At 57.3% G+C, this 57,671-nt stretch carries 53 protein-coding genes and 1 pseudogene (1 of these 54 running past the window's edge); 34 read left to right on the forward strand and 20 right to left on the reverse strand.

Features of this window, described 5'->3' with window-relative positions; genetic code table 11:
- The 3 genes from RT120_RS03965 to fepC form a co-directional block, all read left to right on the forward strand.
- The coding region (locus RT120_RS03965; protein ID WP_312979702.1) for an iron chelate uptake ABC transporter family permease subunit at positions 1-499 on the forward strand (499 nt) is incomplete at its 5' end.
- Entirely contained in the window at positions 496-1,485 is a 990-nt protein-coding gene (gene fepG / locus RT120_RS03970; RefSeq protein ID WP_409515020.1) for an iron-enterobactin ABC transporter permease, read from the forward strand. The genes RT120_RS03965 and fepG, both read left to right, overlap by 4 nt.
- Positions 1,482-2,273 (forward strand): iron-enterobactin ABC transporter ATP-binding protein, encoded by a 792-nt coding sequence (gene fepC, locus RT120_RS03975; RefSeq protein ID WP_312979704.1) that lies wholly within the window; start codon positions 1,482-1,484, stop codon positions 2,271-2,273. The genes fepG and fepC overlap by 4 nt, the downstream gene beginning before the upstream one ends.
- 34 nt (positions 2,274-2,307) lie before the next feature.
- Here fepC and RT120_RS03980 read toward each other — a convergent pair whose 3' ends face one another.
- The gene (locus RT120_RS03980) at positions 2,308-2,640 is read right to left on the reverse strand and encodes a tRNA-binding protein (RefSeq protein WP_312979706.1); all 333 of its coding nucleotides are present in this window, start codon (positions 2,638-2,640) and stop codon (positions 2,308-2,310) included.
- Positions 2,641-2,847: 207 nt separating this feature from the next.
- Between RT120_RS03980 and ebgR the strand changes: the two genes are divergently transcribed.
- The 6 genes from ebgR to ygjK all read left to right on the forward strand — a co-directional run bounded on the left by ebgR (position 2,848) and on the right by ygjK (position 12,548).
- A complete protein-coding gene (gene ebgR / locus RT120_RS03985) occupies positions 2,848-3,831 on the forward strand; it encodes a transcriptional regulator EbgR (RefSeq protein WP_312979708.1) in 984 nt (327 codons plus the stop codon).
- Positions 3,832-3,994: 163 nt separating this feature from the next.
- On the forward strand, positions 3,995-7,087 hold the full coding sequence (ebgA, locus tag RT120_RS03990) for a beta-galactosidase subunit alpha (RefSeq protein WP_312979710.1): 3,093 nt from the start codon (positions 3,995-3,997) through the stop codon (positions 7,085-7,087).
- Entirely contained in the window at positions 7,084-7,533 is a 450-nt protein-coding gene (locus RT120_RS03995) for a beta-galactosidase subunit beta (protein WP_312979714.1), read from the forward strand. The genes ebgA and RT120_RS03995 overlap by 4 nt, the downstream gene beginning before the upstream one ends.
- A gap of 120 nt (positions 7,534-7,653) precedes the next feature.
- Positions 7,654-9,087, forward strand: coding sequence for an amino acid permease (locus RT120_RS04000; RefSeq protein WP_312979717.1), 1,434 nt, complete (start codon positions 7,654-7,656; stop codon positions 9,085-9,087).
- 37 nt (positions 9,088-9,124) lie between these two features.
- Positions 9,125-10,183, forward strand: a complete 1,059-nt coding sequence (gene ygjJ / locus RT120_RS04005; RefSeq protein ID WP_312979720.1) for a protein YgjJ — start codon at positions 9,125-9,127, stop codon at positions 10,181-10,183.
- A 16-nt stretch (positions 10,184-10,199) separates the two neighbouring features.
- Positions 10,200-12,548 (forward strand): alpha-glucosidase, encoded by a 2,349-nt coding sequence (gene ygjK, locus RT120_RS04010; protein WP_312979723.1) that lies wholly within the window; start codon positions 10,200-10,202, stop codon positions 12,546-12,548.
- Positions 12,549-12,590: 42 nt separating this feature from the next.
- On the opposite strand, the gene RT120_RS04015 is transcribed toward ygjK, so the two are convergent.
- Genes RT120_RS04015 through fes form a run of 3 tightly spaced genes read right to left on the reverse strand, consistent with a single transcriptional unit; the run spans position 12,591 to position 17,939 of the window.
- Positions 12,591-16,481 (reverse strand): enterobactin synthase subunit F, encoded by a 3,891-nt coding sequence (locus RT120_RS04015; protein ID WP_312979726.1) that lies wholly within the window; start codon positions 16,479-16,481, stop codon positions 12,591-12,593.
- Positions 16,478-16,693, reverse strand: coding sequence for an MbtH family NRPS accessory protein (locus RT120_RS04020; RefSeq protein WP_312979728.1), 216 nt, complete (start codon positions 16,691-16,693; stop codon positions 16,478-16,480). The genes RT120_RS04015 and RT120_RS04020 overlap by 4 nt, the downstream gene beginning before the upstream one ends.
- 16 nt (positions 16,694-16,709) lie before the next feature.
- Positions 16,710-17,939 carry an enterochelin esterase gene (gene fes, locus RT120_RS04025; RefSeq protein WP_312979730.1) on the reverse strand — a complete coding sequence of 410 codons (1,230 nt, stop codon included), beginning with the start codon at positions 17,937-17,939 and terminating at the stop codon, positions 16,710-16,712.
- Positions 17,940-18,181: 242 nt separating this feature from the next.
- Between fes and RT120_RS04030 the strand changes: the two genes are divergently transcribed.
- The 5 genes from RT120_RS04030 (at position 18,182) to RT120_RS04050 (ending at position 23,711) form a co-directional block, all read left to right on the forward strand.
- Positions 18,182-20,434, forward strand: coding sequence for a TonB-dependent siderophore receptor (locus tag RT120_RS04030; RefSeq protein ID WP_312979733.1), 2,253 nt, complete (start codon positions 18,182-18,184; stop codon positions 20,432-20,434).
- Positions 20,435-20,537: 103 nt separating this feature from the next.
- Entirely contained in the window at positions 20,538-21,221 is a 684-nt protein-coding gene (locus RT120_RS04035; protein ID WP_312979736.1) for a 4'-phosphopantetheinyl transferase superfamily protein, read from the forward strand.
- Positions 21,222-21,401: 180 nt separating this feature from the next.
- Positions 21,402-22,124: a nucleoside recognition domain-containing protein gene (locus RT120_RS04040; RefSeq protein WP_312979739.1), complete on the forward strand. Its 723-nt coding sequence runs from the start codon at positions 21,402-21,404 to the stop codon at positions 22,122-22,124.
- The gene (locus tag RT120_RS04045) at positions 22,121-22,588 is read left to right on the forward strand and encodes a YjiG family protein (protein ID WP_312979740.1); all 468 of its coding nucleotides are present in this window, start codon (positions 22,121-22,123) and stop codon (positions 22,586-22,588) included. Before RT120_RS04040 ends, RT120_RS04045 begins: the two co-directional genes overlap by 4 nt.
- A 10-nt stretch (positions 22,589-22,598) precedes the next feature.
- A complete protein-coding gene (locus RT120_RS04050) occupies positions 22,599-23,711 on the forward strand; it encodes a M20 family metallopeptidase (protein ID WP_312979742.1) in 1,113 nt (370 codons plus the stop codon).
- 74 nt (positions 23,712-23,785) lie between these two features.
- Here the strand turns inward: RT120_RS04050 and RT120_RS04055 are convergent, their stop codons facing one another.
- A complete protein-coding gene (locus tag RT120_RS04055; RefSeq protein WP_312979743.1) occupies positions 23,786-24,493 on the reverse strand; it encodes a GNAT family protein in 708 nt (235 codons plus the stop codon).
- 206 nt (positions 24,494-24,699) lie between these two features.
- On the opposite strand from RT120_RS04055, the gene RT120_RS04060 reads away from it, so the two are divergent.
- Positions 24,700-25,821 (forward strand): YbdK family carboxylate-amine ligase, encoded by a 1,122-nt coding sequence (locus tag RT120_RS04060; RefSeq protein ID WP_312979745.1) that lies wholly within the window; start codon positions 24,700-24,702, stop codon positions 25,819-25,821.
- Between the two features lie 265 nt (positions 25,822-26,086).
- The gene (locus tag RT120_RS04065; protein WP_312979748.1) at positions 26,087-27,991 is read left to right on the forward strand and encodes a nitrate- and nitrite sensing domain-containing protein; all 1,905 of its coding nucleotides are present in this window, start codon (positions 26,087-26,089) and stop codon (positions 27,989-27,991) included.
- 35 nt (positions 27,992-28,026) lie between these two features.
- Here the strand turns inward: RT120_RS04065 and RT120_RS04070 are convergent, their stop codons facing one another.
- Complete coding sequence (locus tag RT120_RS04070; protein ID WP_312979751.1) at positions 28,027-31,116, reverse strand: beta-galactosidase; 3,090 nt, start codon at positions 31,114-31,116, stop codon at positions 28,027-28,029.
- Positions 31,117-31,303: 187 nt separating this feature from the next.
- Here RT120_RS04070 and RT120_RS04075 point away from each other — a divergent pair, with 187 nt between their 5' ends.
- The gene (locus RT120_RS04075) at positions 31,304-32,344 is read left to right on the forward strand and encodes a LacI family DNA-binding transcriptional regulator (RefSeq protein WP_312979754.1); all 1,041 of its coding nucleotides are present in this window, start codon (positions 31,304-31,306) and stop codon (positions 32,342-32,344) included.
- Here the strand turns inward: RT120_RS04075 and RT120_RS04080 are convergent, their stop codons facing one another.
- A complete protein-coding gene (locus RT120_RS04080; protein ID WP_312979756.1) occupies positions 32,345-32,596 on the reverse strand; it encodes a DUF1158 domain-containing protein in 252 nt (83 codons plus the stop codon). It lies immediately after the preceding gene.
- A 66-nt stretch (positions 32,597-32,662) separates the two neighbouring features.
- Positions 32,663-33,007, reverse strand: a complete 345-nt coding sequence (locus RT120_RS04085; RefSeq protein WP_312979759.1) for a RamA family antibiotic efflux transcriptional regulator — start codon at positions 33,005-33,007, stop codon at positions 32,663-32,665.
- A 256-nt stretch (positions 33,008-33,263) separates the two neighbouring features.
- Between RT120_RS04085 and RT120_RS04090 the strand changes: the two genes are divergently transcribed.
- From RT120_RS04090 to RT120_RS04130, 9 genes are all read left to right on the forward strand, one after another.
- On the forward strand, positions 33,264-33,848 hold the full coding sequence (locus tag RT120_RS04090; RefSeq protein ID WP_312979762.1) for a TetR/AcrR family transcriptional regulator: 585 nt from the start codon (positions 33,264-33,266) through the stop codon (positions 33,846-33,848).
- 214 nt (positions 33,849-34,062) lie between these two features.
- Positions 34,063-35,328: a 3-oxo-tetronate kinase gene (gene otnK / locus RT120_RS04095; RefSeq protein WP_312979764.1), complete on the forward strand. Its 1,266-nt coding sequence runs from the start codon at positions 34,063-34,065 to the stop codon at positions 35,326-35,328.
- Positions 35,325-35,990: an aldolase gene (locus RT120_RS04100; protein ID WP_312979766.1), complete on the forward strand. Its 666-nt coding sequence runs from the start codon at positions 35,325-35,327 to the stop codon at positions 35,988-35,990. Before otnK ends, RT120_RS04100 begins: the two co-directional genes overlap by 4 nt.
- A gap of 5 nt (positions 35,991-35,995) precedes the next feature.
- The gene (locus RT120_RS04105) at positions 35,996-36,790 is read left to right on the forward strand and encodes a DeoR/GlpR family DNA-binding transcription regulator (protein WP_312979768.1); all 795 of its coding nucleotides are present in this window, start codon (positions 35,996-35,998) and stop codon (positions 36,788-36,790) included.
- On the forward strand, positions 36,783-37,559 hold the full coding sequence (locus RT120_RS04110) for a hydroxypyruvate isomerase family protein (RefSeq protein ID WP_312979769.1): 777 nt from the start codon (positions 36,783-36,785) through the stop codon (positions 37,557-37,559). The genes RT120_RS04105 and RT120_RS04110 overlap by 8 nt, the downstream gene beginning before the upstream one ends.
- 29 nt (positions 37,560-37,588) lie before the next feature.
- The gene (locus RT120_RS04115) at positions 37,589-38,395 is read left to right on the forward strand and encodes a 3-keto-5-aminohexanoate cleavage protein (protein ID WP_312979772.1); all 807 of its coding nucleotides are present in this window, start codon (positions 37,589-37,591) and stop codon (positions 38,393-38,395) included.
- Positions 38,396-38,437: 42 nt separating this feature from the next.
- Positions 38,438-39,787, forward strand: a complete 1,350-nt coding sequence (locus RT120_RS04120; RefSeq protein WP_312979775.1) for a bile acid:sodium symporter family protein — start codon at positions 38,438-38,440, stop codon at positions 39,785-39,787.
- Between the two features lie 8 nt (positions 39,788-39,795).
- Entirely contained in the window at positions 39,796-40,215 is a 420-nt protein-coding gene (locus tag RT120_RS04125) for a heme-binding protein (RefSeq protein WP_312979778.1), read from the forward strand.
- The gene (locus RT120_RS04130) at positions 40,212-40,862 is read left to right on the forward strand and encodes an aspartate/glutamate racemase family protein (RefSeq protein ID WP_312979780.1); all 651 of its coding nucleotides are present in this window, start codon (positions 40,212-40,214) and stop codon (positions 40,860-40,862) included. Before RT120_RS04125 ends, RT120_RS04130 begins: the two co-directional genes overlap by 4 nt.
- Before the next feature lie 195 nt (positions 40,863-41,057).
- Here RT120_RS04130 and RT120_RS04135 read toward each other — a convergent pair whose 3' ends face one another.
- The 3 genes from RT120_RS04135 to RT120_RS04145 form a co-directional block, all read right to left on the reverse strand.
- Positions 41,058-42,476 carry an MFS transporter gene (locus tag RT120_RS04135; RefSeq protein WP_312979782.1) on the reverse strand — a complete coding sequence of 473 codons (1,419 nt, stop codon included), beginning with the start codon at positions 42,474-42,476 and terminating at the stop codon, positions 41,058-41,060.
- Between the two features lie 67 nt (positions 42,477-42,543).
- Complete coding sequence (locus RT120_RS04140; RefSeq protein WP_312979785.1) at positions 42,544-43,803, reverse strand: amidohydrolase family protein; 1,260 nt, start codon at positions 43,801-43,803, stop codon at positions 42,544-42,546.
- A 161-nt stretch (positions 43,804-43,964) separates the two neighbouring features.
- Entirely contained in the window at positions 43,965-44,876 is a 912-nt protein-coding gene (locus RT120_RS04145) for a LysR substrate-binding domain-containing protein (protein WP_312979788.1), read from the reverse strand.
- A gap of 283 nt (positions 44,877-45,159) precedes the next feature.
- Here RT120_RS04145 and RT120_RS04150 point away from each other — a divergent pair, with 283 nt between their 5' ends.
- From RT120_RS04150 to RT120_RS04160, 3 genes are all read left to right on the forward strand, one after another.
- Positions 45,160-45,399, forward strand: coding sequence for a hypothetical protein (locus RT120_RS04150; protein WP_312979791.1), 240 nt, complete (start codon positions 45,160-45,162; stop codon positions 45,397-45,399).
- Positions 45,400-45,506: 107 nt separating this feature from the next.
- Positions 45,507-45,794 (forward strand): biofilm development regulator YmgB/AriR family protein, encoded by a 288-nt coding sequence (locus RT120_RS04155; protein WP_312979794.1) that lies wholly within the window; start codon positions 45,507-45,509, stop codon positions 45,792-45,794.
- Positions 45,795-45,943: 149 nt separating this feature from the next.
- The gene (locus RT120_RS04160; RefSeq protein ID WP_312979796.1) at positions 45,944-46,153 is read left to right on the forward strand and encodes a hypothetical protein; all 210 of its coding nucleotides are present in this window, start codon (positions 45,944-45,946) and stop codon (positions 46,151-46,153) included.
- 60 nt (positions 46,154-46,213) lie between these two features.
- On the opposite strand, the gene RT120_RS04165 is transcribed toward RT120_RS04160, so the two are convergent.
- The 9 genes and pseudogenes from RT120_RS04165 to RT120_RS04200 form a co-directional block, all read right to left on the reverse strand.
- Positions 46,214-46,462, reverse strand: coding sequence for a biofilm development regulator YmgB/AriR family protein (locus RT120_RS04165; protein ID WP_312979799.1), 249 nt, complete (start codon positions 46,460-46,462; stop codon positions 46,214-46,216).
- A gap of 72 nt (positions 46,463-46,534) precedes the next feature.
- A pseudogene (locus RT120_RS21740) lies at positions 46,535-46,738 on the reverse strand (hypothetical protein); the annotation flags it as partial.
- Between the two features lie 255 nt (positions 46,739-46,993).
- On the reverse strand, positions 46,994-48,004 hold the full coding sequence (gene hypE, locus RT120_RS04170) for a hydrogenase expression/formation protein HypE (protein WP_312979802.1): 1,011 nt from the start codon (positions 48,002-48,004) through the stop codon (positions 46,994-46,996).
- On the reverse strand, positions 48,001-49,122 hold the full coding sequence (gene hypD, locus RT120_RS04175; protein ID WP_312979805.1) for a hydrogenase formation protein HypD: 1,122 nt from the start codon (positions 49,120-49,122) through the stop codon (positions 48,001-48,003). The genes hypE and hypD overlap by 4 nt, the downstream gene beginning before the upstream one ends.
- On the reverse strand, positions 49,122-49,400 hold the full coding sequence (locus tag RT120_RS04180) for a HypC/HybG/HupF family hydrogenase formation chaperone (protein WP_312979808.1): 279 nt from the start codon (positions 49,398-49,400) through the stop codon (positions 49,122-49,124). Before RT120_RS04180 ends, hypD begins: the two co-directional genes overlap by 1 nt.
- Positions 49,391-50,263 (reverse strand): hydrogenase nickel incorporation protein HypB, encoded by an 873-nt coding sequence (gene hypB / locus RT120_RS04185; protein WP_312979811.1) that lies wholly within the window; start codon positions 50,261-50,263, stop codon positions 49,391-49,393. Before hypB ends, RT120_RS04180 begins: the two co-directional genes overlap by 10 nt.
- 3 nt (positions 50,264-50,266) lie before the next feature.
- A complete protein-coding gene (gene hypA, locus RT120_RS04190) occupies positions 50,267-50,617 on the reverse strand; it encodes a hydrogenase maturation nickel metallochaperone HypA (protein WP_312979814.1) in 351 nt (116 codons plus the stop codon).
- Between the two features lie 236 nt (positions 50,618-50,853).
- Positions 50,854-51,459 carry a helix-turn-helix domain-containing protein gene (locus RT120_RS04195; RefSeq protein WP_312979817.1) on the reverse strand — a complete coding sequence of 202 codons (606 nt, stop codon included), beginning with the start codon at positions 51,457-51,459 and terminating at the stop codon, positions 50,854-50,856.
- A 109-nt stretch (positions 51,460-51,568) separates the two neighbouring features.
- Positions 51,569-52,231 (reverse strand): helix-turn-helix domain-containing protein, encoded by a 663-nt coding sequence (locus RT120_RS04200; protein WP_312979819.1) that lies wholly within the window; start codon positions 52,229-52,231, stop codon positions 51,569-51,571.
- A gap of 355 nt (positions 52,232-52,586) precedes the next feature.
- On the opposite strand from RT120_RS04200, the gene RT120_RS04205 reads away from it, so the two are divergent.
- The 5 genes in view from RT120_RS04205 to RT120_RS04225 are tightly spaced (at most 55 nt apart) and all read left to right on the forward strand, a layout consistent with a single transcriptional unit that may run on beyond the window.
- Positions 52,587-53,114, forward strand: coding sequence for a fimbrial protein (locus tag RT120_RS04205; protein ID WP_312979821.1), 528 nt, complete (start codon positions 52,587-52,589; stop codon positions 53,112-53,114).
- Between the two features lie 55 nt (positions 53,115-53,169).
- Positions 53,170-53,847 (forward strand): molecular chaperone, encoded by a 678-nt coding sequence (locus RT120_RS04210; protein WP_312979824.1) that lies wholly within the window; start codon positions 53,170-53,172, stop codon positions 53,845-53,847.
- 29 nt (positions 53,848-53,876) lie between these two features.
- Entirely contained in the window at positions 53,877-56,402 is a 2,526-nt protein-coding gene (locus RT120_RS04215) for a fimbria/pilus outer membrane usher protein (protein WP_312979827.1), read from the forward strand.
- 26 nt (positions 56,403-56,428) lie between these two features.
- A complete protein-coding gene (locus RT120_RS04220; protein ID WP_312979830.1) occupies positions 56,429-57,373 on the forward strand; it encodes a fimbrial protein in 945 nt (314 codons plus the stop codon).
- Positions 57,374-57,384: 11 nt separating this feature from the next.
- Positions 57,385-57,671, forward strand: the 5' portion of a protein-coding gene (locus RT120_RS04225) for a fimbrial protein (RefSeq protein ID WP_312979833.1). Its footprint extends 235 nt past the window's final position; the window shows 287 of its 522 coding nt (coding positions 1-287); the start codon lies at positions 57,385-57,387; its stop codon lies beyond the right edge, outside the window.

Below are 57,671 nucleotides of genomic sequence, written 5' to 3' on the forward strand. Positions count from 1 at the left end.
GCTGTTAAACCCGGTGGTGTATGACCAGCTGCGTTTCTGGCAGTCCGGCTCGCTGGATATCCGCACCCTGATGACCCTGAAAGTGGTACTGGCCCCGGTGCTCATCGGCCTGTTAATCGCGCTGCTGCTGGCCCGGTCGTTAAACAGCCTGAGCATGGGCAGCGACACCGCCACTGCGCTCGGCAGCCGCGTCGCCCGCACCCAGCTGTTCGGCCTGGCGGCAATTACCCTGCTGTGCGGCAGCGCGACGGCGCTGGTCGGCCCCATCGCCTTTATTGGCCTGATGATGCCGCACCTGTCGCGCTGGCTGGTGGGCCAGGATCACCGCTGGTCGCTGCCCGCTACGCTACTGGCGACGCCGCTGTTGCTGCTGCTCGCCGATATTATTGGCCGCCTGATCGTACCGGGCGAAATCCGCGTCTCGGTGGTGAGCGCGTTTATCGGCGCGCCGGTGCTGATTTATCTGGTGCGCCGTCGGCGTAATGGAGTGACGCTATGAGCCTCTCCCCTCGCCTGTTGACCGTGCTGGCGCTGTTTTGCCTGGCGGCGGCGGTAATGTCGGTCTGGAGTTTATCCAGCGGCGCGCTGCCGCTTTCCGCTTCGCAGGTCATTAGCGCGCTGCTGGGCGACGGCCCGCGCCAGATTTCATTAATCGTGGTGGAATGGCGGTTGCCGCGGGTATTAATGGCGCTGGTGATTGGCGCAGCGCTGGGCGTCAGCGGCGCGATCTTCCAGTCGCTGATGCGCAACCCGCTGGGTAGCCCCGATGTCATGGGCTTTAACATGGGCGCGTGGAGCGGGGTGCTGATCGCCATGGTGCTGTTCGGCCAGAGCTTGAGCGCCATCACCCTGGCGGCCCTCGGCGGCGGTATCGTCACGTCGCTGCTGGTCTGGGCGCTGGCGTGGCGCAACGGCATTGACACCTTCCGACTGATTATTATCGGCATCGGCATGCGCGCCATGCTGGTGGCGTTCAATACCTGGCTGCTGTTACAGGCCTCGCTGGAGACCGCGCTTTCTGCCGAGATGTGGAACGCCGGCTCGCTCAACGGCCTGACCTGGGGCAAAACCTTCCCGGCGGTGCCGCTGATTGCGATTGCCCTGCTGGCGGCGGCGCTGCTGGTGCGCCGGATGCGCCTGCTGGAGATGGGCGACGACAGCGCCTGCGCGCTGGGCGTGGCGGTTGAACGTTCAAGGCTGCTGCTGATGCTCACTGCCGTGACGCTGACTGCCGCCGCGACCGCGCTGGCAGGCCCGATTTCATTTATCGCGCTGGTCGCGCCGCATATCGCCCGGCGTTTAAGCCTGACCTCGCGCCTGGGTTTATTGCAGTCGGCGCTGTGCGGCGGCACCCTGTTACTGGCCGCCGATTTATGCGCCCAGCGTCTGTTTACCCCCTACCAGCTTCCCGTGGGCGTTGTTACCGTCAGTATCGGCGGTATTTACCTCATCGCCTTGTTGATTCAGGAGTCCCGCAAGAGATGACCCATTCCCGCCTGCATGGCGCCACGCTGACGCTCGGCTACGGCAAAAAAATCATTGCCGAGTCGCTTAACGTGTCGATTCCCGATGGCAAATTCACCGCCATTATCGGCCCGAACGGCTGCGGCAAATCGACGCTGCTGCGCACCTTAAGCCGCCTGATGAAGCCGCTCAACGGCCAGGTGTGGCTCGACGGCAAACATATTGAGCAGTACGCCACCAAAGACGTGGCGCGGCGCATTGGCTTATTGGCGCAAAACGCCAGCGCGCCCGGCGATATCACCGTGCAGGAGCTGGTGAGCCGTGGCCGTTACCCGCACCAGCCGCTGTTTACCCGCTGGCGCGATGAGGACCAGCAGGCCGTGAGCCGCGCCATGAAAGCCACCGGGATTGAAGCCCTTGCCAGCCAGAGCGTGGATACCCTGTCCGGCGGCCAGCGCCAGCGCGCCTGGATTGCGATGGTGCTGGCCCAGGAAACCTCGATTCTGCTGCTGGATGAACCCACCACCTGGCTGGACATCAGCCATCAGATCGATCTGCTGGAGCTACTGAGTGCGCTGAACAAAGAGCAGGGGTTTACGCTGGCAGCAGTGCTGCACGATCTCAACCAGGCGTGTCGCTATGCGAATCACATCATCGCGCTGCGTGAAGGGGTGATTGTGGCACAAGGCGATCCGCAAGAGATTGTCACTGCGGATCTGATCGAACGCATCTACGGGATGCGCTGCATGATTATAGACGATCCGGTGGCGGGTACGCCGCTGGTGGTGCCGCTGGGACGGCACGCATAGCTTGATTTGGCCCTCTGCATCAGAGGGCCATTGATTACACGATCCGCACGCCTGCGGGCATCAGGCGCTCCGGCGTCAGCAGTACGCTTTCGCTGCCGTCGTCGGTTTCCGCGCACAGCAACATGCACTCCGACGTTTCACCGCGCATCTTCGCCTTCGCCAGGTTACACAGCACCACCACCGTTTTACCCAGCAATTCCTGCTCGCTGTAGTACGGCACCAGGCTGGTCACCGTTTGCAACGTTCTGCCGCCGACATCAATCTGCGCAATGTACAGCTTGTCGGCGTTGGCGTGGCGTTTCACCTCAACCACTTTGCCGGTGCGCATTTCCAGCTTCGCGAAATCATCATAAGCAACCGTATTCATCCTTCCTCCTTAGTAAAATTTTAGTAAAATATACCAGCAAAGTTTTTCCGTACCGCGTTTTACCGGTAAAATTGTTAATCGGATCACGCTTTGCGCTGTCCGGCGGGGATGAATAAACCCACGGATATTTACTGAAAACAGATGCAGGCGCGCCGGCTTGCTTTACAATAAGCGGGCGAAAAGGGGCAACGTCAGATAAGGAAAATGATGGCCACACTGAAAGATATCGCTGCCGAAGCGGGCGTCTCACTGGCGACGGTTTCACGGGTGTTAAACGACGATCCCTCGTTAAACGTGAAAGAAGAGACCAAACACCGCATCCTGGAGATCGCGGAAAAGCTGGAGTACAAGAGCACAAGCTCGCGGAAATCCCAGACGCCTGCCGTGGGCCATCACCATATTCTGGCGCTGTACAGCTACCAGCAGGATCTGGAAATCAACGACCCTTATTATCTGGCGATCCGCCACGGGGTCGAAACCCAGTGCGAGAAGCTGAGCATTGAGCTGACCAACTGTTATCTCAATAACACCTTGCCCGATTTGAAGAAAATCACCGGGGTGCTGATCGTCGGTAAGCCCGCCCGCGCCCTGCGCGAAACCATTACGGCGCATACCGACAATATCTGTTTTATTGATTTCCACGAACCGGGCAGCCGCTATGACGCGGTAGATATCGACCTGGTGCGCATCGCCAAAGAGGTGGTCGACTTCTTTATCAGCCAGGGCGCTTCACGTATCGGATTTATCGGCGGCCAGGACGAGCCGGGTAAAGCCGATATCCGCGAACGGGCGTTTGTCGAATACGGGCAGCTCAAAGGCGTGGTATCCCAGGATGATATCTGGCGCGGCGGTTTTTCCAGCTCCTCCGGTTATGAACTGGCGAAAACCATGCTGGCAAAAGAAGACTTTCCCCCCGCGCTGTTTGTGGCCTCAGACTCCATTGCCATCGGCGTGCTGCGCGCGATCCACGAGCGTGGGCTGTCTATCCCGCAGGATATTTCGCTGATTAGCGTTAACGATATCCCCACCGCGCGGTTTACCTTCCCACCGCTGTCCACGGTGCGCATCCATTCAGAAATGATGGGCAGCCAGGGCGTCAACCTGCTGGTTGAAAAAGCTCGCGATGGTCGCGCGCTGCCGCTAAACGTGTTTGTGCCCAGCGTCCTGAAACTGCGCGGCACCACGCGCTAACCCAGCGATATCGCCGGATTGCGCCCGCTATTCCGGCTTCTTTCCTCTCCCTCCCGAAAACGCATTCTGTGATCGAGTTAAAGTAAATCAGTCCTGCTGGTTTTATTTAGTAAAACTTTTACTAAAATGCAAAGCAATAACTCAGGCCGTTCAGGGAGGCGATATGAATCGCTGGGAAAATCTTCAACTGACTCATGAAAACCGGCTGGCACCGCGCGCGTACTTTTTCTCGTACGATTCGCTGGCCCAGGCCCGGACCTTTGCACGTGAAACCAGCAGCCGCTTTTTGTCGCTCAGCGGGCAGTGGAACTTCCGTTTCTTCACCAACCCGCTGCTGGTGCCGGAGGCGTTTACCTCCGAATACCTTAACGACTGGGGATCTATCACCGTGCCGGGCATGTGGCAGATGGAAGGCCACGGCAAATTGCAGTACACCGATGAGGGTTTCCCGTTCCCGATTGACGTGCCGTTCGTGCCGACCGACAACCCCACCGGGGCCTATCAGCGCACCTTTACCCTCGGTGAAAACTGGCAGGGTAAGCAGACGATTATTAAATTCGACGGCGTCGAAACTTACTTCGAAGTCTACGTTAACGGCCAGTACATCGGCTTGAGTAAAGGCAGCCGCTTAACGGCGGAATTCGACATCAGCGCGGCGGTAAAAACCGGCGAAAACCTGCTGTGCGTGCGGGTGATGCAGTGGGCGGATTCCACTTATATTGAAGACCAAGACATGTGGTGGTCAGCCGGGATTTTCCGGGATGTTTACCTGGTGGGTAAACAGCCGCTTCATGTCCAGGATTTCACCCTGCGCACCGACTTTAATGACGACTATGTCGACGCCACCCTCTCCTGCCAACTGGTGCTGGAAAACCTCGCCGGGCAGCCTGCCGATGCCCGCGTGGAATATACGCTGTTCGACGGTGATAACGCGCTCTACCACGGCACCACCGGCCCGCTGACCGTTAGCCAGACGCTGGACAGCGGCTTTACCCTTGATGTCAAAGCCCCGCAGCCATGGTCGGCGGAAAACCCGTATCTCTACCATCTGGTGATGACGGTGAAAAACGCCGCTGGCGAGATCCTTGAAGTCATCCCTCAGCGCGTCGGCTTTCGCGATATCAAGGTGCGCGACGGCCTGTTCTACATCAACAACCATTATGTGATGCTGCACGGCGTCAACCGCCACGATAACGATCATCTCAAGGGCCGCGCCGTTGGAATGGATCGCGTGGAAAAAGATCTCCAGTTGATGAAGCAGCACAACATCAACTCGGTGCGCACCGCCCACTACCCGAACGACCCGCGCTTTTACGAGCTGTGCGATATCTACGGCCTGTTTGTGATGGCGGAAACCGATGTCGAATCCCACGGTTTCGCTAACGTCGGCAACCTGAGCCGTATCACCGACGATCCGGCCTGGGAACATGTCTATGTCGAGCGTATCGTGCGCCACGTTCACGCCCAGAAAAACCATCCGTCGATTATCATCTGGTCGCTGGGCAATGAATCCGGCTACGGCTGTAATATTCGCGCCATGTACCGCGCCACCAAAGCGCTGGATGACACCCGGCTGGTGCACTACGAAGAAGATCGCGACGCCGAAGTGGTGGATATCATTTCGACCATGTACACCCGCGTCCCGCTGATGAACGCGTTCGGCGAACATCCCCATGAGAAACCGCGCATTATCTGCGAATACGCCCATGCGATGGGCAACGGACCGGGCGGCCTGACCGAATACCAGAACGTGTTCTATCAGCATGACTGCATCCAGGGCCACTACGTCTGGGAGTGGTGCGATCACGGCATTCAGACCACCGATGAAAACGGCGCGGTGTGGTACAAATTCGGCGGCGACTACGGCGACTACCCTAACAATTACAACTTCTGCCTCGATGGGCTGATCTACGCCGACCAAACGCCGGGGCCAGGACTGCGTGAGTACAAACAGGTGATCGCGCCGGTGAAAGTGCTGGCGAGGGATGCCCGGCGCGGCCAGCTGCGCATTGAAAATAAGCTGTGGTTCTCGACCCTCGACGACTACACCCTGCGCATCGAAGTGCGCGCCGAAGGAGAAACGCTCTCCAGCCAGCGCCTGAAAGTTCGCGATTTAGCGCCAAACAGCGGCCGCGATATCACCATCGATCTGCCTGAACTGGACACGCGTGAAGCCTTTATCAACGTAATGGTGACTAAAGACTCGCGCACCCTGTACAGCGACGCCAATCACGACATCGCCGTTTACCAGTTCCCGCTTAAAGCGCGCACGGCGGCACAACCCGCGCCGTACAACGCCAGCGCCACGCCGTTGCAGATTGCCGATGAGCGCCTCAGCTACACCGTCAGCGGGCACAATTTCCGGGTGGTGTTCTCGAAGCTGAGCGGCAAGCTGACCCACTGGCAGGTGAACGGCGTGGACCAGATCACCCGCGAGCCAAAGATTAACTTCTTCAAGCCGATGATCGACAACCACAAGCAGGAATACGAAGGATTATGGCAGCCCAGCCATCTGCAAATTATGCAGGAGCATCTACGCGGGTTTAGCGCGGAGCAGCGCGGCGAAACGGTGGTGATCACCACGAAGACGATTATCGCGCCGCCGGTGTTTGACTTCGGGATGCGCTGCACCTACCGCTGGCAGATTACCCCGCAGGGCCATATCAACGTGGAGTTACAGGGCGAGCGCTACGGCGACTATCCGCATATCGTGCCGTGCATCGGCTTTATGATGGGGATTAACGGCCAGTTTGAGCAGGTGAATTACTACGGTCGCGGGCCGGGCGAGAACTACCCCGACAGCCAGCAGAGCAACATTATTGACGTCTGGCGCAGCACCGTTGATGAGATGTTCGAGAACTACCCTTTTCCGCAGAACAACGGCAACCGCCAGCATGTGCGCTGGGCCGCGTTCGCTGACCGCCACGGCAGCGGGCTAATGGTGGTGCCACGCGCGCCGCTGAACATCAGCGCCTGGCACTACACCGCAGAAAATCTGCACGCCGCCCAGCACTGCAACGAACTGCGCCGCAGCGATGACATCACGCTGAATATCGACGCCCAGGTGCTCGGCCTTGGCTCCAACTCCTGGGGCAGCGAAGTGCTGGATAGCTGGCGCGTGTGGCTCAACACCTTCAACTATGGCTTTACCCTGCTGCCGCTGGAAGGCGGCGTCGGCTCCTCGCCAGTGTTGGCGAACCAGGCGTTCGGCGACGGTTTCTTTTCCCCCGTTTCACACAGCGAGGCTGAACAATGAGAGTTCTCGATAATTTAGCGCAGTTTTCCGAGGTTTATCACAGCGGGCGGAAATGGCAGCGCTGCCTGGAGGCCATCAACAATATCGATGCGATCCGCCCCGGCGTGGCCCATTCGATTGGCGATTCGCTCAGCTATCGCGTGGAAACCAGTACCACCACCGATGCGCTGTTTATGGGCCGCCGCCGCTATTTTGAGGTGCATTACTATCTCCAGGGCCAGCAAAAAATCGAGGTCGCGCCGAAAAGCGCGTTAAAAACCGTCGCCTGCTATCGCGATGAAACCGACCGGGAATACCTGAAGGGCATCGGCGAAATCGTCCAGGTTCACGAGGGGCAATTGATCGTCTGCGATAACAGCGAGGCGTACCGCTTTATCTGCGATGCCCCGGTCAAAAAAGTGGTGCTGCTGGTGACGATTGAAGACGGTTATTTCCTGAATAAGTGATGACGCGTTAAGCAACGCCGGGGGCCATCCCCCGGTTACAGCCCTTAACCGGGCTCTCTATCCTACAAACAACACAACCCCCTTCAGCGGTTTCGGAAGGACAATGTGTGGAGATGTGTCATGTCTGATACTAAACGCAATACCATCGGCAAGTTCGGCCTGCTCTCGCTGACCTTTGCCGCCGTGTTCAGCTTCAATAACGTTATCAACAACAATATCGAGCTGGGCCTGGCGTCGGCCCCGATGTTCTTCCTGGCGACGCTGTTTTACTTCATTCCATTCTGCCTGATCATTGCCGAATTCGTGTCGCTGAATAAGAACTCCGAAGCGGGCGTTTACGCGTGGGTGAAAAGCTCGCTGGGCGGCCGCTGGGCGTTTATCACCGCCTACACCTACTGGTTTGTGAACCTGTTCTTTTTTACTTCGCTGTTGCCGCGCGTGATCGCCTACGCCTCGTACGCCTTTTTGGGCTATGAGTACATGTTCACGCCGATCACCACCACGGTGCTGAGCATGGTGCTGTTCGCCTTCTCTACCTGGGTTTCTACCAACGGGGCGAAAATGCTCGGGCCGATCACCTCGGTCACGTCGTCGCTGATGCTGTTGCTGACGCTGTCCTATATTTTGCTGGCCGGTGCGGCGCTGGTGGGCGGCGTGCAGCCTGCCGATCCGATTAGCGTTGACGCGATGATCCCCAACTTCAACTGGGCATTCCTTGGCATTACCACCTGGATCTTTATGGCGGCGGGCGGCGCGGAGTCGGTTGCGGTGTACGTTAACGACGTCAAAGGCGGCTCGAAGTCCTTCGTTAAAGTCATCATTCTGGCCGGGATTGTGATCGGCGTGCTGTATTCGGTCTCCTCGGTGCTGATTAACGTGTTTATCAGCAGTAAAGAGCTGAAGTTCACCGGCGGTTCTGTGCAGGTGTTCCACGGTCTGGCGGCGTATTTTGGCCTACCGGAAATCATGATGAACCGCTTTGTTGGCCTGGTGTCCTTTACCGCGATGTTTGGCTCACTGCTGATGTGGACCGCCACCCCGGTGAAAATCTTCTTCTCGGAAATCCCGGCGGGCATCTTTGGTAAAAAGACCGTCGAGCTTAACCAGAACGGCGTACCGGCACGTGCTGCCTGGATCCAGTTCTTAATCGTGATCCCGTTAATGATTATCCCGATGCTGGGCTCCAGTACCGTTCAGGAATTAATGAACACCATTATTAATATGACCGCCGCCGCGTCGATGCTGCCGCCGCTGTTTATTATGCTGGCCTACCTGAATTTGCGCCGCAAACTCGACCACCTGCCGCGTGATTTTAAAATGGGCTCGCGCACCACCGGAATTACGGTAGTCTCGATGCTGATCGTTATTTTCACCATCGGTTTTATTGCCTCTACTTTCCCCACCGGCGGCAATATTCTGACCATTATTTTCTATAACGTCGGCGGCATTGTTATTTTCCTCGGCTTCGCCTGGTGGAAATACAGCAAATACATTAAAGGACTGACTCAGGAAGAGAAGAATATTGAGGCCGCACCCGCGTCTCACGTTCAATAACGGGTTGTTTTTCTAAAAATAATAAACGGACACACCGATGAAAAATATGCACCACTTATGCGGGGCACTGGTTGCCCTGTCTTTTTGCTGCCCTGCGCTTGCCGCTGAAACCGCAAAACCGGCGGAACATGATGATACCAAAACACCGGAAATCACCGCGCCGTCATACCGCTTTTACGGCGAGATGGGCATTGGCGGATATATGGATCTGGAAAATGAATATAAACATAAATACAGCGACGGGACTTATATCGAGGGTGGGCTGGAAATAAAAAATGGCCACTGGTTCGGGCTGATTTACGGCGAGGGCTGGACGGTACAGGCCGACCATCAGGGCAACGCCTGGGTGCCCGATCATAGCTGGGGCGGTTTTGAAGGCGGGCTTAACCGTCTTTACGGCGGTTATAAAACCGACGACAGCACCGAAATCATGCTCAGCCTGCGCCAGGACTCGTCGCTGGACGATCTGCAATGGTGGGGCGACTTTACCCCGGATCTGGGCTACGTGATCCCCAACACCCGCGACATCATGTACGCCCTGAAGGTGCAGAACCTGGCGGGGAAATTCCGCTACAGCGTGACCGCCACCCCGGCCGGGCACCATGACGAAGGCAAAGCCTGGCTGCACTTCGGCAAGTACGACCGCTATGACGATAAATATACCTACCCGGCGATGGTGAACGGCTATGTCCAGTATGACATTGCCAAAGACGTCACCTGGATGAACGGCCTGGAAGTCACCGACGGCACCGGTCAGCTGTTTTTAACCGGTATTCTGTCGCCCAACCTGGCGGCCCGCGCCTGGCACCACACCGGCCGCGCCAACGGCCAGCACGTCCCCGGCACGGAAACCGGCTTTATGGCCAGCGCCATGGTTGAAGCCTTAAAGGGTGTTTACCTCTCAACCGCGTACAGCTACGCCAGACACCGCCCGGATAACGCCGCCGAAGAAACCACCTCCTTTATACAGTTCGGCATCTGGTACGAGTACGGCGGCGGGCGCTTCGCCACCGCAGCCGACAGCCGCTTCTCTATGAAAAACGCCTCTGGCGACCCTGCCGACCAGGTGTTCCTGATGCAATATTTCTACTGGTAATAAGGACATTTTTATTATGACCATCAAGTCGCCCCTCGCCCCGCTGGCCTGCGCGCTACTGCTGAGTTTCTCTGCCCACGCAGTGACTGCCGATGACTTTAAAAACGTCATCAACCGTACCGGCGCGCCGCAGTACATGCACGATTACGACTACGATGACCACCAGCGCTTTAACCCGTTTTTCGATCTCGGCGCGTGGCACGGGCACCTGCTGCCCGATGGCCCGGCAACGATGGGCGGGTTCCCTGGCCCGGCGCTGCTCACCGAAGAGTACATCAACTTTATGGCGACTCACTTCGATCGCCTGACGGTGTACCAGAACGGCAAAAAAGTGGGCTTTACGATGCAGGCCTACAGCCTACCCGGCGCGCTGGTGCAAACGCTGACCGCCCCTGGCGTGCGCATCGACATGACCCTGCGCTTCGCCAGCGCCCATACCTCGCTGCTGGAAACCAAAATCACCAGCAACACCCCGCTTACGCTGGTGTGGGACGGTGAACTGCTGGAAAAACTGGAAGCCAAAGAAGGCAAGCCGCTGTCCGGTAAAACCATTGATGAGGCTTACCCGGACTATCAACGCCGCCTCAGCGCCACCCACGACGGCCTGACGGTAAGCTTCGGCAAAGTGCGTGACGACTCGGCGCTGATGACCTCCGGCGAATCTCAGTATCAGGTGCATAAATCCCTGCCGTCCGAGACCAAAATCGACGGTCATCGTTTTACCAGCACCGCCCGGATTAACGGTTCCACCACGCTGTACACCACCTATTCGCACCTGCTGACCGCCGGGCAGGCGAAGGTTGAAAAGGCCATTATTCGCGATATTCTGGCGCGCCCGGCGCATTACATGGCGGCCTCGCAGCAGCGCTGGAATAGTTATCTGCAAAAAGGGCTGACCAATCCTGATGCCACACCGGAGCAAACCCGCGTGGCGGTGAAAGCCATCGAAACCCTCAACGGCAACTGGCGCGCGCCGGGCGGCGCGGTGCAGCATAACACCGTGACCCCATCGGTGACCGGACGCTGGTTCTCCGGCAACCAGACCTGGCCGTGGGATACCTGGAAACAGGCTTACGCAATGGCGCATTTCAACCCGGAAATCGCCAAAGAAAATATCCGCGCGGTCTTTTCCTGGCAGATCAAAGCCGATGACAAGGTGCGCCCGCAGGATGCCGGTTTTGTGCCGGATCTGATTGCCTGGAACCTGAGCCCGGAACGCGGCGGCGACGGCAGCAACTGGAACGAGCGCAATACCAAGCCGAGCCTGGCCGCCTGGTCGGTGATGGAGGTGTACCGCGTCACCCACGATAAAGCCTGGCTGGAAGAGATGTACCCGAAACTGGTGGCCTATCACGACTGGTGGCTGCGCAACCGGGATCACAACGGCAATGGCGTACCGGAATACGGCGCGACCCGTGATAAGGCGCACAACACGCCCGGCGGCGAGATGCTGTTTACCCTGAAAAAAGCGGGCCATGAAGAGACACTTTCCGGGCTGCAAACTTATGAAGCGGTCACCGGGAAAGGCGACTACGACAGCCTGGAGATCCCGGCGCAGGTGGCGGCGTCCTGGGAATCGGGCCGCGACGATGCGGCTGCGTTTGGTTTTATCGATAAAGAGCAACTGGATAATTATGTCGCTAAAGGCGGAAAACGCAGCGACTGGACGGTGAAATTCGCCGAGAACCGCGATAAATCTGGCAATTTGCTGGGCTACTCACTGCTCCAGGAGTCGGTGGATCAGGCCAGCTATATGTACAGCGATAACCACTACCTGGCAGAGATGGCAACGATCCTCGGCAAAACCGACGACGCCCGCCATTACCAGGCGCTGGCGAACAAACTGGCGGAGTACATCAATACCTGCATGTTCGACCCGCAAACCAAATTCTATTACGACATCCGTATCGAACCGCAGCCGCTGGCGAACGGCTGCGCCGGGAAGCCGATTGTTGAGCGCGGCAAAGGACCGGAAGGCTGGTCACCGCTGTTTAACGGCGCGGCGACGCAGCAACACGCCGATGCGGTGATCTCGGTGATGCTGGATAAAAACGAGTTCAATACCTTTGTCCCGCTGGGCACCGCCGCGTTAACCAACCCGGCGTTTGGCGCGGATATCTACTGGCGAGGCCGCGTGTGGGTGGATCAATTCTGGTTCGGCCTGAAGGGCATGGAGCGCTACGGCCATCGCGAAGAGGCGCTGACGCTGGCGGACGCCTTCTTTAAACACGCGAAGGGGCTGACGTCCGATGGCCCGATTCAGGAGAACTACAACCCGCTGACCGGCGCACAGCAGGGCGCGCCCAATTTCTCCTGGAGCGCGGCCCATTTGTATATGTTGTACAACGAGTTTTTCCGCAAGTAACAGCGCATTACCCTCTCCTCTTGCGGGGAGAGGGTTGCTGTCTTAGCCGTGGTTTAACGCACCCGCGATCTGCGGCCCAATCACCTCAAACATCGTCGGCGACACCACTTCCACATGGGCGCAATCCAGCGAATGCACCGTCATCTGCCCAAGCCAGTTTGACCAGACGTCGGCGGCGCTCATGCCGTTGGGCACGGTTTTCTCAGCGACAAACAGCGTGGTCGGCCCGCGATACGGCAAGGTATGCGCCGAGGTCAGCAGCCGGATGGCGTCCGCGTAGTTCCCTTCGATGGTAGTAAATAACCGCTCGCTGCCCTGCCCGCGCTGGGCGGCGATAAAGGCTTCACGCTCGCGCTCAATTTCCGCCAGCACTTCCGGGTCAGGCTGGTCGCCCTTCTGCGCCCAGTTTTGGATTTCCGGCGGCCAGGTGTCGAGCAAGCCCAGCCAGGCCACCTGCTCCCCCGCCGCTTCCAGACGCGCCGCCAGGTTTTGCGCCAGGGTGCCGCCCAGCGAGTAGCCCAGCAGATAATAAGGCCCGCTGGGCTGCGCGCGGCGCAGCGCGGCAAACTGCTGTTCGCAGAGATGGCTGAAGTCGCGTGCGGTCGCCATCGGGCCGTCCGGGCGCGGCGACTGAATGCCGGTAATCGCCCACTGCGGGCCCAGATAACGTTGCAGTACGCTGAACTGCCAGGCAAAACCGGATGCCGGATGGAAGCAGAACAGGCGCGGCCCGTTGCCGTCACGCAGTGGCAGCAGCGCGCCAAAGCCCGCTTCATGGGCATCGCTGTCCGGGGCGCTAAGACGCGCCGCGAGTTTTTCCACCGTCGAGGCTTCCATCACCTGGCCGACCGTCACATCGATATTAAGCGTCTCACGCAGATCCGCCGCCAGGCGCATCGCCAGCAGCGAATGCCCGCCCAGGGCGAAGAAATCGGCATTGACGTGGCAAACCTCGCAGTTCAGCAGGCGCGCGAACGCCCCGGCGAGAGTGCGTTCCAGTTCGGACTGTGGCGCGCGGCCCGTTGCGGCGCGGGCCAGCTCCGGCAGCGGCAGCGCTTTGCGGTCCAGCTTACCGTTGGCGCTTAACGGCATTTCCGCCAGTTGGATCACCATCACCGGCACCATATGGGCGGGTAGCAAGGTTTCCAGTTGGCGGCGCAGGGCGTCGGTATCCAGCGGCAAACCGCTTGCCGACACCACATAGCCCACCAGCTGGCGGGCGTCGCCTTCACTGGCTGCCGCCTGGTTCAGCACGCAGGCGTGGGTGACCGCCTGGGCGATATCCGCCAGCGACATCAGCGCGCTGTCGATGTCCCCCAGCTCAATACGCTGGCCGCGCAGTTTAAGTTGAAAATCGCTGCGGCCAAGGTATTCAACCGCCCCGTCAGCCAGATAGCGCGCCACGTCGCCGGTGCGGTACATCCGCTCGCCAGGGGCGAACGGGTCAGCGATAAAGCGGCTGGCGGTGAGATCGGCGCGGCCCAGATAGCCCTGCGCCAGCTGCACGCCGGTCAGGTATAAATCCCCCGCCACGCCGGGCGGCACCGGGCGCATCGCCCCGTCCAGCACCCGTAAGCCGGTATTCCACACCGGGTAGCCAATCGGCACGCTGTTGCCCTTTACCGCCGCCAGCGCCGCGCCGTAAGCCGGATACCAACTCACGTCCACGGCGGCCTCGGTTGGGCCGTAGAGATTATGCAGCGCCACGCCGGTCAGGGTTTGCCACTGTCGGCACAGCTCGGTCGGCAGCGCTTCGCCGCTACAGAACACCTGGCGCAGAGAGCGGCACCGGGCAATAGCCTGCGGGCTGGTTAATGCGCCAACGAATGCCGCCAGCATCGACGGCACAAAGTGGGTCGTGGTGACGTTCCAGCGGGCAAACAGCGCCTGCAACGCCTGCGGATCGCGGTGCGCCTCCGGCGGGGCCATCACCAGTTGCGCACCCACCATAAACGGCCAGAAAAACTCCCACACCGAGACGTCGAAACTGCACGGCGTTTTCTGCAAGACCACATCCCCCGCCGCCATCGGATAGTGATCCTGCATCCACCACAGGCGGTTAACGATCGCGGCCTGGCCGACCATCACCCCCTTCGGGCGTCCCGTCGAACCGGAGGTGAAAATCACGTAGGCGGTGTGTTCCGGGCGCGAAAGATCCCGCGCGGGCGCGCCAGACGCCGCCAGCGGGGCGTCGTAAATCATCAGCGGCTGGGCGGTCAGCCCGGCAAAACGCACTTCCAGGGCGGCGCTGGTGATCGCCAGGCGCGGCCTGGCGTCTTCCAGCATCATCTGTAAACGGTCATCGGGGTAGCCGGTATCCAGCGGCAGCCAGGCTGCGCCGATGTCGACAATCGCCTGTAAGGCCAGCGATAAAAACACCGAGCGGGGCAGCGCGACCGCTACTACGTCGCCGGGTTCAACGCCCTGCGCCCGTAATTCCACCGCCAGCGCGTGCACCTGCTGGCGCATTTCCCGGTAGCTGAACTGATAGCGATCGTCCGCTAACGCAGGCGCATCGGGGGTTTTAAGCGCCTGGCGCGCAATCGCCGCCGTCAGGGTATCTGCGGGCAGCATCATGCTGGTGTCATTGATGCGCGCGATCAGTTGCGCCTCATGGGGATGGACCACATCGGCTTCGCAGCAGGCCAACTGCGGGTTTGCCGCGAACTGGCTCAGCAGCAGCGGCAGGCGGGCGATATGCTGCTCCAGGGTCGCGTCGTGATAGCGTTGCGCATTGGCTAACACTTCCAGCCCCAGACTGCCCTGCTCGTCCTGGTACAGCGCCAGCTCGATGTCGTTAACCGGGCCAGAGGCCAGTTGATGGGTAATGCCGTTGATACCGCCGAGGTCCAGCCGGTAGTCGAACATTTTGAAGTTGAATACCGTGCCGTACAGCGGCGTCAGTTGGGTGATGCGTCCGGCATCGCGCAGGATTTGTTCGGCGTCATAGCGCTGATGGCGACGCGCGCTTTTCATCTCGCGCGCCAGGCTGGCGGCCAATTCCGGCAGCGTTCCGGCGGGCGGGATGCGCACCGCCAGCGGCAGCACGTTTAACACCGGGCCGGTCGCGCACAACGCTGCCGACCCCATCCGGCGCATAAAAATCACCCCGGCGGCGAAGTCGTTGCGCCCGCTCAGGCGACCAATCCACAGGGAAACCAGCGCAAAGGCCATGTCGGCAGGGTTCACGCCGGGAGCGCTCGCCAACAGCGCCTGAATCTGGCTGTTGTCGAACTGCACGCTGCGGCGAATCAACTGCGGCGACGGCTCGCGGGTGGTGAGCGGCTGGTCCGACAGCGTGGCGGGCTCCGGCAAGCTGGCAAGCTGTTCTGCCCAGAAAGCGCGGTCTTTTACCCAGCCACTGGAGGCCTGGTACTGCTGGTACTCTTCCACCACCTCACTAAACGGCGTAAAGGGCGAGGCCTCCGGCGTCTGTCCTGAATGCCAGGCGCGATAAATGTCGGCGATCCGGCGGGTAATAGCGGTGAAGCTGAAGCCATCCACCCGCAAATGGTGATAACGCTGATACCAGAACCATCGGGTGTCGCTCAGGCGCAATAGCTGGTGGCACCAGGGCAGTTTCCCTGCCGAACGGCGCAGATCCTGGGCCAAATCCTGGCGCATGATTGCCCGCGCGGCGTCGGCAGGGTCGGCGTGATGGCGTAAATCAATGCATTCGGGCGGCGGGAAAGTGAGGAATTCATCAAGCCACTGGCGCGGTTCGCCGTCGATTTCAGCAAACCGCATCCGTAGGGTATCGGCCTCGCCCATTCCGGCGACGATGGCGTTAGCCAGCAGCGGCGCGTCCAGCTCGCCGTTAAGTTCGATGTAGTGCGCCACGCTCCAGGCGGCGGGCTGCTGGCTCAGGGCGTCGGCCACCCAAATCCCCGGCTGGGCGGCGATCAGCGGGAGGGTCACGGAGGGGATTTTCATCCTTCCACCCCCTGGGCATAAACGGCGGGATGCACATCGCCGCCGCGCTGTGCCAGCCAGGCCACGCACTCGCTGTGCGGGCGCGGCGGCGCGACGATGGCCCATCCGGCGGGTAACGCGCAGGTTTCCGGCCACAGGCTAAGCTGCCCGAGAGCATTCTTGAGCAGATAAAAGTGCCCCTGCGGATTGTCGAAGGGATTAGTGTATTCCATAGCAAACTCCTGAAATTCAACGCGCAGAAAGCAGCTTGTCGCCCCACAGGGTAATCAGCCCTTCCGTTAAGCCGCCGCGCCAGCACAGCGCGTCATGCCCGCCGTCGACCTCGCGCCAGAATAGCTGTTGCTGGGTGCGTTGCAGCAGGGAGCAGAGTCGTAAATTGGCCTGATGGACAAGCGGTTCGCGCTTACCCGCTTCAAGGAAAATCCGCAGCGGTGCATGGCCCAGCGCGCCCTGTTCTAACTGCGAAATCAGCCAGCCCTGCTGAGTTTCGCGTCCAGGCCACCAGTACGAGCCCGACTGGCTCAACACGCAGCCGAAGCGCTGCGGCCAGTTAAGGCCCGCGTAAAGGGAAGACAGCCCGCCGAAGCTTTGGCCCGCCACCACGGTGGTGGACGGGTCATCGCGCCACGGGGCGATGTGTTGGACTTGCGGCAGCAGTTCGTCCTGCACCGCCTGCCAGAACGCGGGGTTACAGGGCAACTCCTCGCCGCGATGGGCGGTGTCGATGGCGTCAATCAGCACATACACCGCAGGCGGTAACCATCCCCGATCGGTCAGGGATTGCAGCGCAGGCCATACCGGCATACTTTGCGCCCAGAACTGGCCGTCGAGCAGCAGCGCCAGCGGGCGATTGCCGCCGCTCTCCTCACCGGTGGTAAATATCCAGACCTTGCGGGCGTTAGCGAGTTTTTCGCTGTGCCAGTCGATGCAGACAGGCGGCAGATGCGGCGTATCCGGCGCGTCCCAGCCCGGTTGCAACGGCGCGCGCGGCATTTCCAGCGCGCACACCGGATGCCCGCGTCCGCCGCGCCACTGGCGCGGATTAAACGGATCGACCTGCGCCTGCGGGAACAATGTGCGCCAGCCCGCACGCAGCGCCATCGGTGAAGGGATGTCGTCAGTGAAGGCTTCCGGCGGGAAATCATCCGTCGCGGTTGACGGGATCAGGCAGTAACTGCCGCGCCAGGTATCGGTTAATTCAAGTTGGTATTGCCAGACATCGGTGCCGGGATGGCGCGTTAACGTCACCGGACGCGCCCGCTGGTGATGATCGGTGACGCCAGTAATATTCAGCCACACCCGCTGTAGCGCGGAGTGGCGCTCGTCGCCAGCCGGATCGCGCCACCAGAATGTTACCCGACATTTGCCCTTTCCCACTGGCTCAACGAAGGGAATGCCCTGCTGTTGGCGCGCTTGCCACCACGCCTCACTTCCTGTTTCGAGCACCATCACAACCATCAACCTTATGAATTATATGGCATTAAAAAATTACCGTAAGAAATGTTTGATAATATTATTGATAATTATTCGTATTTGCAATAGCGTATTGGCGCGCATTATCCCGTTGTTTTTGTTCACTCACTGGCGTTTACCTGGCAGTCACCTCTGGTGCGCCAAAAATTTGTTAGACGACAACATGCTGCTATCCGCCCCTGGCACGGAAAAAGCGAGACACAGCAGAGAAAAGCAGGCAAAAAAAAATGAATAAGAAAATCCATTACTCCCTCGCCATGTTAATCAATCTGGGGATTTACGGCGCGGCTATGCCGGTTCTGGCAGCCGAGACCACAACCTCAGAAGATGGCGCGCAAACACACGAAGACACCATGGTCGTCACCGCCGCTGAGCAAAATTTGCAGGCGCCGGGCGTATCGACCATTACCGCTGAAGAGATCCGTAAAAACCCGCCAGCACGCGATGTCTCGGAAATCATCCGCACCATGCCGGGCGTTAACCTGACCGGCAACTCCACCAGCGGCCAGCGCGGCAACAATCGTCAGATTGATATTCGCGGCATGGGCCCGGAAAACACCCTGATCCTGATCGACGGTAAACCGGTAAGCAGCCGTAACTCGGTACGTCTGGGCTGGCGCGGCGAGCGCGACACCCGTGGCGATACCGGTTGGGTGCCGCCGGAAATGATTGAGCGTATCGAAGTGCTGCGCGGCCCGGCGGCGGCGCGTTATGGCGATGGCGCGGCGGGCGGCGTGGTGAACATCATCACCAAACGCAGCACCAATGAGTGGCACGGCACCTGGGACACCTACCTGAACGCACCGGAACACAAGCAGGAAGGTTCCACCAAACGCACTAACTTCAGCCTGACCGGCCCGCTGGGCGACAGCGTCAGCTTCCGCCTGTACGGCAATCTCGATAAAACCCAGGCCGACGCGTGGGACATCAACGAAGGCCATCAGTCCGAGCGTACCGGCACCTACGCCAACACCCTGCCAGCCGGGCGTGAAGGCGTCGAAAACAAAGACGTGAACGGCCAGCTACGCTGGGAGTTTGCCCCACAGCAGTCGCTGGAATTTGAAGCGGGCTATGGCCGCCAGGGCAACCTGTACGCGGGCGACACCCAGAACACCAACAGCAACGCACTGGTGAAGAGCAACTACGGCAAAGAGACCAACCGCCTGTATCGCCAGGATTACTCCCTCACCTGGAACGGCGGCTGGGACAACGGCGTGACGTCCAGCACCTGGGCGCAGTACGAGAAAACCCGTAACTCGCGCACCAATGAAGGCCTGGCGGGCGGCACCGAAGGGATCTTCTCTGACGCGCTGAAGTCCGATATCGATTTAAGCGATGTGACCCTGCACAGCGAAGTCAACCTGCCGCTCGACGTGCTGGTTAACCAGACGCTGACTCTGGGCACTGAGTGGACCCAGCAGCGCATGAAGGACCGCTCGTCCAACGTCCAGTCGCTGATTGAAGGCGGCCCGATCCCGGGCGTCGACAGCACCAACCGCAACCCGTATTCCAGCGCGGAAATTTTCTCGCTGTTCGCTGAAAACAACATCGAGCTGACCGACAGCACCATGCTGACGCCGGGCCTGCGTTTCGATCATCACTCCATCGTGGGCGATAACTGGAGCCCGGCGCTGAACCTGTCCCAGGGCCTGACCGACGATATCACCCTGAAAATGGGTATCGCCCGCGCCTATAAAGCGCCGAGCCTGTACCAGACCAACCCGAATTACATTCTGTACAGCCGTGGTCAGGGCTGTTACGCCAGCGCGGGCGGCTGTTACATGATGGGTAACGACGATCTGGATGCCGAAACCAGCATCAACAAAGAGATTGGCCTGGAGTACAAACACGAAGGCTGGCTGGCGGGCGTGACCTGGTTCCGCAACGACTATCGCGACAAAATCGAAGCAGGTTATGCGCCGATTGGCCGCACCAACAATGGCCGAACCACCACCGATATCTACCAGTGGGAAAACGTGCCGAAAGCCGTGGTTGAAGGGCTGGAAGGGACGCTGAACGTGCCGGTGACCGACACCGTTCAGTGGAGCAACAACATGACCTGGATGCTGGAGAGTAAAAACAAAACTACCGGCGATCGTCTGTCGATCATCCCGGAGTTTACGCTGAACTCCACGCTGAGCTGGCAGGTTCGCCAGGATATCTCTTTGCAGAGCACCCTGACCTGGTATGGCCGTCAGAAACCGAAGATGTACAACTACAAGGGCCAGCGCGTGGGTTATCCTGAAACCAAAGAAGTTAGCCCTTACAGCATCGTCGGCCTGAGCGGCACCTGGGATGCCACCAAAAACGTCAGCTTCACGACCGGTATCGATAACGTATTCGATAAACGCCAGTGGCGCGCGGGCAACGCCCAGACCACCGGCAACGCCAACACCAACTCCTGGATGTATGGCGCGGGTGCGGAAACCTATAACGAGCCAGGCCGTACTTACTTCGTGAGTGTGAATACTCGCTTTTGATTTAAGTGCCTGATAACAAGGGGAACTGCGGTTCCCCTTTTTTATTGGCGGGAACGCCCCGGTTATGCAACAGTAATCCACTCCTTCACTGCGCCGGAACCCGATGAATACCGAACTCGCCACGCTGTCGTTAAACCAGCACACGCTGTTTAGCCTGCGCTTCGACCCGGAAAGTTTTGCCCCGCAGGACTTGCTCTGGCTGCCGCATCATCCGTTGCTGGCTCGGGCGGTGATGTCGCGCAAAGCGGAGCATCTCGCCGGGCGGATAGCGGCGGTTCATGCGCTACGCCACGCGGGCGGCCCCGCTACGCCGCCGGGCATTGGCGCGCACCGAGAGCCGCTGTGGCCGCAGGGATATACCGGCAGTATTACCCATGCGGGCAGCCTGGCGCTGGCGGCGGCGAAGCCAATGGGCGAAGGCTTCTCCAGCCTGGGGATTGATTACCAGCCTCTGCTCACCGATAACGATGCCCGAAAGCTGGCCGACGGCGTGCTGTTTGGCGATGAGCGGGCGCGCCTGCAAGACGTGTCCGTTCCCTTTCATCTTGCGCTCAGCCAGATTTTTTCGGCTAAAGAGAGCTTGTTTAAGGCATTGTTCCCCGCCGTGCAAAGCTGGTTTGGTTTCGAGTGCGCGCAGGCGGTGGCGCTGACTTCTGACGTTGTGACGCTGGAGCTCACCTGTGCGCTGGGGCATTTTCCAGTTGATTCACGCTTTGATATCGCTTGCCTGACGTTTGCCGACGGTATAGTGACGTTTGCCGACATCCCGCCTTTTGATGGTCAATAACGCCGGGTTTAGTGGAAAAGGTAATACATTCAACCCGCTTATCTGAAATGCGCAGCCTCACAGAACCAGCATCCAATCCAATAACCACACAGGTAACATGACTATCGTCAATTTTTCCTGATGACCAGCCAGTAATGATACGGCGGCGAGGCGTTCGCGTGTAATCACAAGGAAAATGAAATGGATAAGTTCGATACGCAGGACAACCGTCCGGGCATCGGCGCGTATATCGCGCTGGCGTTCGCGGCGGTGTTCTTTTCAGGATTGTTAGGCGGGAAAGAGTGGTACGGGGTGTTTGATTTCACCACCCTGAATGGCGCGTTCGGTAAAGTGGTCAGTAAAGTCAGCCTGAACGGCGATGAGCTTGTCACCGCCACCAGCGCGTTTCGCGGCACCGGCGGCCAAGGCGCAATGGACGGGTTTCTGTTTGCCCTCGGCCTGATCCCCGCCGTAATGTTCGCGCTGGGCATGATCAACGTGCTGGAGCACTACGGCGCACTGCGGGCCGCCAGGCGGCTATTGACTCCGCTGCTGCGTCCGCTGCTGGGTATCCCCGGTACCGCCGGGCTGGCGCTGATCGGCAGCCTGCAAAGCACCGACGTCGGGGCGTCGTTAACCCGAAATCTGGCCGATGAAGGGCAAATCACCGAAAGCGAAAAAGATATTTTCGCCATGTTCCAGTTCTCCGCCGGGGCAATGATCACCAACTTTTTCTCCTCTGGCGCGGTGCTGTTCACTCTGATCGCAGCCGACGGTACCACGGCGGTCCCCGCTTCTATCGGTGCCTGCGTGGCGGTGATGTTTATTATGAAAATCGCTGGCGCGAACATTCTGCGTCTGATCCTCAAAATCAGCGATAAGAAAGCCCAACAGCGTCTGGATACACAAGGAGAAGCATCATGAGTGCGCAGGGAAATGCCAAACCGGTGATCACCGATGTATTTGTTGAAGGCGCACGCAAAGGCTGGGGCATCGCCACGTCCAGCACGCTGCCCAATGTCGTGATGGCTTTCATCATCATCAAAGCGCTGGAAATTACCGGCGCGCTAAAAGGGCTGGGGATGATTTTCGCCCCACTGATGGGACTCTTCGGCCTGCCGGGTGAAGCCGCCGCGGTGCTGATTGGCGGATGGATGTCGATGGGCGGCGGGATTGGCGTTGCCATCGGCCTGTTCGAAAAAGGCATCATCACGGGCGAGCATCTGGCGATCCTCGCCCCGGCTATTTATTTAATGGGCTCGCAGGTGCAATATCTTGGCCGTATTCTCGGCGTGATTGGCACCCGCGCCAAACGCATTCCGCTTATGATCGCAATTTCTGTGGTCAACGCATTTATCGCCATGCTGCTTATGCGCGTGATTATCTAAGGAGAGACAAATGGATTTGAAATTATGGACTGACGAGCTGCGCCAACTGGTTAACGTTGACTGCGGCACCGGGACAATCGACGGCGTCGCACAGGTGGCGGATATTCTGGCAACGCTGTGGGCCAAAGAGGGTTGGCAGTGCCAGAAGGTGGATCTCGGTACGGCGGTTGGGCCCGGCGTGTTAGTCACCAATAAACCTCACGCCACCCATTTTGATGTGCTGCTGATCGGCCACCTGGATACCGTGTTCCCCGCCGGAACCGTGGCGCAGCGCCCAATGAGCCAGGACGATACGCGTATTTACGGACCGGGTTCATCAGATATGAAAGGCGGTCTGCTGAATATTCTCTGGGCGATGCGCGCAATGGAGAAAAGCGACCTGCAACGCCTGTCGATTGCCGTCGCCATGAACCCCGATGAAGAAACCGGTTCGGTGCATTCCCATCAGTGGCTGGGCGAGTTGGCGGAGCGTTCGCGCCACGTGCTGGTGTGCGAAGCGGCGCGGGCAGACGGCTCGCTGGTCAACGCCCGCAAAGGGCTGGCGGGCTATGAATTAACCTTTACCGGCGTCGCCGCCCATGCGGGCAACGACCCAGAAAAAGGCCGTTCGGCAGTGACCGCGCTGGCGCACAGTATCCTGGCGATTAACGCGCTGGCGGATGTGGAGCGCGGCACCACGCTCAACGTCGGCGTGGTCAGCGGCGGCGATGCGTCGAATATTGTTGCGTCCTGGGCGAAAGCGGAAGTCGACCTGCGCTTCTGGGAAAACAGCGAAGATGAGCGGGTCAACCGCGCGCTGCTCGACCTGTGCGAAAAAGGTTTTATGGAGGGCGTGACCACCACGATTACCCGTCTGAACCATAAGCCGGCGATGGCGATCAACGCGCAAACCGAAGGGTTGATGAAAATCGTCGAGCGCGCCGGAGAACAGGAAGGCGTGGCGATTAGCTGGAAGGCGGTCGGCGGCGGCAGCGATGCCAACTATACCTCCGCGCTCGGCATTCCTACCCTGGATGGCTTAGGTCCGATCGGCGCCGGTTTCCACAGCCCTGCTGAATATCTGGAAATCGCGTCCGTCGAGCCACGCATCCGCCTGCTGAAGCGGGTTGTTAGTATGTTGTAATTACTATGCCCGGTAATCCGGTTGTTCCGGGATGCCGGGCGTTTTAGCCTTTATTCCGCTATTCCGCTATTCCGCTATTCCGCCGCCAGCAAATCCCCTAAGCGCTGTATCTGCCTGCCATCCGCGTCATAATTATCCACCGCCAGCCAGCGGGTTAACGCAGCGTTAATGCGCGACCATTCGCTATCCAGCATTGAGAACCAGTCGGTATCCCGATTGCGGCCATTTCTGACCATCGCCTGACGAAAGCGGCCTTCATACGTAAAGCCTAAGCGCGCCGCCGCCGCGCGTGAAGCGGCATTCAGGGAGTCGCATTTCCATTCAACCCGGCGATAGCCCGCGCCAAAGGCCGCCGTTAATAACAGCCACTGCGCCTCGGTGCTCATCGGAGTGTGTTTCATTTTCGGCGACCAGGTGACATGGCCGATTTCTACCACGCCGTTGACCGGGTCAATGCGCATAAAGCACACCACGCCCACCGCCCGCCCGCTGGCCTGTTCAATAACGGCCCAGGGGATCAGACTGTCGTCGGCAATTTTGCCCTGCACCCAGTGCCAGGTGGCCTGGCGGGTATCGGGCCGCGACGCGCCGAGCCACGTCCAGTCGCGGTCATCCGCCGCCTGTTGATACGCAAGAAACAGATCGTCGCTATGCCGTTCGGCATTCAACGGCTCCAGGCGGCAAACCCGGCCCTGAAGCGGCGTGCGCGGCAACGGCTGCGTGCCATGCCAGCCGGGGAGTACATCACCGACCGGCTGACCATAAGGGTTAATTTCGGGCATCGCTTTCTCCGGTTACATGCGCGCTGCAATGAAAAGTCATTAATCATACAAAGGATAAATCAATAAAAGGCCAACATCAGCGCAAAATTATTGCCCGGGTTAACCGCGCCCCTGAAACGCCGCGTTTTTCAGACTTGTCTTTCATCTGTAACCTTTCCCCCGCTGGCTATACTTTTCAGGGTTAACGCCTAAAAAAGTGAGCCACTATGCCTCTTACGCCTTTTACCGCTTCCGAACCCTACACGCTGGGAATTGAGCTTGAGCTGCAAATCGTCACGCCGCCAGGCTGGGATTTGAGTCAGGATTCCACCACCCTGATTGATGAAATTGCGGGCCAGATTAGCGCGGGGGAAGTTAAACACGACATCACCGAAAGCATGCTGGAGATTGCCACGGGGGTGTGCAAAGACATTCACCAGGCCAGCAGTCAGTTTTCCGCCTTGCAGCAGGTAATTCTGGCCGCCGCAGGACGCCATCACCTGGCGATTTGCGGCGGCGGGACGCACCCCTATCAGAAATGGCAGCGCCAGGAGATCTGCAAGAGCGAGCGCTATACCCGGACGCTGGAAAGCTTTGGTTATCTGATGCAGCAAGCCACGGTGTTTGGTCAGCACGTGCATATCGGCTGTCGTAACGGTGATGACGCGATTTATCTGCTGCACGGTTTATCGCGCTTCGTGCCGCATGTTATCGCCCTGTGCGCCGCGTCGCCGTGGATCCAGGGCACCGACACCCAGTTTGCTTCCTCGCGGCTGAATATCTTTTCCGCCTTCCCGGATAACGGCCCCGCGCCGTTTGTTGAAAACTGGCAGCAGTTCGAGACCATGTATCACCATCTGGAACGCAGCCGCATTATTGAATCGATTAAAGATCTGCACTGGGATATTCGCCCCAGCCCAGGCTTCGGCACCGTGGAAGTGCGGGTGATGGATACGCCGTTGACCATGACCCGCGCCGTCAACGTGGCGGGCTTCCTTCAGGCGCTGGCCAACTGGCTGCTGGAGGAACGTCCGTTTACGCCAAAACGCGACGACTATTTGCTTTATCGCTTTAACCGTTTTCAGGCCTGCCGTTACGGCCTGAAAGGCACGTTAACCGATGTCTGCACCGGGCGGCACACATCCATTGCTGAAGATATCTTGCACTATATCCCAATACTGATGCCTTACGCGCAGCGGTTGAACGGAGAAAGCGCGCTGCATGATATTGAACGGATTGTGCGCACCGATCAGAGTGACGCCAAACTGATGCGCGAATTTATTGCCAACGGCGGCGTGCTGTCGGAAATGGTCAGGCGAATGACTGAAATCTGGGCGGCACCTCTGTAATTATTTTGTCTTATGCCTGGTGTATTATTTCCAGGCATAAGCAAAAGTTATTTCTGTGCTTATTAATCACCGCGACAAACTATTTTTTTACGCGCGATAATTAATGAACGCTTTATTAATCTGGATCGTAAAATTAACTCTAAAGAGTTATTCAAAATATTCCATCAAATGGAATTTCCAATAGCTGTGCCATTAGCACTAAAGTAAATAAATTCTCCCTCCGATAAGCCTTAAATCAACCTGCCATTATTTGAGGGAATCTTCCATGTTATGGATATATCGTATTTCGATGAAAATGAAATTATTCATCGCGCTGTTGCCATTGTTACTGGCGTTATTGTGGTTGGGCGGTTCCGGGATTGCCGAACGAATCACGGCACAGAGGCAGATGGAAAATATGGCGACATTGACCCAGCTTGCGATTATGGCCGGTGAAGTGGTCCACGAGTTGCAAAAAGAGCGTGGAATGAGTGCCGGTTATTTAGGGGCCAAAGGTCAGGGATTTCGGGATGAACTGGTCGCCCAACGCCAGTTAACCGACCAGGCGCTGACGCGTTTTGATCAGGCGTTTACCCGCATCGATCCGCAGATCCTCTCCGGGCATGTTGCCGACGCGCTTAAGCGTTTTGAGCAAACCCGCCAGCAATTTACCCCGCTGCGCCAGCAGGTCAGCGACGTCGCTATTGAAACCAATAACGCGCTGGCGAATTACACCGTTAGCGTTACCACGCTATTGAATATTGTTTCCGATATCAGCCATCTCTCCCCTTCCGGCGAAATAGTGAATCAGTTGGCCGGTTATTTCAGCCTGCTGAATGCCAAAGAACAGGCCGGTATTGAACGGGCGCTGTTATCGAATATCTTTTCTGCCGACCAGTTTGCGCCGGGCCAGTTTCAGCGCCTGAGCAATGTGGTGGGCAAACAGGAAGCCTGGCTCAACGCGGCGCGGCGTTTTTTAACCCCGGTCCAGGCACAGGCGCTGGACGCCGCGCTGGCGCAGCCGAAGGCCGCCGACGCGTTGGCTATTCGTGATGCGGCTATTGCCAAAGCCGACTTCGGCGGGTTTGGCGTGAAAGCCACCACCTGGTTCGCCATTCAGACCCAGCGCATCGAGATCTTAAAAACCCAGGAAGACGCCTCCGCCAACAACCTGCTGGCTACCGCCGCGCGGCTGGCGGATGAAGCGCACGCCGCCTGGCTGCGTTTCCTGACCATTAGTTTGCTGGCGCTGATCGGGGCGCTCACCATCGCCGTGATAGTCGCGCGCAGTATTCATCGCCAGTTGCAGTCGACGCTGCGGGAGATTGCCGCGATGGAAGGCGATTTAACCCGCCGCCTGACGGTGCCCGGCAACGATGAGCTGTCGTCGCTGAATCGCGCCTATAACCACGCGATTGAAAATATTCAGCATATCGTTAGCGAGATTAAATCCGGTGCCACGGTGCTGCGCCACGCCAGCGCCACTATCGCCGACGGCAACCAGAACCTGGCCCAGCGCACCGATGAGCAGGCGGCCTCGCTGGTGGAAACCGCCGCCAGCATGGAGCAGATCTCCACCACCATCAACCTGACGGCGGACAGCGCCCGCGAAGCAGAAAAACTGACGCTCGCCATGCAGCAGGAGGTGAACCAGGCCAATACGGTAGCGGCCCAGGCCAGCCAGAGTATGGAAGCCATCCGCGCTTCCAGCGAGCAGATTTCCAGCATCATCAAGTCGATTGACGATATCTCGTTCCAGACCAACCTGCTGGCGCTGAATGCGGCAGTGGAAGCGGCGCGCGCCGGGGAGTCCGGGCGCGGTTTTGCGGTGGTGGCAACGGAAGTGCGTAACCTGTCGCAGCGCTGCGCCAACCAGGCGCAGCAAATCCGCGAACTGGTGAATGAGAATATGGCGAAGATTGGCGAAGGGGTGGATCGGGTGACGGCATCCGGTAAAGCGTTGCAGTTGGCCGCCGAGCAGAGCGACCGGATGCGCGAATACATCACCGATATTGCCCGCGCCGCTGAGGAGCAATCCCTGGGCGTGGCGCAGGTGCATCTGGCGCTCAGCCAGCTGGAACAGGTAACGCAGCAGAACGCCGCGCTGGTGTCCCAGGCCGCCAGCGAAAGCCAGAGCCTGGATCAGCAAAGCGAAGCCATGGCGGAGTTAGTGGATCGCTTTGTGGCGTAAATCGCGTCGCCCTGCGAGGGGCGACGTATTCAGGGCTAGCGCATCCACAGGCTGACAACATAGCGCCAGCGGGTGTCGTTCAGCAGGAACTGTGGCTGCACGCTCGGCGTCCAGGAGTCGTCGCCGCCGATGCCCATATGCTGCCCGTCGAGGGTGATCCATACGCCCTCTTCCGGCTGCATCCGGTGCCAGTGGTCGACGCGGGTTAGCTGTTCCGTGCTCCAGGGTTGCAGCGAGAAATGAAAATCTCCTTCTATCTGCCATTTGCCCCACTGGAGCTGCCGGGTATCACAGCGCAGGCCGTTTTCCGTCGGGAAGATATACGGCGTATGCATCTGTTCAACCGGCAATTCCCAGCGGGAGAACCGCGCGCTGCTTTTGCGATCCGGGTAATTTTCGTGCGGGCCGAGGCCCAGCCACGATACCTGCGCCGGTTGCGGCTTAACCTGGAAACGTAGCCCGGTGCGCGCCAGCGGCGGCACGTCCCCGCCCCGCTCGCCGCTGACTGCGATATGTAGCTTCCCGGCGTCGTCAAAGCGCATTTCCCAGCGCGACATTAACACCACGCCCTGCGCGTTACGGTAGTGCCAGACGCTTTCAATCATCACTTCATGGGCGCGCGCCTCGGCTTCACAGTGAATGCAGGTGGTTTGAAGATCGTACAGCCCGGCGCTTTTCCAGCGCTCCACCCAGGCGTTAGGATCGATGCGATGCACTTCGCTGACGCCGATATCGTTATCCAGCGGCGCGCGCACGAACTGATCCTCAAGCGGCGACAGCAATTGCGGCTCGCCGTCGATTTCCCACTGGGTGAGCCGCCCGCTGGCGCGCGTAACCTGCCAGCGCTGATTGTTCCACTGTACGGTGAAGGCATCATCCGTGATCACCAGCGACGGCGCAGCGCCGCGAGGCGCTGGCGGTTCGATCACCAGCGGCGCGGCCAGGGAAAACTGCTGCCAGGCGACGCGGTGACCGGCGTCAGACCAGGCCGTGGCATTGGGTTGAATCACCTCTAACTGGAGCCAGACATCGCGAGCGTTGTCCGGCAGCGCCAGCGTATCGGCCAGCGTCAACACGGCGTCGGCTTCCGGTTCCAGAGCCAGCGCCAGTTCCCCTTGCGTCACCACCTGCCCTGCGTTCTCCACCCGCCAGGACAACGTTTCGTTATCGGTATGGCGGAACAGGTATTCGCTGGCGATGCGCACGGTTAACGGCTGCTGGCTGACCAGCGCGAACCGGAAGTGCTGCTGGGCGTGTTTGGCTTCCGTCAGCGACGGATGCGGGGTGCGATCCGGGAATACCAGACCGTTCATGCAGAACTGGCGGTCGTTGGGTTTGTCGCCGAAATCGCCGCCGTAGGCCCAGCCGGTGGTGCCGTCGTCGAAGGTTTTGACAATCGCCTGGTCGGCCCAGTCCCAGATAAAACCACCCTGTAAGCGCGGATAATCCCGGAACGCCTGCCAGTAGGCGGCAAAATTACCCAGGCTGTTGCCCATCGCGTGGGCATATTCGCAGAGGATCAGCGGGCGCTGCTCTCCCGGCAAACTCAGCCACTTTTTGATGCTCCACTTCGGCACCGCCGGGAACGGCTGATCCTGTTCAACGCGGGCATACATCGGGCAGATGATGTCGGTGGCGGCAGTATCCGCGCCGCCGCCTTCGTACTGCACCGGGCGCGACGGATCGGCCGTTTTCACCCAGCGGTACAGCGCGTCGTGCGTTGCGCCGTGGCCGGACTCGTTGCCCAGCGACCAGATAATAATGCTGGGGTGATTGCGGTGGCACTGCACCATCCGGGTGACGCGGGCGCTGAAGGCCGCGAACCACTCCGGGTCGTCCGACAGGCGGTTCATCGGCTCCATGCCGTGGGTTTCAATATTGGCTTCATCCACCACGTACAGGCCGTAGCGGGTGCAAAGCTCATACCAGCGCTCCACGTTCGGGTAGTGGGAACAGCGCACGGCGTTGAAGTTGTTCTGCTTCATCAGCAGGATGTCCTGAATCATATCCTCTCCGGTGACCACCTGGCCGCGCTCGGGATGATGCTCATGACGGTTAACCCCGCGGATCAACAGAGGTTTGCCGTTGAGGGTCAGCAGGCCGTTGTTGATCTCCACGCGCCGGAAGCCCAGGTCACAGGCTTCGGTTTCCAGCAGGGTATCGTCCTGCCACAGCGCCGCCACCAGCCGGTAGCAGTGCGGGGTTTCGGCGCTCCACTTTTTCGGTTCGCGCACCGGCAGGCGGTAAAAGCCGCGCTCGGGATAGTTGCCGCGTTCGTCCACCGGCGCACTGCCCGGCTTGCCGCGCAGTTGCGCCACCTGTTCGTCACCGTCCCACAGGATGAGTTCTACGGTTACGTTCGCGAGCTGTGCGGCGGGCGCGGCAAAGCGCAACGCGACATCGACCCACCCATCGCGGTACGTGTCGTCGAGCTGCGGGGTGGCCTGCAAATCCGCCAGATGGCAGGCGGGTTTATTCAGCAGCCACACCGAACGGAAAATGCCGCTCATTCGCCACATATCCTGATCTTCCAGCCAGGTGCCTGCGCTCCAGCGCATCACCATGACGCACAGCCGGTTTTCACCCGCGTTAAGGAACGGCGTGAGATCGAATTCCGCTGGCAGGCGGCTGTCCTGGGAATAGCCCACCCAGACGCCGTTACACCACAGATGAAACGCCGAGTTGACGCCGTCAAAGATAATCCGCGTCTGGCCGTTATCCTGCCACTGCGGGTCGAGCGTAAACGTGCGCGAGTAGCAGCCGGTCGGGTTCTGTTCCGGGACGCGCGGCGGCTGGGTATCGATGGGATAACGCACGTTGGTGTAAATCGGCGCGTCGTAACCCGCCATCTGCCAGTTTGACGGCACCGCCAGCGGCGCGCTGTCCGGCAGATCGGCGTCGATCCACGCCGCTTCCACCGTCTGCGGGCGGGCGGCGTAATGGAATTGCCAGACGCCGTCCAGCGACCGACGCCGGGCGCTGGTTTCTGCATCGCGCGCGGCTTCTACGCTCTGCCAGCTGGAGAACAGGGGGTGCGCGTCCAGCCGGTTGAGATGGGTAATAGTGGGGTTTTGCCAGTCCTGGCGCGCCAGGATCTCATTGAAGGTGGGCTGTTGCTGAGTCATCGGAGTTGGTCGCCTTAAATGTCATACGTACTACATATGGCGAACGTTATCGCGTAATGGTGCGTTTTCAGCAATTGCAGCGCGTCAACTCTCGGGCGGGCATCACAGAAATCAGTGATATACCCGCTACAATGTCGTGTCTGAATCATTTCATGTTAACGCACGACATTCACCACTGGAAAACTCCATGACGCGCCGCATAGCTACCCTTGACGATGTCGCCAGACTGGCTGGCGTCTCCCTGCAAACCGTTTCGCGGGTATTAAACAGCCCCGACAAAGTGGCGGCGCGCACCCAGGACGCGGTGCATAAAGCGATGCGCGAACTGCACTACGTGCCAAACCGGTCTGCCCAGTTGCTGGCGGGAAAAGTGCTGCCTGCTATTGGCCTTATCAGCGCGTCGCTGACGTTACACGCCCCGTCGCAAATCGCCGCGTCGGTCAAAACCCACGCCCAGGCGCGCGGGCTGGACGTGTCGATCGCGATGCTCAACCACGCAGATTACGGGGCGTTGCAGGCGGCGCTGGCGGAGTGCCGGGCGCAAAACATTCGCGGCGCGATCGTCAATTTGCCGCTGGAAAGCGCGATGGCGGAGCAGCTCGCGCGGGAGAACCCGGATATCCACTGCCTGTTTCTCGACGTGCCGCCGGACAGCGAAGTCGCCAGCCTGTTGTTCGATCACCAGCAGGGATGCCGGGCGACTCTCGATCATTTGTGGAGTTTGGGGCATCGGGAATTTGGTTTTTTAGCCGGGCCGGAGAGCGCCATTTCCGCCCGGTTGCGGCTGTACGCCTGGCGCGATACCCTGCACCGCAACGGCGGGCACCAGGCGCTTACGGCCTTCGGCGACTGGAGCGCAGGCAGCGGCTTTACCCGCACCGTGGAGATGCTGGCACGGCAACCGACACTGTCAGCGATTGTCGTGGCGAACGATCAGATGGCGTTGGGGGTGTTAAGCGCGCTGGCGCAGTTGAATCGCCGGGAGATTTCGGTCACCGGCTACGACGACACGCCGGACAGCCAGTATTTCCAGCCCGCCCTGACCACGGTGGCGCAGGATTTCCACCTGCTGGGCGAGCGTGCGGTGGCGCTGTTAGCCGCGCCGGAGCGCCGCCACACCCTGTTGCCGACGCGGCTGATGGTCCGGCAATCCACCGCGCCGAAACCCGATGCCGCATCGCGCGATAGGCTTATCGCGCAGCTAAAAGCGCTGGTCAATCACCTTTAATTACACGCGCTCGATGGAAAACCAGCGCCGCCAGATAAACCGGATAACGGCATATTCCAGCGCACCCAGCAGTAAAAACCAGATGCAGAAAATAATGGTGTAAAGCTGGTTCAAATCCACCAGATGGAAGGTGTCCATCAGCTGTTTCGCCAGTGACAGCGTCAGCGCGGGCGCGGGCAGCAGCAGGCAGGAGAGAAAAGCCAGCAGCAAAATGCCGCCTGCGGTCACCAGTGTTTCGAGTGGATGTTTCATTGGATGTTACGCCCGAGTTAAAACGGGCATTGTCCGGGAATTTGTCTGGCCTTGCAAACCGTGGCGCTAGTGGAATGCGCTGTCACCACCATGACGGCGATAGTTGCCCGGCGACATATTGAATTTGCGGGTAAACAACCGGGTAAACGACTGCTGGGATTCAAATCCGTATTTCAGGGAGATATCCAGCACCCGCGCGTCGGTGCTGCGGAGATCCTGAGCCGCCAGCCGCAGCTTTTTCTCGCGGATGTAGCGCCCGAGACTTTCGCCGGTGTGATGTTGAAAGAGCCGCTGCAAATGCCATTTTGAATAGCCCGCATGGCGCGCGATGTCATCAATGCGCAGCGGTTTATGCAAATTGTCATCAATCCAGCCGGTAATGGTTTCGATAACCTGAGCGGGTAGTTCCATGCCTGTTCCCCTTCACTCGCCGTGACACACGTTAGTTCTCCCCTCATTCCTTTGTACAACGCCGTCTTTTGTTACCTGAAAAGTTGAGATCCCGCACAGGTTACAGAAAACCCTACGTCAGACATTGATAATGAGTGAGTAAACACTCATTATAGAAACGATGCGTAAAGCGTCAACCGGTTTTTCAACCATTCCCGGCGGCTTGCAGCGATGCGGCCTCCGTGTTTCAATCTGCGGTCCTGATGACTGGAGGGTAATGTTAGTGGCTCGTCCCCGTAGTGAAGATAAGAGAATCGCGCTGCTTGATGCGGCAACTGAAGCCATCGCCAGTGCGGGCATTGGCGCATCTACTGCGATGATTGCCCGTGGCGCGGGCGTGGCGGAAGGCACCCTGTTCCGCTATTTCTCTACCAAGGACGTGTTGCTGAACGCGCTGTATCTGCATCTTAAGATCGAATTTTGCCGTTCGATCCTCGAACAGCCAGAGCGCCCGGCAGACAGCAAAGGACTCACGCGCTATATCTGGGACCGGCTGATCGACTGGGGTCTCGCCCACCCGATTGCCCACCAGGCGATGCGCCAACTGGCCATCAGCGACAAAATCACCGAAGAAACCGAGCAGCAGGTTAACGACAGCAATCCTGAACTGCATCAGATGTGTGAGAAGTCTATTCTGCCGCTGTTTTTAAGTCCGCCGTTTCGCCGCTTTGGCGACACCATTTTCTTTGCGCTGGCGGAAACGACGATGGAATTCGCCACCCGCGAACCGCAACGCACCGAGGAGTTTAAAACGGTGGGTTATGAAGCAATGTGGCGCGCGCTGGGCAGGCAGGATTTGTGAAAATTTGTGCATTCCAGTGATGTTCACGAATTTTCACAAGGTAGTGTGAAGCGAAAAAATCCCGCCTTGATTAATGACTAATTTAATTTCAAATAGTTAATCATTCTGAGCCACCCATTCAGGATGGTAATATTTGTGAGACCTGTCGTGGGAATGTGAAGCCCGCTTTTGAATAATGATCTCATTCGAAAGCAGAGCGACAGGAAACAGCCTCATGGCCCTTCTTACCGGCGTTATCGCCGATGATTTTACCGGCGCGACGGATATCGCGGGATTTATGGCGCAGCAGGGATTGCAGGTGGCGCTGCTGCCCGGTGTCCCGGCTCCCGACGCCCGCTGGCAGGACGACGCTGACGTCATTGTCATCTCCCTGAAAAGCCGCTCGCTGCCCGCCGATGAGGCCATTCGCCAGACGCTGTGCTGCGCGCAATGGCTGAAAGAGGTTGCAGGCGCCCGGCAGATTTACTTCAAATACTGTTCCACTTTTGATTCCACTCCGGCAGGTAATATCGGCCCGGTCAGCGACGCGCTGATCGAGCAGACGCAATGCCGCGCCATTATTCATAGCCCGGCGCTGCCGCAAAATGGCCGTACCCTGGTGCACGGGCATCTGTTTGTTAATGGCGTGCTGTTAAATCAGTCCGGCATGGAAAATCATCCGATTAACCCCATGTGGGACGCCAGGCTGGTGGAATTACTGAGGCCACAAACGCACGGCAAGGCGGCAGTGATTAATCTTGCCACGGTGCGCGCCGGGGTCGATGCGGTGCGCGAGCGATTTCAGGCACTTGAAGCCGAAGGGTTCCGCCATATCGTGGTGGATGCGCTCACCGAACAGGATTTGGCAGTACAGGCCAGCGCGTTTGGCGACTTACCGCTGTTGGCGGGCGGTTCCGGCCTCGGCGGCGCGCTGGCGGCCCGTGCAGCGATCCAGGCTAAAACCGCAGAACATTTCGCCTTCCCGCAACATAAAAAAGCGGTGGTGCTGTCGGGCAGTTGTTCAGCCATGACCAACCGCCAGGTTAATGCTTACAAAGCGAAAGCTCCGGCGCTGGCGCTGGACATCGAGAACTGCCTCAGCGATGACGCGCAGTACATTGACTCCCTTGCCGACTGGGTAGACGCGCACAGCGACAGCGCCCTCGCCCCGCTGGTTTACGCGACCCAGCCGCCAGACCAACTAAAAGCCACCCAGCAACGCTTCGGGGAACGCGCCGCCAGTGCCGCCGTGGAGCATACCTTCGCCCAGTTGGCAGCGCGGCTGCTGGAACGCGGCTTCAATACGTTTATCGTGGCGGGCGGCGAAACCTCCGGCACCACGGTGGATGCGCTGAAGGTAAAACGCCTGAAGGTAGGCCGCCCGATTGTCCCCGGCGTGCCCTGGGTGCAGGAAACCGCACGCCAGCTCTCACTGGCCCTGAAATCCGGCAATTTTGGCGATGAAGATTTCTTTTTCCGTGCACAGGAGTACCAGGCATGAGTCGTTACGCCATCAGCGCCGAAGAGACCGCGCTGCGTCAGCAACTGGTTCATTATGGTCGTTCGCTGTTTCAGCGCGGCTACAGCAGCGGCGGTTCCGGGAATATCAGCGTGAAACTGCCCGATGGCGGCTTTCTGGTCACGCCGACCAATTCCTGCCTTGGTGAGTTAGAGGTCGACAGCCTGAGCCGCTTAAACGCCAACGGCGAGCATATTGGCGGCGACCGTCCGTCAAAAGAAGTACCGATGCATATGGCGTTTTATCAGCGCCGTCCGGCCTGCGGCGCAGTGGTGCATCTGCATTCACCGTGGCTGACCGCCCTCGCCTGCCTTCCCTGCGAGACGCCAGAAAACTGTCTACCGCCGCTGACGCCCTATTACGTGATGCGCATCGGCAAGCTGCCTTTGCTGCCCTACTTCCGCCCCGGCCATAGCGATATCGCCGTGGCGCTGTATGAGGTAGCGGGCCAGCACACTGCGGCGCTGCTCGCCAATCACGGCCCGGTGGTATGCGGCGGCACACTGCGCGAAGCGGTATTCAATATTGAAGAACTGGAAGACAGCGCCCGTATCTGGCTGACCTTAAAACCGCTGGGCCACGTTCCGCTAAGCGATGCCGCCATCGCGGAACTGGAGCAGGTTTACAGAGCAAAAATGGGGTAACGCTAATGATCCCGGAACAACGACGCGATTTTATCTATCGCTATGTGCATGAAAAAAACGTCGCCTCTTTTAACGAGCTGGCGGAGTTGCTGAACGTGTCGCACATGACCGTGCGCCGCGACATCCTGGCGCTGGAAGAAGAAGGCAAAGTGGTGCTGATCAACGGCGGCATCAAGCTGAATAATTTACTCAAGCTGGAGCTGCCATGGCGCGAAAAAGCCGAACTCAACCATGAAGTGAAGCGCAAAATGGGCGAACTGGCGGCGATGCTGATTGAGCCGGGCCAGACCCTTTATCTCGACGCGGGCACCTCGATTTTTGAAGTCGCCAAAGCGGTGGCGGCCAGCAACTGTTTTAACCTGACGGTGGTAACCAACGATTTCTCCATCAGCCATTATCTGATGGATATGCCGCACATCACCCTGTACCACACTGGCGGCCTGGTAGAAAAACGCAACCGTTCGTGCCTCGGAAAAAGCGCCGCCAGTTTTCTCAGCACCATCAATATCGACGTGGCGTTTATCAGTTCGTCCTCATGGGATCTGGAACGCGGGATGTCGACGCCGGATGAAGGCAAGGCGTCGGTGAAAGAGAGGGTGTTGCAGGTGTCGAAACGGCGGGTTCTGGTGTCGGACAGCAGCAAATTCGGCAAATATGCCATGTTCCATATCTGCGCGCTGTCGCAGTTGACCGACATTATTTGCGACACGGCGCTGCCGGATGATGCGCGCCAGACGCTGGCGGCGCAAAACCTCAAGCTGCATCTGGTGTCCACCGAACGGGAGCAAAACCATGCCTAAGTTCGCCGCGAATATCAGTTGGCTGTTCACCGAACTGCCGTTTGTGGAGCGCTTCGCCCGCGCCCGCGCAGCAGGGTTTACCGGCGTGGAGTGCCTGTTTCCGTATGCAGTGCCGCTCGCTGAACTCTGCACGGCGCAGCAGCAAAGCGGCCTGCCGGTGGTGTTAATCAACGCGCCGCCGGGTGACTGGGAACGCGGCGCTCGTGGGCTGGCGGCGCAACCGGACTGCGATGAGGCGTTTATCGACGCGATCCTGTTAGCCCGCGAATACGCCAGCGCCCTCGGCTGCCGACAGGTACACGTAATGGCGGGCCATCGGGTGAATAGCCTAAGTGAACAGCAGCAGTACCAATTATTGATTCAACGGTTACGCCAGGCAGCCAATTTACTGGCGGAAAAAAATATCAGCGTTTTAATTGAGCCGTTAAATAAAGAAGATATGCCGGGCTATTTTGTGAATAGCTTTCCGCTTGCGGAAAAAATCATTCACGATGTCGGGTGTGAAAATATCGGTTTACAGTTCGATATTTATCACTGCCAGAAATTGCACGGTAATATTATTACCCATATTCAGCGTTATTTACCGATCACCCGTCATTACCAGGTTGCTTCCTCGCCCGGACGTAATGAGCCGGGAACCGGCGAACTAAATGATAACTGGATTTTTTCGCAAATCGATAATATGAACTATCACGGCTGGGTGGGTTGTGAATATCAGCCATTAACACCGCCAGGTGCCGATATTCACTGGCTGGCGCCGTATAAATAAAAAAATACTCTGACCCTGAGGAACTAATTATGTCCGATCGCGTGATTATTTCGCTGGCGCCCGTCGCCGCGGATTGCCCCCGAGTAGAACCCAATGAAGTGGCGAATGAGATTTTAGCCTGCGTGGAGGCCGGTGCCGCTATTGTGCATCTCCATGTGCGCGACCCGCAGGGAAAACTCACCCCCGACACCCACTACTTTGAACAGACTATCGCGCCAGTTATGGCGCAGTCTGACCTGATTATTCAGGCTTCAACCGGCGGCGTATCGCAAATGACGATTGCCGAACGCTGCGCGCCGCTGGCCTGCCGGGGCGTTGAAATGGCCTCGCTAAACGTCGGCTCGGTAAACCTTGGCGATAACGTCTACTTTAACCCGACGCCGGATGTGGAATATTGCTCACGCCATATTGTCGAGCGCGGTATTATTCCCGAGTTTGAAGTATTCGAAATCGGCATGATTAATAATATCCTGGCGCTTCAGGAGAAAATTAATTTCAGCCAGCCGATGCTGTTTAATATTGTGTTAGGCCATCGCGGTAGCACTCCCGCCACCATTGACGCATTAATTGCCATGCGCAGCATGATCCCGCGCGACGCATTATGGGGGATTACCCATTTTGGCCGCCGCGATTTTGGCTTAATTGCCGCCGCCGTGGGCATGGGAGCCTGCGAAGTCCGAATTGGCTTTGAAGACAGTTATTATATTAATGCCAGCGAAACCGTTACCCGAAATGTATTACTGGTGGAAAAACTCGCCGCGCTGATCCGCAGCCAGGATAAAGAGGTTGCGACGCCGGAATACGCCCGCAAACTGCTGAATATTCGACATCGTTAATTTCACTAATAATAATACTCAACGCCTCCGGGAGGCATCACAATGACCATCAACGCAGCAGTCTATAAAGCTGGCCTTGCGGCCAGCGCCGCTGGCGCGCTTATTGCCGTGGTCGGCGCGCTTATGCAGGCCACTAATATCTGGCATGGCGGCCTGGTTTTAGGGGTAACGGGTTTTGCCATCGGTGCGGGATTCTGGCCTGCGCTACGCAGCTACCAGTTTACGCTGTGGATCATCGCCGGGTTTGTCGCCGCGATGGTGTACGCCAGCGAACTGATTATCTGGGGCGGCTTTAATATCACCCACAAATGGATCGTGTTCCTGGTTATCCAGGCCACCATGTTCAGTATGGGCACCAAGTTGACCATCCAGGATTTTATCGACGTCGCCAAAATGCCCTGGGCGGTCTTTGTCGGCACCTTCTGCCATTTCCTGATCATGCCGCTGCTCGGCTTTGCGCTGACCATTATGTTTGATTTCCCGCCGGAAGTGGCGGTGGGCATTCTGCTGATCGGTGCCTGTCCGAGCGGATTGTCCTCTACGGTGATGGTGTATATCGCCAATGCCAATCTGGCGCTGGCGGTCTCCATCTGCGCGGTGTCGACGCTCGCCGCCACCATTATGACGCCGCTGTGGGTCAACCTGCTGGCGGGTTCGCTGATTGATATCAAGCTGATGTCGATGATCATGGACGTCATTAAAATCGTGCTGATCCCGATTGGCGCGGCGATCCTCAACGATTACCTGAGAAGCTATGCCTCACTGCGCGGACGGCGCATCGTGCAAGGGTTGGCGGCGATCAGCGCCTGCTGGCTGCTGTTTATGGTGTTCGGCGGCTGGAACAGCCTGTTTGAAGGCGCGTCAGCGGATGCGCAGATGTTTGCCGTGGTGGCGAACTTCTTCGCGGGCGGGATTATCTGGAGCCTGTTCTACAACTGGCTGACCCAGCAGAAACCGAAAATCCAGAGTTACATGCCGAAGGTGTCGATGATCGGGATTATTTTCTTCACCACCACGGCCGCCGCTGCCGGACGCGACAACCTGATGCAGGTGGGTATTTTGCTCTGCGTCGCCATGCTGCTGCACAACCTGGGGGGTTTCACTATCGGTTATCTGATGAGCCGCTTCATTTTCCGCATGGATGTGCAATCCGCCCGCACCGTGGCCTTTGAAGTTGGCCTGCAAAACGGCGGCATGGCTTCCGGCCTCGCGGCGGCGATGGGCAAACTGGCGACGGTGGGCCTGGCCTCGGCGGTCATGACACCGCTTGGCAACGTCAGCGGCTCGCTGCTCGCCAACTACTGGCGTAAAAAAGACGCCCGCGCCGCAAAGTCTGCCGCCCAGAGCAGCGCGGCGGTGGATAAACCTTACTCTTCTGAACAGACCTTATAGGGAAAACCATGAAAACTCTGACCTTACAACAGGCGCGCCAGGCGGTGGACTACGCCTTACAGCTGGCGCAGGAAACTTACGCGCAGCGCCCGCTCAGCGTGGCGGTAAGCGATGCCAACGGCGATTTGCTGGCCTTCGCCCGCATGGACGGTGCGAAACTGCTGACTATCGAACTGACGCAGCGCAAAGCCCGCACCAGCAGCCGTCTGGGCTGCACCACCCAGGCGTTTTTACAGCGCCTGCAAACCGAACAGCTGGATATCGGCTACTTTGGCGACCCGCTTTTCACGGCGCTGCCGGGGGGGATTCCGATATCCGACGGCAGCCGCTGCATCGGCGCAGTGGCCATTGGCGGCCTGTCCGCTAAAGAAGATCACGAAGCGGCGCAGGCCGTCGCCCACTTTCTCAATGAGGAGATCCCGGCATGAAAAAGGTAGCCCTGTTCCACACCAGTTCCGCGACGCTTGCGATGATGCAACAATTGATTGGCGACATCATGCCGGATGCGGACGTGATGCACATTATTGAAGAGTCGATGATCAAACAGGTGATGAAAAACGGCGGCGTGACGCCGGATATCAGCGCACGCATCGCCGGGTATATTCAGGTGGCGGAAAAAGCCGGGTGCGAGATTTTTATGACCGCCTGTTCCTCGATTGGCGGCGCGGTGGAGCAATGCCAGTTTATGACGCCGCTACGGCTGGCACGCATCGATTGCGCCATGGTGGATGCCGCGATTGCGAAAGGCGGGCGTCTGGCGGTGCTGGCAACCGTTGGCACCACGCTGGAACCGACGCTGGCCTATGTGAAGCGTAAAGCCGCCGAAGCGGGTAAATCGCCGGAAATTACACCGTTGCTGATGTCGGAGGCGTTTACCGCGCTGCTGGCGGGCGATATGGCGACGCACGACGTCATCGTTGCAGAAGGGCTGAAGCAGGCGTTCGCCACCAGCGATGTGGTGATGCTGGCGCAGGCGTCGATGGCGCGGGTATTGCAGCAACTGCCGGAGCCGCCGGTGCCGGTGCTGACCTCGCCGGAAAGCGGGATTAAGTGGCTTAGCGCTGAAGCGAAATAAAGGGTGAGGTTCCGTTTTTTTGTAAGATGGAAGGGTTCCGTTCGCTCAGACTACGTTCATCTATGCGGCTTCAGTGACGGCGAACGTGTCAGGGACGCTCGCGTACTCCGGTGCCAAATATTGACACGAAAGCCAATGCGAACGGAACAATTCCACTTTACTAATCACAGCCCAGCCTCCTGCCAGCAGCATCCTCTATCGAGTCCGCCAGGCCTCCCTGGCATTCCCCTCCCCTTTCACGGCGTCGCCGCCCTTCTCCGGCGTAATCGCCTCCAGCGAATACCCCTTCGTATTCACCCCCCACGCCAGCAACACCACAACCCCCGCCGCGAGCACTGACGTCGTCATCGTAAACACCCCGGCGAAACCCAGCGACGCAGAGAACACCCCGATAATCGACGGTGCCATAATGCTGCCGACGCGGCCAAAGGCGCTGGCGAAACCACAGCCCGTAGCGCGAATGGCGGTAGGGAAACTCTCCGGCGTATAGGCATACAGCCCGGCATAACAGCCATTCAGGAAGAATGACAGAACCGCCGCCGCAGCGACAATCGCCCCGGCGCTGTCAGCCTGGCTCAGACACCAGGCGCTGATCGTGCTGCCCACCAGATACAGCGCGATGGTGCGTTTGCGATCGAGCCAGTCGGAACAAACGGCAGCAGAGAAATACCCCGGTATTTGCGCAATATAAATAATGATCGAAAACTCAAAACTGCGGGTCACGGTAAATCCACGTTCGACTAAGAGTGACGGTATCCAGGCGAAAAATCCGTAGTAGCAGAATGTCACCACAAACCAAATCGCCCAAATCACCGTGGTCTGGCGGCGCATCGGTTGCCCGAACATAATCACCAGGCTTTTGAGCAGGCCGGGCGATGGCGCAGGTGCCACCGTCGGCTCTACCTCACGCGGCGCATCCACCGGCGGCAGCGGTTTGCCGGTAGCGGCGATCACCTGGCTTTCCAGCGTTTCGACAATCACGCGCGCTTCGTCGGTGCGGCCTTTGCCCAGCAGGAAGCGCGGGGATTCCGGCAGGCTACGACGCCACCACAGCAGCATCAGGATGGGCAATGCGGTAATGACTTGCGCATAACGCCAGCCATCTTCGAACTCCGGCACCACAAAACGGCCCAGCAGCGCGGCCCCCACGAAGCCGAACGAGAAGAAACCGGCCAGTGAGCCAATAAACCAGCCGCGTTTTTTCGGCGGGATAAACTCGCTTAAGAATGGCGCGATAATGACGCTTTCGGCCCCGGTCCCGACGCCAGCCAGCACGCGGGCGATAACGAATACCGTAAAGTTGGGCGAAAACGCCGCGACCAGCGTCATTACGCAGTAAATCGCCAGCGCCCAGCACATCACCGTCTTACGACCAAAACGGTCCCCCACGTAGCCCGCCAGCAGCGCGCCAATCAACACGCCAATCGGCGTGGCGGAGCCAACCAGGCCCAGTTCGGCCCCGCTCAGCGACCAGACATCGCGCAGCGCGGGCAGTAAAAAAGCGATAATGGCGACGTCCATGCCATCAAAGGTGTATCCCAGTCCACCTATCAACAACAACATGTAATGCGGACGGCTCAACGGGAGCCGGTCGAGACGATGTAACAGTGACATAAGCGCATTCTCATCTTAAAAATTGCTGTGTTGGCACGGATGCCGCGTAGTCGTGTGTGTTTGGGAATTAGTCCACTGGCAAGAAGCCCGCGTTTTTCACTGGTTTGCCCTGCTGAAGGATCAGCGGAATATGCTTGCCCTGCCCGGTGAGGAGACTGATGTCGTCCAGCGGGTTGCCGTTTACCACGATCAGATCGGCCCACGCGCCCGGCGTCAGGCTGCCAATTTCACCCTCTTTGCGCAGCAGGCGGGCGGCGACAGAGGTGGCGCTGCGGATCACTTCCGCAGCAGGCAACACGCGGTTACGGATCACAAACTCTTCCGACTGGTGGACATGCATATCGCCCAGCAGATCCGAGCCGTACGCCATCGGCAAACCGGCTTCGTACATGATTTTCAGGCTGTCGAGGCCGCTCAGGCGCACGTCGTCAATTTTGGCGATCGAGTCCGGCTGCAAACCGTATTTCTCGCCTTCATTTTTCAGCATTTCATAGGTCACCAGCGTCGGGCAGGCCATTGCGCCTTTACTGGCGGCAAGTTGGGCGGTTTCCGGGGTGATCAGGTTGCAATGCTCAAGCGAGTGGACGCCCGCATTAACGGCGCGGCGAATGGCCTCATCGGTATACAGATGGGCGCTGACGTAGGTTTGGGCGTTGCTGGCCTCTTCAACGATGGCTTCCAGTTCAGACACCGAAAAGCTCAGGAAATCAATCGGATCACTCGGAGAGGAGACGCCGCCGTTCGCCATCACTTTAATAAACTCGGCACCGGCTTTGATCTCTTCACGCACCGCGCGGCGCACGTCATCCACGCCGTTACAGATACGCCCCAGCGCGCCGAGCTTTTTAGCGTAAAAGTCGGCATCGCGTGCGTCATAGCGACCGCGATAGTCGGTATGGCCGCCGGTTTGCGACAGCGCCTTCCCGCATATGGTTAAATGCGGCCCGCTGAGCAAACCCTCTTCCAGCGCCTGCTTCAGACCATAATCCGCGCCGCCGACATCGCGCACGGTGGTGAAGCCGCGGTTCAACATGCCCTGCATGATTTTCCCGGCGCGGGCGGTCACTAACGAATCCGGCAGCATGGCGTTCTGGCCCAGGTTGGCGGAACTGGCGATAACGTGGACGTGGCAGTCGATCAGGCCCGGCATCAGGGTTTTGCCCTTTAAATCCACCACGGTGGCGGAAGGCGCATCGATGGAACCGGCGGAAATCTGGCTGATTTTGCCCTCTTCAACCAGCAGTTGATGGTTTTTCAGGGCGGTGTCGGAAATGCCGTCCACCAGGGTGGCATTGATAAACAGTAACGGCGTGTGCTGCGTTGTCATAAGGGTCACGCTCCTGCGACAGGGTCGGTTATGATGGCGTTGTGTTACTTCTTGATTACGAATTGGTTAAAAGATTTACAATGTTTAGTTAAAATTCGTAAATGAAAAACACGCATGCCACCATGCGCAGCGATCATGACACGGGTTAAAAAAGCGCCGCATCAGGCGTTGAGATTTTGTGCAACGTCATCCAGCAACCACCGCTTAAACAGCCGCGTGGCGCGGTTTTCATGGCGATGCTGGGAAGTAATCAGGAAAAAACCGCCGCCTTTACTGACTGAAAAGTTTGACGCTTTCACCAACCGTCCGCTGGCGATTACGCTGTCAATGATGTGACGCCACGCAAGCGCTACGCCATTGCCGAGACAGGCCATTTCAATCAGCGGCGGATAGTGGTTGACGCGCAAGGTCTGGCGAAATGGCGGGCTGGCGGTGCCGTTGATGTCGAACCATTCCGGCCAGCCAATCCACTGATGCTGGGCGTCTTCCAGCACCAGCAGCGTTTCCTGCTTCAGCGTTTCCGGCGTGAACAACGGGCGGCCAGCCAGGTAGCGCGGCGAACAGACCGGGAACATCTCTTCATCGAACAGTTTCACCGTATCGAAATTAATAAGGTTTTCCTGTCGCAGATAGTACACCCCCAGATCAAATTCGAATGACGTCAGCCGGGTAACGCCGTCGCGCATAATTAAATTGATCTTGATTTCCGGATGCTGGCGGCGAAATTCGCTCAGGCGCAACGGTAGCCAGAACTGGGCGATGCCCGATGAGCAGGCCAGGGTTATTTCGTTTTCCCCGGCGTTTTTCATCACCTGGGCGGTAGCGTCGGCACACTCTTCGAGGAAGTGACGGATCTGATGCAGATAGCGCTCGCCCGCCGTGGTCAGCTCCAGGCCGTGGCGACGCCGGATAAGCAGCGTGCGGCCCAGCGCGGCCTCCAGTTGGGCAATCTGGCGGCTGACGGCGCTTTGCGTGAGGCTCAGCTCTTCGCCAGCGCGGGTAAAACTGCCGAGCCGCACGGTGGCTTCAAACGCAATCAGGGTATTCAACGGGGGCAACGGCGCAATCGACATAGGGTTTCAGGCCTGGCTGAATAATCGTTAGTTAACAAGACTCTAACAATTATCTTTTTTATGCAAACAGGAAACCTCGGCTATGCGAGTCAGCCTGATGCATGACCGTGCGCAATGTTTGAAAAGTTCAGCCTGATACATTAATTAAGATTATGTATGCTTTACTATTTATAACTTACATATATTATTGCGCCGCTAAGCGTGTTGCTCATTCGGTAATGCCTTAACATGCCGACACATCTGGCCAACTGATTATGTATGACACGACCTGAATGAGAGTGCGATGAAAGACAGTAGTGGAAGCCGCTTTTCCTCAGATATTTCCTTTTCACACAGTGAGTTACCGTCGAGTGAACAAATTCTCGGTGAGATAGTGATGGAACTGTTGCGTACCCGCAAAACCGTCAGTAAATATAACATTTGTCTCACTCTTATTTCCCGAATCGACACCGCCACTACCCCGCAAATGGAAGCGCATTTGCATCAGGTTCTGGGATTAATCTTCCGGGCAAGTTCAGAATAAACGCCTCGTCTGCGCTGGCTTTTCATATGAAAGATGTGCAAATACATTTCATCCATGCATAATGATGATGAATTGTGCATGACGACGTCATCGATGCGAGAGGCTAAATGTTCAAAAATGATAACGACACGCTTGTCGATACTGTTATAGGTGAAGCGGTAATTGAGCTTCTGCAAGACGATAAAGCAGTATCTTTCGATGAACTCATTGCAAAATTACAGGAAGGCCTGAGCAATGAAACGGATAGCGTAAGACAGGCCGCTTACAGAACCGCAATTGGCGGTATTCATAAGTTCCGCAGCCAGCCGATAACAGCGAAGCGCCCTGTTTATAGAACAGAAAGAGACTCTCTTCTTAAAAGCTTACTTAACCACACTGAAACGATTAAACACTAAGGTCCCACGCGTCTGATCCTGACTAAAGATCAGATGACTCCCCCTTCTAATCAGACTTGCTCCGGCATGTTTCCACACAATGCTAAATGTGAATTTGATCTGGCCTACTGGCCTGGAAGATATTCACCATTGAAGCATCAGGAGATTCATTGAACGAAGATGAGCAAGTACGACCCGATGAAATACACCAGGCTATAGGCAAAGCGTCGAATTATCTCGTGCAGCATAATTTTGCTATTACGGCGCGAAATCTTTTACAAGTACTTCACGCCCAGGACATTATGTCGACAAATGCGCGTCAAAAGGCAGTGCTCGTGTCAGCCCGCCAGTTCCTGAAGCTAAAAATGCTCAGAGATTGAACAGTCAAAAAATGCCCTTGCAGTGACGCCAAAGGCATCGTCTCCGATTATCCGCGCCGTTTAAATATTGTCCGGCGTTGCCTGGACAATCATCTCCAGCGCATTGCGATAGATATCCAGCTTTAGGACATCCTTCTCACATTCGATCTGTTGAATCAGGGTAAGGATGAGATCTTTACTCTGTACCACTCCTCTCTGAGTACGCAGCTCCCGCGTGAGATCTGCAATGAGTTTTGTTTCAGCCTCATATGCTTGCGCGTTTTTGCCAAAGTAGACATTTATCTGGTTTTCTGTTGCTGAGCTGTGCATTTCCATTCCTGTATCATTGTTAACGGCCTCAAAATTGTGATGATGAGCGCCAAACCCTGATAAACGTAGTCATCAAAATGTGACGTAGCAATAATCCTTTTGAAATTTTTTTGTTATCAGTTCTCTCTTAACGACCTGAAAACATTTACCATTCTTATATATCAGGCAGTGGACGAAATACCGCTTCAACAACTTGAGGCTATCTGCAAGAAAAAGGGCTGCCAGGTGAATATCAATAGCGTTAAACACACCAAAAATACACACCAAATCAGGGCATTTCGCGGCTGTTTCATCGCTTTCCTCTCCTTGCCTTGCGGCGGTAAGAGGCTATCCTGATGTTGTTGGTGCATAGGATAGCCTCGTTGGTTAATTGAAAAATGACCTTCGGGGCTTTCTTCTTTCTGCCTCACAACAACACCTCACTACCCTGCATTAATGAGGCAAAAAGCCTCAAGCGCCGGCGCCATCTTACGCCCGCACTTTTTCCGCTCTACAAAACAGACTGTCCACAAAGAGAGATTCCGCGATTGATTAACAAATTCGCGGCAAAGGTTCAGAAAACGGCAGCTCCAGCGTCCGCTTGACGCCATACAGCCCGGTGAGCCGTACGCCTTTGCGCTCGACTACTTCGCCAATCAGCGTGGCGTCACGTCCCAGCGGATGCTGGCGCAGCACCTCGATAATCGCCGGGGCGGCGTCGCGTTCAACGGCTATGACCAGTTTGCCTTCGTTAGCGAAATTCACTGCCTCGAGTCCCAGCAACTCGCAGAGTCCCCGAACAGCCTGTTTGACCGGCAAATCGCGTTCGTTAAGTTCGATGCCGCAACCGCTGCTGGCGGCGAATTCATGCGCCACGGCGTTCACGCCGCCGCGCGTGGCATCGCGCATCGCCTTAATCCCCGGCAGGTGGCGAATGGCCTGAATCAGCGGCGTCAGCACCGCGCAGTCGCTCTCCAGCGCGCCGTCGATCCCCAGTTGCTCACGCAAATTGAGAATGGTTGCGCCATGATCCCCTAAAGTACCGGTGACGATCAGCATATCTCCGGCACGGATAGTTTGCGCCGCCCAGTGAATGTCCTGCGGAATTGCGCCAATGCCCGCCGTGTTGATAAATAATTTATCCGCCGCGCCGCGCGGCACCACTTTGGTGTCGCCGGTGACGATGGTCATCCCTTCAGCGTGAGCGGTGGCCGCCATGCTGTTGACCACCTGCTCCAGCATCTCCATCGACAGGCCTTCTTCAAGGATAAATCCGCACGAGAGCCAGCGCGGAATGGCTCCGCTGACCGCAACGTCGTTCGCCGTGCCGCACACTGCCAGCTTGCCGATGTTGCCGCCGGGAAAGAACAGCGGATCGATAACGTAGCTGTCGGTAGAAAACGCCAGCCTGTCGCCTCGTGCGGTGAGTTCCGCCAGCGGGATCCGCGCCTGGTCTTCCTGAATGCTGAGTAAAGGATTAGAAAACGCCTGCATAAACAGTTGGTTGATTAACTGCTGCATCGCCTGACCGCCGTTGCCGTGGGCAAGGGTAACGCTCTTCATACTTCACACTCCGTGGAACGATATTGATACCAGGCGGCGCAAGCGCCTTCCGATGACACCATCAGGGCACCAAAGGCATTTTGCGGGTTGCAGTGCTCGCCAAACAGCGGGCACTGGGCGGGTTTGCAGCGCCCGGTCAGCACATCGCCACAGCGGGCGCGCGGATCGTCGTACACCTGCTGCGGTGTAAGCTGAAAGTGCCGCTCGGCGTCGAAATGGGCATAGCGGGCGGTGAGCCGCACGCCGGAATCCTCAATCACGCCCAGCCCGCGCCATTCGCTATCGCCCTGTACGCAAAATACCTCATCAATGGCCTGTTGCGCCGCCAGGCTACCAGCATCCGGCACCACGCGTTTGTACTGGTTTTCCACCAGGCTGTGCCGGGCGATTTTTTGCTCCACCAGCATCAACACGCCCTGTAGCAAATCAATAGGTTCAAACCCCGCGACCACCAGCGGGCGCTGGAATTCATCGGCGATAAAATGATACGCCGCCGTGCCAATCACCATGCTGACGTGCCCCGGCGCGAGGAACGAATCGATACCGTTGTCCGGCTGTTCCAGCAGGCTGCGCAAGGTAGGGATCAGGGTGATGTGCTGGCAGAAGAAGAAGAAATTATTCAGATTACGCCGCTTCGCCTGCTGTAGAGTGATGGCGGTAGTGGGCATGGTGGTTTCAAAACCCAACCCGAAGAACACCACTTTGCGATCCGGGTTAGCTTCGGCCAGTTTTAAGGCATCCAGCGGGGAGTAGATAATCCGCACGTCCGCACCGCGCGCTTTGGCATCCATCAGCGAGCCGTTTTTACCCGGTACGCGCATGGCGTCGCCAAAGGTACAGAAAATCACGTCAGGATGGCTGGCGATCTCCAGACAGCTATCAATACGCCCCATCGGCAGTACGCACACCGGGCAGCCGGGGCCGTGGATAAACTCGATATTGTCCGGCAGCAGTTGATCGAGGCCGAACTTGAAGATGGCGTGAGTGTGGCCACCGCACACTTCCATAATCCGCAGCGGGCGCTGTGCGTCATAGGGTAACAACGGGGCACGGGCTTTTAATACTTCAATCAGCGCCATCACACGCTCGGGATCGCGGTACTCATCGACATAACGCATCAGCGATGCTCCTCCGGGAACAACAACACGCCCACGTCGGGCTCGACTTCATACATATTGTGCAGCGCTTCCAGGGTTTCCCTGGCTTCCTGCTCGTCAATCACGCTCATGGCAAAGCCAACATGGACTAATACCCACTGGCCGACACGTGAATTGCCGTGTTCATCGTGGGTGCCCACCAGGGTTAAATCCACGTCACGCCTGGCGCCGCTCACGTCAATCAGCCCACTGTTACCGGGGCCGATTTCTCGGATCTGGCCGGGGATGCCTATGCACATCGTTGCGCCTCCAGCCAGGCGAGCCAGGCATCCATGCCCTCACCCGTGGTGGCGGAAACCAGCATGATTTCGATATCCGGATTCACCGCCCGGGCGCTGGCGAGGCAGGCATCGAGATCGAAGGTGAGATACGGCAGTAAATCGACTTTGTTCAGCAACATGACCGAGGCGGCAGCGAACATATGCGGATATTTAAGCGGCTTGTCTTCCCCTTCGGTCACCGACAGCACCGCGACTTTATGGCGCTCGCCCAGGTCGAAGCTGGCCGGGCACACCAGGTTGCCGACGTTTTCGATAAACAGGATGCCGTTATTATCCAGCGGCAGGCGCTGCATGGCGTCATGGATCATTTGCGCATCAAGGTGGCAACCTTTACCCGTATTCACCTGAATCGCTGGCGTGCCGGTAGCGCGGATGCGCTCGGCGTCATTCACGGTTTGCTGGTCGCCTTCGATAACCGCGCATGGCACCGTGCCATGCAGGCGTTTCAGGGTTTCAGTCAGTAAGGTGGTTTTACCGGAGCCGGGACTGGACACCAGGTTCAGCACCAGTTGCTCGCGGGCCGCGAAACGGGCGCGGTTGCGAATGGCAAGCTGGTTGTTTTTATCCAGCACGTCGATTTCGATTTCCAGCATCCGCCGCTGGCTCATGCCCGGTGCGTGGGTACCGGCTTCGCCGTGGCCGTAATGCAGATCGCCCTGCCCGCTTTCGCTGGGGCTGAAATCCTGGGTACGGATAGCGTTGATGTGCATCTTAGGACGCGCAGCCGGTGCAAAAGGCGCGCTGCGAAAGGCGGAGTGCGGGTTGCGCTCGTCACCTTCAATATAAAGGTTGCCTTCGGCGCAACCGCATGTGGTACACATAATTTACTCCTGAGCGATTTCCATTCGTTTTATCTGCAAACCTTCGTCGGCAACGATGTTTAATTGATCGCAGCCGCAATGCGGGCATTGCCGCACGCGCTGGGACAGCAGCGTGACGTATTGCTGGCATTCAGGGCACCAACACTCGGCATCTTGCTGCTCAATGTGCAGTTCGCAGCCTTCTGCCAGGCTATCCCGGCAGATAAGATCAAAACAAAACTCCAGCGCGCTGCGCTCTACGCACGAGAACGCGCCGATTTTTAACCACACCGCCGTGACTTTACGGGCATTGTGCCGGACGGCTTGCTGTTCGATTAATTCCAGGGCCCGCTGGCAAAGCGTGAGTTCATGCATAGCGCCTCCTTATTATTTCCGACACAGATAAAGCAATAACTGCGCCAGAAGCAGAGGAGGCGTAAAGCGAATTCCCGTTACCGTGGCGCGGGTATTTTATTACCCGCCATCAGCGCGTTGCTTTGTCCAGGTTCAAAGATCATGGCATTCACGCAGGGTATCGATCACAAGGAGGAATTAATGGCATGTCGGCAGGTGTCGACAAAAATGCCGAAACCCGGTGAAGATGTAGGGACCTAGAACCCGGCGGGCAGCGAATTAATGACCACCAGCTTTCCCTGTTCAAGCCGGATGTATCCGCCTTTTTTCAGCTCAGCGAGCATTTTCATCACGCTGCTGCGGGACAGGCGGGTGCGATCGAGGATGTACTGATAAGCCGCAGTGCTATTGCGGACCGAGGCAGGCTCTTCCATCAGGCTCATTAACTGATAGCAGACCAGCTCATAGGTCGTCGGCGCGGTGAGGATTTCATTGTAGATAAACAGTTTATTGGTGATATGCAGCATATGTTTCGCCACCCGATCCCAGAGCTGCTTTTCGTCAACCCGCTGCATGATCTGTGTTCGGGCCAGGGTTGCGACTTCGCAGGGTTCTTTAGCCCGCATAATGATGCGAGAGGAAATCGCGCCCATCCACCCCAGCGCCAGCGGTGCGCTCACGGTGCCCATTAAAAGCGAATCGTCGCTGCGTTCCAGCGTCAGCGTGCCCAGCCGGACAAAATGGCACACCGGTTCACCCTTCTGGTGAAACGGTAATTTGCTGCCTTTCGGCCAGGTCATAAAGTCCTCATCCTGAGTCAATTCGTCAAGTAACTGCGCCGCCCAGGGAGAGGGTAATTTCATCAGGGAAACAGGATCATCGCTGTTCATCGCGTTTATTCGCAAACCCGTTATGTCGATGGTTTTAGCATACGCATAATTGCGCAGTCTTACCTGTAGCAGGTTAAAAATTTTAGTACTTCAAGGGTATCCGTTGAGGAATATCCATCAGCACGCCGCGCCGGGTCGTGATATAACCGCCCTTTCTGAGATCGGCTAAGATTTTCATAATGCTACTGCGAGAGAGAAAGGTGCGCGTTTGTATATAGTTTGCCGCCGTAATGCTCAGTCTTATTTCTGTAGATTCCTCCATCAATTCATACAATTGTGAGCGGATAATATCGTAAGAGGAGGGCGCATAAATACGTGTGCAATGTTCGTATATCCGCCCTGCGGTATAAATCAATACCTTCGCGAGGCTCTGCCAGAGATTATGTTCAGCAATAATACGGTTAGCCTCGCATAGCGGAATACTTGCAATAAGAGAGTCTTCCAGCGTTTGCATATGCAAATAATTAGCATCGGCATTTTGGTTACTTAATCCAAAGACATAAGGAGCCGATTCTGAATTCAGCATAAAACAATCACGACTGCGAAAGAGTGCAACGGTTCCTTCCAATAATAGAAAACATTGCCGAGAATGATACGTTTCATAGTTAATAATTTGTTTTGCATTTGTTCTGAAAAGGTTAGCATGTGGCAAAAGGCAGTCAATAAGCTTCTCGATATGAGGTGCCGGTTTATAAGCCAGTGCTTCATACATGTTTGATTGCACTGTGTTTTTAGTCTCAGGCATAGCGTTAACGCCTCCCTCTCACTGTTTAGTATCATATTGCGATGGATCAATTATGAATCACCCCCATATAATTAGTGAATGAATGAATTAGTGTAAAATTACACCAAAACATCACTTGAGATAATAGGTGCATTTATAACAGAATCGACTTGAAAGAAAACGAGCCATGATTGTTTGCAGTAGACGCATTGTATTTATTTACTAATGCCATGCCATAAGGACACAAGTCTATTGTTTCCAGAGACCTTATTTACAGCTGTTACATAGCTTCACCCATATCATAAATCTATAACCGATCTTAATCGGAAGCTCGTTTTACTTTTATAAAAGACATCTATTACAAGGACATAATATTATGAAAAATCTACTGGCTATTACCTTTGCTGCAACGGCGACTTTCGGTATTTCCGCGGCGAATGCGGCAGACGGCACGATTAATTTTATGGGTGAGATCCTCGATCAAGCCTGTACTGTCGATATTGGCGCTGATAACACTATGACCGTTGATATGGGGCGGGTAGCAAAAACCACATTCCAGAATGCTGGCGATGAAGCGGCTCCGACAAAATTTACCATTCGCTTAATTAACTGCCCGGCCTCCGTTAACGCGGCACAGGTTAAGTTTGATGGCGCAAACGATGGCAGTGACAGTTCCCTGCTGGCTATTAGCGGCGGAGGAGCTAGCGCCAGCGGTGTGGCAATTAAACTGATGACGGCGGATAAAGCGCCCCTGGGCTTAAACCAGACCAATGGTTATAACTATGTGTTAAGCAGCACCATGGATAATAACCTGGATTTCTATGCTGCCTATCGCGCTACGCTAGTCGGCGTTGTTCCCGGCGCTGCGAATGCATTAGCTAACTTCACCGTTAACTACAACTAATTATTCTCTATGCTGTAATGGGGGCCAGTCTCTGGCCCCTGTATTGAGGTTTCCAATGAAGATGTTATCTGGCGCATTAGCGGTATTTGTGCTGATGAGCACGGCTGTTTCTGGCGCAAACGCAGGGGTTATTATTGGCGGTACGCGGGTGGTGTATCAGGGAAATAAAAAAGAAGCGTCTTTGAGCGTCAATAATCCCGACAAAGTGGCCTACTTAATTCAGTCCTGGGTTGACACGCCGACGCCGAATGCGGCCAAAGTGCCGTTTATTATTACGCCGCCGCTGTATCGTCTGGATAGCGGGCAGCAGAATGAGATGCGCATTATCAGGTCCGGCAATTTGCCAGAGGATAAAGAGTCTCTATTCTGGCTTAATATCAAGTCTATTCCGTCTGTGGCAAAGCGAGATAATACGATTCAGATAGCCGTTAAGACCCGAATAAAATTAATTTATCGCCCCGAATCACTAACCCAGACACCAGAGGAACAGGCTGAAAAACTCCAGTGGTCGAAAGTGAATAACGCCCTTCAGGTAAATAACCCGACGCCCTATTACATTAATTTTAATGAAATTACCGTCGCGGGTAAGCGATTAGATGACGTCACTTTCGTTGCGCCGCAATCATCAGCGCGCTTTATCCTGCCGTCGGGAGTAAGTTCCAGTACGCTCAATTTCAAAATAATCAATGACTATGGGGGCATTGGCGAGGTGCATAACGCCAGCCTGCGGTAATGAATCAGTGCTCATCGGGTAAAACGCGGATGAAAGTATCCATTATTTATTATGACATTCGACGTAACCTGGTTATGGGTTTAGCCCTGGGTATCGCCTCCTGGTTTGGTGAGGCGTCAGGGCGCGATTATTTCAACCCTGAGCTGTTAGAAATTGATAATCCAGCACTGAAAGGCGTCGATTTATCCGCCTTTGAATCCGGCGGGCAAATGGCTGGCGTTTATTATGTCGACATCCTCCTTAACGGGCAGCGGGTTGATACCCGCGACGTTGAATTTAAAACAGTTAACGAAAATTCAGCCGAGCAGCCCCTGGCACCCTGCTTATCCGTTGCGTTACTGGAAAGCTACGGCGTTAAAACCGCGCTTTTCCCGGAGATGGCAAAGGCGGATGAGTGCGCAACGGTCAATGCCATCCCCCAGGCTTCCAGCGAGTTTGTCTTTTCCCGACAGAAACTTAATTTGAGCATTCCCCAGGCCGCACTTGAGCAGCACGCGCGTGGTTATGTCGCCCCCGAATTGTGGGATGACGGCATTAATGCCGCATTACTGAACTACAGCATGAACGGCGCAAATACCCGATCGCACAACGCCAGCGGTAATAGCGACAGCCAGTACGTTAACCTCAGGCCCGGCATCAATATGGGGCCGTGGCGCCTGCGTAATTACACCACCTGGCGGCGCGATAATCAGAGCGGCAATCAATGGGATAACGTGTATAGCTATGCGCAACGCAGCATTGTGCCGCTGAAAGCACAGCTTACCCTGGGCGACAGTTCTGCCCCGTCCGATGTGTTCGACAGTATGCCGTTTCGCGGCGGCCAACTGGCCTCGGATGATGACATGCTTCCCGACTCGCTAAAAGGCTATGCGCCCGTGGTGCGCGGCATTGCCCGCACCAACGCGCAGGTGGTGATTCGTCAGAATGGCTACATCATCTATCAGAGCTATGTCGCTCCTGGGGCATTTGAAATAACCGATATGTACTCCACCGGCGGCGCAGGCGATCTTAACGTCACCGTTAAAGAGGCCGATGGCAGTGAGCAGAATTACACCATTCCCTATGCTTCTCTGCCGGTACTGCAACGCGAAGGCCGATTGAAGTATGCCCTCAGCGGCGGGCAATACCGTTCTTATGACAGCAGCGTCGAGAAAACGCCTTTTGGGCAGCTCAGCGCGATTTATGGTCTGCCGTGGGGATTTACCCTGTATGGCGGCACCCAGCAGTCGGCGAAATACCAGTCATACGCGGCGGGTCTGGGTAAAAATATGGGAGAGATCGGCGCTATTTCCGCCGATGTGATTCAGGCCACGTCACACCCGAAAGGGCAATCTCAGACTCAGGGGCAATCCTGGCGCATCCGTTACAGTAAAAACATTGTCCAGACCGGCACTAACTTTGCTATTGCGGGGTATCGCTACTCCACCAACGGCTACTACGGCATGCAAGAAGTATTGGATTCATGGGGTAACAGCAACGCGCTGAACAATCGCCGGCGTAACCGTATGGAAGTCACACTTAGCCAGTCGCTCGGTGGTCGGTGGGGTTCACTCATGGCGAGCGCGGTAAAGGAAGATTACTGGAATTCAGCTCGCAGTCTGCAATCCCTGAGCGCGGGGTATAACAATTCCTGGAAGGGGATCGGCTATGGGATCACCTGGACGCTCAGTAAAAATGGTCATACCGGGAGCCAGTACAGCAGTTCGCACGCTACCGATCGGCAAATTTCCCTGAATGTCAGCATACCGCTGGATCGTTTTATGGCTCACAGTTGGGCCAACTACAGCCTGAACAGCAGCCAGAATAATGGCACTACCCATAGCATCGGAATGAATGGCGTTGCGCTGGAAGGCAACGCGTTGAGCTGGAGTGTCCAGCAGGGTTATGGCACCGATAACGTCGGCTATACCGGCAGCGCAAACGGCGACTATAAAGGCACCTATGCGCAGGTCAACACCGGCTACAGCTATGACCGTAACAGCCAGCGCATTAATTATGGGCTGGCGGGCGGGATGATTGCCCACGCGGACGGCATCACCTTCTCTCAGCCACTGGGAGAAACCAATGTGCTAATCAAAGCCCCCGGCGCATCAGGCGTCGGCGTTAACAACCAGAACAGCGTGAAAACGGATTTTCGTGGCTATGGCGTAACCAGCAATGTCACGCCTTATCGTAAAAACGAAATCGGTCTGAATACCGCCTCGCTACCGGATGACGTGGAGCTGACGTTAACCAGCCAAACTGCCATTCCTACCCGGGGCGCGGTGGTACGTGCCGATTACATCGCCAGCGTCGGTAAACGGATCCTGTTGACGCTGGTACGCACCAGTCAACAGCCGGTGCCCTTCGGCGCAATGGTAAGCCTGGCGGGGAATAACACCCAAAGCGCCATTGTCGGCGATGACGGCCAGGTGTATCTGACGGGTATGCCGTTGGCAGGAACGCTTAACGTGGTGTGGGGAAGTGAAGATAAACAGCGCTGTTCGGCAGATTTTACCGTCCCGGCACAGCAGGCAATCGGTCCAGTCATACAACTTCAGTCAGTTTGCCGTTAATGGCGTTGCTGAATAGTGAGATACCCATGCGCAGCCTAATTTATTATTTATTTCTGTTTTCTGGCGCAATCCTTAGCGCGTTTAACGCGACAGCGGACTGTACCGTTCATCAATCGATCGTCCAGACCGTGTCGTTGGGTACTATTAATGTGCAACGGGATGCGCCAGTGAACCGCGAAATTGGCCGCTTCACCACGCCCGGTAACGCCGTTGTTTCCGCCTTCTCGGCTACTGACCGGCAATATTGCGAGGCGCAGGCGTATATCACCTATTTGTCCGCAACGCCTTCGTCAATGCCGGGCGTCTATAACACCAATCTGAGCGGTGTCGGTATTCAGGTAGTCAACGTTCCACAGGCCTGGTCAATAACCTCTTCCGCTGCGGGGGTCATTCGCTATACCTATCCAAATGAATATACGGTGGTGCTGTATAAAACGGGCAAAATCGCGCCAGGTAAATTAACGGCAGGCCAAATTGTTAGCGGATGGTTCGGCGATCCATCACAACCCTTTATTAATGTTTCGCTGGATAGCGAAACCACAATAAATGTACTGAGCTGTTCTCTTACCAGCCAGTCGTTAAGTTTTAATCTGGGCACAATTAGCGCTGCGGAATTTGGCACACAAAGCGGATTTATTCCCAGCCGCTCCGACACCCAGAATGTCGGCCTTAATTGCGATCCCGGCACGAATATTAATATCGAATTAAAGGGCATGCAGAATCCGGATGCTATGGGAGATGACACGGTGCTGGCATTAAGCGGACAAGGACGCCCCACTGTCGCCGATGGCGTGGGCGTTCAGTTTTTATATAACGACAGCCCGTTACGGATTAATAACCGACTGGCGTTAAAGCAATCGCCCGGTGGCCAGGAAACTTTCCCTATCGCCGCGCGTTATTACCAAACTAAACCCGTGGTCAAAGCCGGTGATGCCGACGCAACGGCGACGCTGGAAATTACCTATCAATAAGAGAGATGCCGATGAGTAGGTGGATTATTGGGCTAATTGCCCTGGTGCTGGGGCTTATTTCAGGCGTTGCCTGCGCTATCGATCCCGTTACGCTATACGTGAATGGGAAAGTGGTGGCAGCCCCCTGCCAGGTTGATAGCGATAGCGTTAATAAGGCCGTCGATTTGTTTGGCCCGCAGGGCGTACGCGCCTCGTCAATGTATACGCCAGGCTCGGCTTCACCCTTTGTGATGTTTAATTTCAGCATCATGAATTGCCCTGCCGGCACCATGAAGGTCACGCTGCAATTCAACGGCCC

This window comes from Atlantibacter sp. (assembly GCF_032062175.1).
In the GTDB taxonomy this organism is placed as follows: domain Bacteria; phylum Pseudomonadota; class Gammaproteobacteria; order Enterobacterales; family Enterobacteriaceae; genus Atlantibacter.

Bases quoted from the DNA above. Each gene is read 5' to 3' on its own strand.
- hypE (WP_312979802.1), bottom strand. From the start codon at position 48,004: ATGAAGAGCGTTACCCTTGCCCACGGCAACGGCGGTCAGGCGATGCAG.
- RT120_RS04205 (WP_312979821.1), top strand. From the start codon at position 52,587: ATGAAAAATCTACTGGCTATTACCTTTGCTGCAACGGCGACTTTCGGT.
- otnK (WP_312979764.1), top strand. From the start codon at position 34,063: ATGGCCCTTCTTACCGGCGTTATCGCCGATGATTTTACCGGCGCGACG.
- RT120_RS04085 (WP_312979759.1), bottom strand. From the start codon at position 33,007: ATGGAACTACCCGCTCAGGTTATCGAAACCATTACCGGCTGGATTGAT.
- RT120_RS04195 (WP_312979817.1), bottom strand. From the start codon at position 51,459: ATGAAATTACCCTCTCCCTGGGCGGCGCAGTTACTTGACGAATTGACT.
- RT120_RS04080 (WP_312979756.1), bottom strand. From the start codon at position 32,596: ATGAAACATCCACTCGAAACACTGGTGACCGCAGGCGGCATTTTGCTG.
- RT120_RS04200 (WP_312979819.1), bottom strand. From the start codon at position 52,231: ATGCCTGAGACTAAAAACACAGTGCAATCAAACATGTATGAAGCACTG.
- RT120_RS04130 (WP_312979780.1), top strand. From the start codon at position 40,212: ATGAAAAAGGTAGCCCTGTTCCACACCAGTTCCGCGACGCTTGCGATG.
- RT120_RS04140 (WP_312979785.1), bottom strand. From the start codon at position 43,803: ATGACAACGCAGCACACGCCGTTACTGTTTATCAATGCCACCCTGGTG.
- hypB (WP_312979811.1), bottom strand. From the start codon at position 50,263: ATGTGTACCACATGCGGTTGCGCCGAAGGCAACCTTTATATTGAAGGT.
- ebgR (WP_312979708.1), top strand. From the start codon at position 2,848: ATGGCCACACTGAAAGATATCGCTGCCGAAGCGGGCGTCTCACTGGCG.
- RT120_RS03995 (WP_312979714.1), top strand. From the start codon at position 7,084: ATGAGAGTTCTCGATAATTTAGCGCAGTTTTCCGAGGTTTATCACAGC.
- RT120_RS04000 (WP_312979717.1), top strand. From the start codon at position 7,654: ATGTCTGATACTAAACGCAATACCATCGGCAAGTTCGGCCTGCTCTCG.
- RT120_RS04115 (WP_312979772.1), top strand. From the start codon at position 37,589: ATGTCCGATCGCGTGATTATTTCGCTGGCGCCCGTCGCCGCGGATTGC.
- fepC (WP_312979704.1), top strand. From the start codon at position 1,482: ATGACCCATTCCCGCCTGCATGGCGCCACGCTGACGCTCGGCTACGGC.
- RT120_RS04055 (WP_312979743.1), bottom strand. From the start codon at position 24,493: ATGCCCGAAATTAACCCTTATGGTCAGCCGGTCGGTGATGTACTCCCC.
- RT120_RS04065 (WP_312979748.1), top strand. From the start codon at position 26,087: ATGTTATGGATATATCGTATTTCGATGAAAATGAAATTATTCATCGCG.
- ygjJ (WP_312979720.1), top strand. From the start codon at position 9,125: ATGAAAAATATGCACCACTTATGCGGGGCACTGGTTGCCCTGTCTTTT.
- RT120_RS04120 (WP_312979775.1), top strand. From the start codon at position 38,438: ATGACCATCAACGCAGCAGTCTATAAAGCTGGCCTTGCGGCCAGCGCC.
- RT120_RS04045 (WP_312979740.1), top strand. From the start codon at position 22,121: ATGAGTGCGCAGGGAAATGCCAAACCGGTGATCACCGATGTATTTGTT.
- RT120_RS04060 (WP_312979745.1), top strand. From the start codon at position 24,700: ATGCCTCTTACGCCTTTTACCGCTTCCGAACCCTACACGCTGGGAATT.
- RT120_RS04215 (WP_312979827.1), top strand. From the start codon at position 53,877: ATGAAAGTATCCATTATTTATTATGACATTCGACGTAACCTGGTTATG.
- RT120_RS04210 (WP_312979824.1), top strand. From the start codon at position 53,170: ATGAAGATGTTATCTGGCGCATTAGCGGTATTTGTGCTGATGAGCACG.
- RT120_RS04180 (WP_312979808.1), bottom strand. From the start codon at position 49,400: ATGTGCATAGGCATCCCCGGCCAGATCCGAGAAATCGGCCCCGGTAAC.
- RT120_RS04075 (WP_312979754.1), top strand. From the start codon at position 31,304: ATGACGCGCCGCATAGCTACCCTTGACGATGTCGCCAGACTGGCTGGC.
- RT120_RS04145 (WP_312979788.1), bottom strand. From the start codon at position 44,876: ATGTCGATTGCGCCGTTGCCCCCGTTGAATACCCTGATTGCGTTTGAA.
- RT120_RS04150 (WP_312979791.1), top strand. From the start codon at position 45,160: ATGAAAGACAGTAGTGGAAGCCGCTTTTCCTCAGATATTTCCTTTTCA.
- RT120_RS04050 (WP_312979742.1), top strand. From the start codon at position 22,599: ATGGATTTGAAATTATGGACTGACGAGCTGCGCCAACTGGTTAACGTT.
- RT120_RS03980 (WP_312979706.1), bottom strand. From the start codon at position 2,640: ATGAATACGGTTGCTTATGATGATTTCGCGAAGCTGGAAATGCGCACC.
- RT120_RS04135 (WP_312979782.1), bottom strand. From the start codon at position 42,476: ATGTCACTGTTACATCGTCTCGACCGGCTCCCGTTGAGCCGTCCGCAT.
- RT120_RS04220 (WP_312979830.1), top strand. From the start codon at position 56,429: ATGCGCAGCCTAATTTATTATTTATTTCTGTTTTCTGGCGCAATCCTT.
- RT120_RS04020 (WP_312979728.1), bottom strand. From the start codon at position 16,693: ATGGAATACACTAATCCCTTCGACAATCCGCAGGGGCACTTTTATCTG.
- RT120_RS04165 (WP_312979799.1), bottom strand. From the start codon at position 46,462: ATGCACAGCTCAGCAACAGAAAACCAGATAAATGTCTACTTTGGCAAA.
- hypD (WP_312979805.1), bottom strand. From the start codon at position 49,122: ATGCGTTATGTCGATGAGTACCGCGATCCCGAGCGTGTGATGGCGCTG.
- RT120_RS04105 (WP_312979768.1), top strand. From the start codon at position 35,996: ATGATCCCGGAACAACGACGCGATTTTATCTATCGCTATGTGCATGAA.
- RT120_RS04015 (WP_312979726.1), bottom strand. From the start codon at position 16,481: ATGAAAATCCCCTCCGTGACCCTCCCGCTGATCGCCGCCCAGCCGGGG.
- RT120_RS04030 (WP_312979733.1), top strand. From the start codon at position 18,182: ATGAATAAGAAAATCCATTACTCCCTCGCCATGTTAATCAATCTGGGG.
- fes (WP_312979730.1), bottom strand. From the start codon at position 17,939: ATGGTTGTGATGGTGCTCGAAACAGGAAGTGAGGCGTGGTGGCAAGCG.
- ebgA (WP_312979710.1), top strand. From the start codon at position 3,995: ATGAATCGCTGGGAAAATCTTCAACTGACTCATGAAAACCGGCTGGCA.
- RT120_RS04035 (WP_312979736.1), top strand. From the start codon at position 20,538: ATGAATACCGAACTCGCCACGCTGTCGTTAAACCAGCACACGCTGTTT.
- hypA (WP_312979814.1), bottom strand. From the start codon at position 50,617: ATGCATGAACTCACGCTTTGCCAGCGGGCCCTGGAATTAATCGAACAG.
- RT120_RS04155 (WP_312979794.1), top strand. From the start codon at position 45,507: ATGTTCAAAAATGATAACGACACGCTTGTCGATACTGTTATAGGTGAA.
- RT120_RS04125 (WP_312979778.1), top strand. From the start codon at position 39,796: ATGAAAACTCTGACCTTACAACAGGCGCGCCAGGCGGTGGACTACGCC.
- ygjK (WP_312979723.1), top strand. From the start codon at position 10,200: ATGACCATCAAGTCGCCCCTCGCCCCGCTGGCCTGCGCGCTACTGCTG.
- RT120_RS04100 (WP_312979766.1), top strand. From the start codon at position 35,325: ATGAGTCGTTACGCCATCAGCGCCGAAGAGACCGCGCTGCGTCAGCAA.
- fepG (WP_409515020.1), top strand. From the start codon at position 496: ATGAGCCTCTCCCCTCGCCTGTTGACCGTGCTGGCGCTGTTTTGCCTG.
- RT120_RS04040 (WP_312979739.1), top strand. From the start codon at position 21,402: ATGGATAAGTTCGATACGCAGGACAACCGTCCGGGCATCGGCGCGTAT.
- RT120_RS04070 (WP_312979751.1), bottom strand. From the start codon at position 31,116: ATGACTCAGCAACAGCCCACCTTCAATGAGATCCTGGCGCGCCAGGAC.
- RT120_RS04110 (WP_312979769.1), top strand. From the start codon at position 36,783: ATGCCTAAGTTCGCCGCGAATATCAGTTGGCTGTTCACCGAACTGCCG.
- RT120_RS04090 (WP_312979762.1), top strand. From the start codon at position 33,264: ATGTTAGTGGCTCGTCCCCGTAGTGAAGATAAGAGAATCGCGCTGCTT.